Source organism: Butyrivibrio sp. VCB2001, assembly GCF_000423965.1.
Lineage (GTDB): Bacteria > Bacillota > Clostridia > Lachnospirales > Lachnospiraceae > Butyrivibrio.
Genome location: NZ_AUIZ01000004.1, coordinates 57,672 through 115,342, shown reverse-complemented (window position 1 = coordinate 115,342; position 57,671 = coordinate 57,672). Strand labels below are relative to the sequence as shown.

Here is a 57,671-nt window from a genome sequence, read left to right as displayed (position 1 = left end):
ACCGTTACAAGGATTCCATCGAGCAGATCCTCTCAGAGCCCTTTGATTTTAACAAGGTTAAGCCCTGCGTTGAGTCCAAGGTTTTCGGAATCGGCGTAGAGTCCTATACAGTAGGTAGCGCAGAGTTCACATTGTCTTTTGCAGCAACACATTCAGACAAGTGCATTCCTCTTATGGACAACGGCCACTACCACCCAACAGAGGTTGTAAGCGACAAGATTCCTGCACTCCTGTCATTCTATCCCAACATCGCACTTCACATCACAAGACCTGTGCGCTGGGATTCTGACCACGTTGTACTCTTTGATGATGAGACAAAAGAGATTGCCAAGGAAATCGTACGTTGTGGCGGCCTCGACGGAAGAGTATTCATGGCACTTGATTACTTCGATGCATCCATCAACAGAATCGGCGCTTGGGCAACAGGCTTCAGGAATACTCAGAAAGCTCTTTTAAATGCCCTGCTCACACCTAACGAGGAGCTGAAGAAGTTGCAGGATAATTCAGAATTCACCAAGCTTATGATCACACAGGAAGAGCTTAAGACCATGCCATTTGGCGATGTTTGGAACGAGTACTGCAAGAGATGTGGCGCTCCGGAAGATGGCAAGTGGTTTGAGGAAGTTGAAAGGTACGAAAAGGAAGTTCTCTCTAAGAGAGTTTGAACTTTGAATTTATAAATAATAGGAGATGACTGGTAATATGAGAGTTTTAGACGCAGAGTTTACACAAGGCTTTATCCGCATGGCAAACGACGGATGGGAGCAGGGATGGCACGAGAGAAACGGTGGCAACCTCTCCTACAGAATGAAGCCTGAAGAAGTTGATATGGTAAAAGAGGAGTTTTCTGCCGGTGAGTGGAAGGAAATCGGAACAACAGTCCCTGACCTTGCAGGTGAGTTCTTCATGGTGACAGGTTCCGGAAAGTTCTTCAGGAACGTTATCATCAAGCCCGCTGAGAGTTTCGGCATCATCGAGATCGATGACAAGGGCGAGAACTATCGCATCATGTGGGGCCTTGAAGGCGGGGCAAGACCTACCTCCGAGCTTCCTTCACACCTTATGAATCATGAGGTTAAAAAGCGTGTGACAGGCGGTAAGTACAGAGTTATCTATCACGCCCACACAACAAACACCATTGCACTTACCTTTGTGCTTCCTCTCACAGACGAGGCTTTCACAAGAGAACTCTGGGAGATGGCAACAGAGTGCCCTGTAGTATTCCCTGATGGAATCGGCGTTGTGCCCTGGATGGTTCCCGGCGGAAGAGAGATCGCAGTTGAGACCAGCAAGCTTATGGAGAAATATGACGTTGCAATCTGGGCTCATCACGGAATGTTCGCAGCAGGAGAAGACTTTGATCTTACCTTCGGCCTTATGCACACAGTTGAGAAGTCAGCAGAGATCCTGGTTAAGACTCTCTCCATGACAGGAGCAAAGAGACAGACCATCACACCTGATGATTTCAGACACCTTGCTAAGGACTTTAAGGTTACACTTCCGGAGAAGTTTCTTTTTGAGAAGTAAGTGAGTCGGTAGGGGAGTCAATGGGGACGGTTCTTTTTGACTCCTTTTGGGAAGTCTTTCCATAGAGGTTATTCATACCTAAAAGGAGTCAAAAAGAACCGTCCCCTCTGACTCCCCTTGCTCACTAAATAATATACTTATTCACAAGAAGGAGGGTTATAAAATGGCAGATCGTATCGTTTTAAACACCGTGTCTTACCACGGAGCGGGGGCAATCAAGGAGATAGTAGGAATTGCTCAGCAGAAAGGATTCAAGCATGTATTCGTTGCTTCAGATCCTGACCTTATCAAGTTTGGGGTAACAGCTAAGGTTACAGATCTTTTGGACGAGGCTAAGATTCCTTACACTGTTTACTCAAACATCAAGCCCAATCCCACAATTGAGAACGTTCAGAGTGGTGTTAAGGCATTCAAGGAGTGCGGTGCAGATTCAATCATCACCATCGGCGGCGGATCCTCAATGGATACAGCCAAGGCTATCGGCGTTATCATCACAAACCCTGAGTTTGAGGATGTAAGAAGTCTTGAGGGCGTTGCTCCTACCAAGAACCATGCAGTTCCTACAATTGCAGTTCCTACAACAGCCGGAACAGCAGCTGAGGTTACAATCAACTACGTTATCACAGACGTTGAGAAGAAGCGTAAATTCGTATGCGTTGACACCAACGATATTCCTGAAGTTGCCATCGTTGATCCTGATATGATGAGCTCAATGCCTAAGGGACTTACAGCTTCAACAGGTATGGATGCACTCACACACGCTATCGAGGGATATACAACAAGAGGTGCTTGGGAGCTTACAGATATGTTCCACTTAGAGGCAATCAAGCTTATCGGCGCTAATCTTCGTGATGCAGTTGAGAACAAGCCTGAGGGAAGAAAAGGAATGGCTATGGCTCAGTACATCGCAGGAATGGGCTTCTCAAACGTAGGTCTTGGAATCGACCACGCTATGGCACACACTCTTTCAGCATACTATGACACACCTCACGGTGTTGCATGTGCTATGTTCCTTCCAATCTCAATGGAATTCAACCGCGACTACACAGGCGAGAAGTACAGAGAGATTGCAAGAGTTCTCGGCGTTAAGGGCGTTGACGAGATGAGCCAGGAAGAGTACCGTGATGCAGCTATTAACGCTGTTAAGCAGCTCTCCAAGGATGTTGGAATCCCTGAGAAGAACGAAAAGATCAAAGAAGAAGATCTTGATCAGCTTGCAACAGATGCTCTTGCAGATGCATGCTATCCCGGAAATCCAAGAGAGGCTACAAAAGAGCAGGTTATCGAGATGTTCAGAATGCTTATGTAATTTTTGGGCTTATTGTGATTTTTGGCGCGCTCCGCTTATGGCGGGGCGCGTTTTTTTGTGCCCCTGATTTTGACCCCTGGGGACGGAGTCAGTGGCTCATTTTTTTGAGCCCCGGGGACGGAGTCAAGGGCTCATTTTTGGCCTCTGGGGACGGGGGGTAGGGACCATTTTGGGTAGATGCACGTCGGAATACATCACAAGAGTGGTTATATTGATCTGTTGGTTTGAATTGATTTTTGAAAAGCATCACAAAAGTTGCATTATGAAAAAATAGTTGGAAATTACAAACGCTATTCAAAGGCCGGGGTCAAGAAAACTTGATGTCTAGGGCGATTCCTACATCACAACTACCGGCCTACGGATATCATGTGATGCAGTTACTCATCGAGAATGAAAATCTCTTTTTGCAATTTCCAACTATTTTTTATATAGAGGAATATTGTGGGGTGGTCGAAATTACGTTTCCAACCAAGACCCTGTTCATTGGCCTGTTGTGATGCACTATCTGCCTGATATGAGTAATAGGCGGTAATGAAGTGTGATAGAATTAATTATGAGTCAAAGTGAAACGTCCCCGGTGACTCAAAATTAATCATGAGTCAAACTGAAACGTCCCTGGTGACTCAATAATGACTAAGAGGATATCTGGAGGGGAGCACATGAAGCTTAACCTGAAAAGTCTTATACCTATATACACTACAGTGCTTGCGCTGAGTGGAGCCATCATGATTGGCGGCTGTGGTGGAAGCAAAGCAACAGAGAATAGCAATGACGAAAATATAGATCAGCAAATTGTAAATGCTGCAAGCGATGCATCAAGCAAACCATCAGATGCGGCAGTAAGCGAAACAACAGATAATGCAGAAAACATGACAGCAAGTGAGGAATCAGATAATGTGTCAGCAAATCAAGCTGACGAGGAAATCGACCAAAACCTCGACGCAGTCATCTCCACCATGTCCATGGATGAAAAGATCTCTCAGCTGATAATCCCCGCGATCCGAACCTGGAATGATGCAGACGTCACTGACCTTAGCGCTGTACCGGAACTGGCCGGCGCCCTCAGAAACCACCAGTACGGTGGAATCATCCTTTTTGCCGGAAACATCACAGGAGCTGAGCAGGCTACAAGGCTTGTTTATGACCTTCAGAAAAATAACATGCAGATAGAAGGCACATCTGCCCACATTCCATACCTGATGCCCGTTGATGAAGAGGGTGGCAAGGTCATCCGCCTCAACACCGGAACCAGAATGACCGGCAACATGGCAATCGGAGCTACAGCAGATGCGACAGCGAACGCTGAGCTCACAGGCATGATCCTTGGTGAAGAACTGGCTGCAATTGGCTTTAACACTGACTTTGCACCGGTGATTGACGTGAATAATAATCCTGCGAACCCTGTTATAGGAACAAGGTCTTTTTCCGATGATCCCGAAATCGTGGCGAGCTTGGGGGCAGCATATTCGAAGGGACTATCCGGTAGCAATATAATCGCCACCTACAAGCATTTCCCCGGACACGGCGATACCGAAGTGGACAGCCACATAGGGACTCCGTCGGTGGAAAAGAGCTATGAAGAGCTTTTGGAAAAAGAGCTTGTACCCTTCAAAAAAGTCATAGAAGACGGCGCGGACATGATAATGACAGCCCACATAACCTATCCTCTCATCGATGAGGAGAAGACCTTTGGCGACGGGCAGACAAAGGGATTTTTCCCGGCTACCATGTCTAAGAAGATGATCACAGGCATTCTTCGCACGGACCTTGGCTATGACGGCGTGGTTGTGACGGATGCACTGGAGATGGGCGCAATATCTACAGCAGGACTTGTTCCGGGAAAAGAGAATTCGGCGGAATATGGAGTTGGAATCGCAGCGGAGGTTATAAATGCCGGAGTGGACATGCTTCTTTTGCCGCGTGATCTTACATCACCCACAGCAGCAAGCTACTACGATGAGTATATTTCAGGGATTGCTGCGAAGGTAGAATCCGGAGAAATCAGTGAAAAGAGAATTGATGAGAGCGTAAAGCGCATCTTAAAGCTCAAGGTTAAATACGAAATTTATAGCCCTGATGGAGCACAGCAAGAAGGTGTTTTAATTGATGAGAGAGTAGCAGAGTGCAAAGAGATAGTCGGCTCCAAAGAGCACCATGAAAAAGAGATGGAGCTTGCAAGGCAGGCTATTACTGTAGTTAAGAACGAGGATGGAACGCTTCCCATCAAAGACGACAGTAAGAAGACGGTCATTATCGGACTGCAACAGGGCGATGCTAAAGCGATAAACTTTGCGCTTGATGAGTTGTCGAAGAGTGCTGATATCAACTATTTCTACAGCACTTCAAAAGCAGATTATGTCATCGCATTTTCTTATGCTTCCGACAGCAGTGTTTTGGATAAGAACAATCCGCAATTTGTTGCACTGCATAAAGCTATAGCTGACACTCATAAAGCCGGCGGTAAGTTTATTCTGGTCAGTGAGAATCTGCCCTATGACGCAGCGGTTTATCAGGATGCGGATGCGATTGTTCTAGCTTATATGGGTGCCGGGCTCAATGTTGACCCGACAAGAGATAAGGAAAGCGAAAACGGGATGAGCGCTCGAAACGCCAACATAGTCGCTGCCATCGAAACAATCTTCGGGGCCAATACGCCAAAGGGCCACCTTCCTGTCAATGTTCCTGTTGTTGAGGAATCGGAAGATGGCACCCTTAAGTACGGCACAGAATATTTGTATGAAAGAGGCTTTGGTCTGACATATTGAATGGATTGGGGAGTCAGTGGGGACGGTTCTCTTTGACTCCCTTTTGCTTGGATATTTTATACCTCTTAATTATTCAAAAAGGGAGTCAAAGAGAACCGTCCCCACTGACTCCCCACTGACTCCCCTGACTTCTTTTATCTATACGTGTCGGCTGTGATGTTATCTAAGTCGGCGTCCTTAGTCTCTTTTACCTTAACAAGCAGAATGACAAGGCTAAGCACCATGAACGGCAGGCAGATTATCATGAAAAGAACATCCATAGGCAGGAAGTTCTGGCACACAATAAACAGTGCCTGGCCCAGGAACATTCCGGCTCCGATGAGAACTGATATGGTACCCATAACTGAGGAGCGCATGCCCGATGGAGTTGACTCTGCAGGCATTGTCAGTATAAGCGTGTCGGACATTGACCAGAGACCACCGATTGAGCAGCCGTAAGCAATTCCGGCAGCGATGGGACCAAAGCCGAGTCTGCAGGAGAGCACAAAGGCTAAGAGCCCGACAATGGTTAGTCCGCCGAGTATCAGACACACCTTTTTACGTCCGAGTTTGTCGGAAAAGAATCCGCTCAGGATCGTCACGAGTCCGTTAAAGAACGGATAGATCACCAGTGCAGTAGCCACCATATCTGTGGACATGGCGCCTTCCAAAACAGTTGCATAATATGAAGTATAGAAAGTGGTCGCAAAAAAGATAAAGCCTGCGATCAGGATCCACCTCAGCTGTCTGTTGGTAAAGATAAATCGGATGGCTTTGAAAACACCGCCTTCTTCCGATGTACCGTTTGCCTTGTCATCTTTTTTCTTTTGCTCACGCTCTTCATCAGTCAGTGAGAGATAACCGATCCGCTGTTCCACAAATACGGGAGTTTCGCGCATAAAGAAATATGAAAGGAAGCCAATAACCAGCGCGGATACCACCGGTATGAGATAGACCATGCGCCAGCTCGAAGGAACGGTTTCCTTAAGGAACATCCGCGAGAACACTCCGATCAGTGATACGCTCACAAGTGCAATTCCTTTTGCGATAAAGCTGTAGGTGGCACGCTTTTCTTTTGGCGCAGTCTCCATGATATAAAGCACCTGCATATCGTTTGGCGTAAAGAACATCATGAAGAGCATTCCAAGAATGTACCAGACCACGTTCTGTGCGGTCATGACGATACACATTCCAAGCCCCATGCCGATTGTGTTTAGCATGAGAAAGAGCTTTCGGCCGTACTTGTCAGACAGTGCCTTGTAGAACGGTGTGATGATCAGAAGCAGATTTGAAAAGACCTGAATAGGAGCCACAACGTTGAACGCACTTGTGTACTCCGGTGAATTGACGTTTCTTGAAGTGATGTTAAAAAGATCGAATAGCACATAGGGCTGCATTGCAGCATTCATATTGGAAGTGATCTCATCCACGATATAGATTATCGTGAGAACCACCATTGCAAATCCGATGTAGTGGAGTGGCTTTTTTCTTGCCGCCTCCGCCTGTAGCTTTGATAGTTGTCTTAGTTCTTTTTCCTTGTTTGCCATATGTTTCCCCTTCCCCCTTTTGGTGGTTTGCCACCAACTATAATTATAATTTTTTTTAAAAAAACAGGAACCGATATTATTATTTAAGTTTCTTTAAGGTTCGGGTGCCATAATCTCTTTTAGATTAAGAAATAACATGTTAATGACATGGATGAATAAACAAGGAGATTTCGACATGAAGAAAAGAGACATCAAAAGAATTTTATCAATAGGAATGGTTACTGTTATGTGTGCAGCAGTTACTGCTTGTGGCGAGGCAGGAGCGAGCACAGCCGGCACTACAACAACTGTTTCAAAAGACACAGCAGCTCCGACAGGAGAAGCGCCAGACGGCCAGGCTCCCGGCAACCCACCGGAAGGCGGAGCACCTGACGGCCAGGCACCGGGCAATCCTCCCGGAGGCGGATTTGGCGGCGGAAGCAGCAGTGCGGATATAGATTACACAGGAGCTGAGGAGATCACATCAACAGATACACAAAAAGATAAGACTTACGCCAGCACCACAGCAGATGAGAGCGCACTTCTCATCAGCACATCAGATGATGTGACAATCACCAATCCGACAGTCACCAAGACCGGAGACTCTGACGGCGGAGATAACTGCAACTTCTACGGACTCAATGCAGCAGTACTTGTAAAAGACGGATCCACAACAACCATCACAGGTGGAAGTGTGACATCAGATGCTGACGGCGCCAACGGTGTCTTTTCCTACGGCGGAAACGGCGGCCAGAACGGAGCTACAGGTGACGGAACAAAGGTCATTATCTCGGATACAAAGATCACAACAACAGGCGACGGATCAGGCGGTATCATGACAACCGGCGGCGGAATCACAGAAGCGTACAACCTTACCGTTGAGACCAGCGGAAGATCATCAGCTGCCATCAGAACCGACAGAGGTGGCGGAACAGTTACAGTTGATGTCGGATCTTATACAACTAACGGACTTGGATCACCTGCCATCTACTCAACTGCTGACATCACAGTTTCTAATGCGACACTTACGTCAAACCTTTCAGAAGGCGTATGCATTGAGGGCATCAACTCAATTACACTTAATGACTGCGACATGACTGCTAACAACACCGACACAAACGGTAATGCCACATTCTATGACACAATCATGATCTATCAGTCAATGTCAGGTGATGCCGACAGTGGAACTTCTACATTTACCATGAACGGTGGAAGTCTTACCAGCAAGAACGGCCATGTCTTCCACGTAACAAATACATCAGCAGTTATCAATTTAAGTGGTGTTAAGATTACAAATAAAGACGCAGATAACATCCTTCTGTCAGTTTGTGCAGACGGTTGGACAGGTGATACAAACAAGGCGACTCTCAACGCAGATGCTCAGGACCTCGAAGGCACAATCCTTGTAGGAAGTGATTCAGAGCTTACACTCAACCTCACTAATGGTTCAACCTTCACAGGCTCCATCGGTGGAAACATCACCAATGCTAAGGGCGACACTGTATCAACAGAGGTTGGAACAGTAGCTGTATCAATCGACAAGAACAGCACATGGACTCTTACAGCAGATACTTACATCACATCTTTTGATGGTGATATATCAAGCGTAAATACAAATGGATATACTCTTTACGTCAATGGTGTAGCAATGTAAAAAGACAAGCCGGTTCCATAATATGGGGCCGGCTGTTTTTATGATCCTCTGACTCCGTCCCCAGGGCTCAAAAAAATGATCCCTTGACTCCGTCCCCGGTGTCTCATTTTGAGTCAAACTGAAACGTCCCCGGTGACTCACACTACTCCGGCGAAATGGGCGTTGGCGCTTAAGGGGTGGTGTTCTTCGTTGAGCATACGGAACTGTGATGGCGGATAGCCGGTGCTTTTTTTGAAGGCCCTGGTAAATGCCGTACTGCTGGCAAAGCCCGCCTGATAGGAGATGTCGGTGATGGACAGCTCCGGATTAGATAAAAGCGTCTGGGCATAGTTTATGCGCATCTGCTGAAGGTACTGATAAAAGGTTGCTCCGGTATAGTCGCTGAATATCCTCTCGAAATGGTATTTGCTAAAGCCTGCGTATGCAGCGATGCTCTCAAGGGTGAGGTCTTCGGTGAAATGCTCCGAGATATAAGCGCATACGTTGCTAAGGGGAATACTGTTTTTAAAAGTGCCTGACTCCGCAGATAAAGTCGATCCCTGGAAAAGAGAAAGGTTCTTACCGCAGAAGGAAATAAACTGCATTAGTATAGAGTAGATCTCAATCTCGTCGTAGGGCTCAAGCCTGGTAAAAGCAATTGATGTGTCGTCATCATCGATCTGATCCAGCTGCTTTTGCAGAGCGGAACCGAAATACAACTTCATTATCTCGTCAATATATTTACAGAGCCTGTCATACACATCAGTAGGACAGGTCTTTTTCTTTATATGAAGAGCAGGAGACATAAGTCTGAATGCCTTCTCAATTTCTTTTAGCGTAATGATCCCTGAAAAGTCGGCCTGAATATAAACCCTTGCACCCGGAGTCGGGGAAAAGATCTCGTGGAGAACCGCAGGGCAGATCATAAGGATGTCATCTATCTCGACGTCATAGGTCTGATTTCCGCAGACAACCCTGTAGGGAGCTTCCTTGGGAATGATGATCTCGATGTCTGTGTGCCAGTGCGGAGGAAAGTCGGAATGAAGACGGTTTATGAACATACGAAGATTGGTGCCAACCTTATGATTGACCTTTTCTTTGGCACTGAAACTTAAGTCGAGCTGACTCTTCATACACATATCCTCCTATCGCGATTCTCATAGGCTAAAAATTGCCATAATTCTAAACAGAATATAAATAAAAAACGTAAATAGTTGTCTTTTTAATGGGTATTATAGCATACAAATTGCGAAATAAATCAAAAATTATGAGCATGTTGCACATTTCAGATAGCAATTTTTGCATGGTGCATAGCAATTATTTGTAAGCATTATTTCGTGAACTCCTTTAAAGTTAAGTCATCGGGGGCAGAAATTATCTGCTAAGTAAAAATAGGAGGGTATAGTATGAGAAATAAGATAATGGCAGTTTTATTTGCATCGGTATTGTCTGTAACAACACTGGCAGGCTGTGGAAGCCAGCCTACAGCTCCGGCAGCAGGATCTGACACAGGCGCAGCACAGAGCGCACAGACAGACACAGCAAAGGCAGATGCTACAACAGCAGACGCACCGGCAGCATCAGCAGGAAAACAGACGGATGGCAAGAACCTTCCGGAGCTTACAACAGAGCCTATGACAATCACTCTTTGGGACATCTCCACAGAAGATCCCAACAAGTCCATCTCAGAAGGCGCAGTTGCAAGATTCATGGCTGACTATCCTAACATCACTATCAATCAGGTTCATCAGCAGAACGATAACTACAAGCAGCAGCTGGTTGTAGCAATGAGTTCAGGACAGTGTCCTAACATCTATTGCCACTGGGGCGGCGGTCCTATGGCTGAGTACTACAAGTCAGGCTTTGCAAATGACATCACAGATATGTATGCAAAGTACGATCATCCTGAGTTCGTAGATGCTGCAGTTGCACAGTCAACTTACGATGGCAAGATGCTTGCTATTCCTTTCAGCGGACTTACAGGCTGTGATATCTTCTACAACAAGACAATATTTGCCCAGCTCGGTATCGAAGTTCCCACAACCATCGATGAGCTTGAGGCAGTTTGCGAAAAGCTTAAAGAAAACGGAATCATTCCTTTCTCACTTGCAAATGCATCCAAGTGGACAGGTTCTATGTACTACATGTACCTCGTAGCACGTCACTCAGGAAATGCTGAGTTCGATGCAGCCTACACACAGGAAAACGGCGGTTCATTCACAAGCCCTGCATTCATCTATGCCGGCACAAAGATCCAGGATTGGGTTAAGAAGGGATACTTCCCTGACGGCGTTAACTCCCTTTCAGCAGATGATAACCAGGACAGAGCACTCCTTTATGACGGATCTGCAGCAATGATGCTTCACGGCTCATGGCAGGTTGGCGGAATCAAAGCTGATAACGAAGAGTGGTACAACGAGAATATTGGCGTTTTCCGTTTCCCGGAAGATACAGAAGCTAAGGCAGCAGGCGTTCCTCAGAACGTAGAGATCGGAACAGCCATCGGTATGGGACTTACATTTAACTGCTTCAAAGAAGACGGATCAGTAGATCAGGATATGCTTGATGCCTGCTACGTACTTGCAACTCAGTACTTTAATGATGATACCTACAACGCAGCACAGGTAGCAGCAGGAACAGTTCCTTCAATCAAGGGCTTCAACGAGAACATCGAAGATCCTAACAACAAGTACATCATCGATGAGTTCTTCAAAGCATCAAACGTTCAGCTTTGGTATGACCAGTATCTTCCTGCATCTGTAACAGAAGTTCACAAGAACTGCATGACAGAGCTCTTTGGACTTGAGAAGACTCCTGAGGAGATCGGACAGGAACAGGATGCAGCAATGCAGAAAGCTTTGGCGGAATAACACACATCCTTAATATTTTAAACGCTGCCCACGGGGGAGATATTTCCTGTGGGCAGTTTCCCATGAAAAGATAATTTTGACATAAATCAGGAGGATATATATGGGGAAGGGGAGTAGTAATATAGGGCTCGCAAAGGCTAAAGCCAAGAGTACAGCCCAGGCAGCGACGGTATTTCTTTTACCTGCGCTGATACTTATAGCGGTTTTCATCGTATATCCCGTCATTGATACTTTCTTGATAAGCGGATTTAAGTGGAACGGTATTTCCGCGGACAGGATATATATTGGTCTTGATAACTGGAATTCTCTCATTCACGATGAGATGTTCTGGAAGTCTTTTACCCATAATCTCATCGTAATGGTTTTCTCAATCCTGTTGCAGATTCCCATTGGAATGCTTCTGGCTACATTTCTTGATGCCGGAGGCAAGAAATTCAATATCTTTAAGATCATTTGGTTTTTGCCATATCTTATGAGCTCGGTTGCCATCGCATTCCTCTTTGTATATGCGCTTGCGACCAACGGCGGACTTGTTTCCTCCCTCGCAACCATCATTCAGGGTAAAAGAACTACCGTCGACCTTCTCGGTACTGCACCAAATGCTCTTTACACCGTAATAGGGGTTATGGCGTGGCAGTTCACACCCTTTTATATGGTTTACTTTATTGCCGGCTACGGAAACATCGATACGACTATCTATGAGGCTGCGATCATCGACGGAGCAACAAGGGGACAGTACATCCGTCACATCGCGATTCCTCTTCTTGGCCCTATCTTCAAAACTGCCTGCACAATGTCACTTATCGGGTCACTTAAGTACTTTGATATGATCTGGAACATGACCCAGGGCGGACCGGCAGGCACTACAGAGCTTATGGCGACTTACATGTACAAGCTTTCCTTCCAGCAGTTCAATATGGGCTACGGCTCAACGGTTGCTGCAGGAATGTTCATACTGATCACTGCCATAGCACTTTTCTTTAATAGGGTATTCAAGGTTACGGAGGATTATTGATATGAGGGAAAAGACAATTCAGGATGATTATCGTGCATCCAAAATAAAATCAAGAATTGCATGGACCATAGCGATCATTTTTGCGGTTGTTTGGCTCGTCTTTACGCTTACGCCTTTCTTCTTCATGATAATGAACTCTTTCCGTAAGCAGTTTGACATGCTTCAGCAGGGCGTTTTCCATCTTCCGGACCCCTGGTATTTCGAGAACTATATTGAGGTTGTTACTCACGGGTTCTTTGGATATTTTCTGCGAAGCGTTATAGTGGTTGCGATTTCACTGGTGCTTATGCTTGTGATATCTGCGTTTGCAGCATATCCTCTTGCAAGAATGAAGTTTAAGCTAAATGTCTTTATATATGCAACAATTGTGGCCATGATGTCGGTGCCTATGCATGTGACTTTGATACCTATCTTCAAGCTCACAACAGCTGTAGGCCTCTATGACAAGCTCTGGTCACTGATCGGGCCTTACGTTGCATTTGCACTTCCGATGTCTGTCTTTATCCTGACAGCATTTATGAAAACAATCCCAAAGGAAATCGAGGAATCTGCGGAAATCGACGGTTGCAATCGCTTCCAGAATTTCTTTAAAATGATATTACCACTGTCCAAATCGGGATTATCAACACTGGCAATTTATAACGGCGTTTCAATGTGGAATGAGTTTGCATTTGCTAACACATTTCTCCTATCGCCGGAAAATAAGACTCTCCCTCTGGCACTTGGACAGTTCAAGGGTGAGCACTCACTTAATATACCTATCAACATGGCAGTTCTGACACTCTCAGTCCTTCCCATGATCATTTTGTTTATCGTATTCCAGGATAAGCTGGTCAAAGGAATGATGGCAGGAGCAGTTAAGGGCTGATCAAAAACTAATCGAGAAGAAAGAGGTCTTTTATGGTAATTTATGTTGATGCAAATGCAAAGCATGACGGCAACGGAAGCAAGAGTCTGCCTTTTAAGAGAATAAATGAGGCAGCAGCTGTTGCTAAGGCGGGCGATGAAGTCTTAGTTGCACCCGGAACTTACAGAGAATATGTAAATCCCGTAAATGCAGGAAGAGAAGATGCGCGCATCGTTTATAGGAGTCAGGAACCACTGGGCGCTGTTATCACAGGTGCAGAGAAGGTTACGGGCTGGACAAATTATAAGGGAGACGTGTGGACAGCAAGAGTTAAGAACGGTATCTTTGGCGGATACAATCCTTACACAACTCTTGTTTACGGCGACTGGTATTTTGCAACTCCCAACAAGCACACAGGCTGCGTGTGGATAAATGACCGCGCTCTCTACGAGGCGCTGAGCATTGAGGAGTGCGTGGCAGCAGAGGTCTATGACTGCTCTTGGGATCCGGAGAACTCCAAATGGAAATGGTATGCCGAGCAGGACAAGGATGCAGACGAAACCGTATTCTACGCAAACTTCAGTGGCGCAGATCCAAACAAGGAAAACGTTGAGATCACTGTAAGACGCGAGTGCTTTATGCCTGAAAAAGAGGGCGTTGGATATATTACAGTAACAGGCTTTAATATCAACAAGGCAGCAACTACCTGGGCTCCGCCTGCAGCTTATCAGGACGGAATGATCAGTCCTCACTGGAGCAAGGGCTGGATAATCGAGGACTGTGAGATCTGGGGGAGCAAGTGCGCAGGAATCTGTGTCGGACGCTACTACGATCCCGAGAACAGCAATTTTTATACTACCAAACACGTTAAGAGTCCTACTCAGATGGAGAGGGATTCGGTATGCCGCGGTCAGTACTATGGGTGGTTAAAAGAGAAGATTGGCGGACATATAATTCGCAGAAACAATATCCACCACTGTGAGCAGGGCGGAATCATCGGCCGTATGGGCGGTGTTTTCAGCATCATCGAGGACAACCATATCCATCACATCAACAACATGATGGAGCTGGGCGGCGCTGAGATCGCAGGTATCAAGATGCACGCAGCCATCGACGTTGTGATGAGACGAAACCACATCCACCACTGCACCATGGGAATCTGGTGCGACTGGGAAGCACAGGGAACAAGAATCACACAGAACCTTCTTCATGACAATGAGAGACCTTCATTTGCCAAGCAGCTCCAGGGCGGAATGACCTGCCAGGATATCTTCGTTGAGGTCAGCCACGGACCGACACTTATCGATAACAATATTCTTCTGTCCGATGTTTCACTCCGCATAGCAACTCAGGGCGTAGCTATGGTGCATAACCTCTGCGCAGGCGCATTTACCATGGTGGGAGAGGGAACAACCTGGAGATACACACCATATCATATGCCTCACAGAACAGAGGTTATGGGCTTTATGACAATACTTCACGGAGATGACCGTATCTACAACAATATCTTCATTCAAAAGTGGCCTTCTGAGGATCTTGTGCTTGAGAATGACTCTGACCCGAGCCAGAAGCAGATTGAGAACAGAAAGGTCGGAACCTACTGCTTTGATGAATATCCTACTTATGATGAGTGGATAGAGCAGTTTGATATGGATGAGGAGCATCCGAACATGATGAAGCACGCAGAGCCACATTTCGGACATCTCCCTGTATGGATTGACGGAAACGCATACTTCGAGGGTGCAAAAGCCTGGAAGAATGAGAAGAACTCTTTTGCTGATGAATCAGGAAAAGTATTTGTTGATGTTGTGGAAAAGGATGGAGGCTACTTCCTGGATACAAATATTTATGAGGTGCTGGGTAGCTTTACCGGCGACATGATCTCTACAGATGTGCTTGGTGAAGCATTTGAGCCTTCACAGAAGTTCGAGAACCCTGATGGATCGCCGATCACCTTTGATGTGGACTACCTTGGCGAGCACAGGGGAACAGAAGTAATTCCCGGACCGTTTGCAACAGCAGACGGAGCTTCAGAGAAGCTATACTAAATTGAACATGTTTATATGCGCGCCGCCCGGTCATTTCGACCGGGCGTTTTTGAGCCCTAGGGACGGAGTCAGTGGCTCATTTTTGATTCCTGGGGACGGGGTAAAGGCGCAGCATAAAGAAACTCCCCCAGTGACTCACACATGCTATAATAGTTCCCAGAGGAGAAAATTGTATTATGAAGATAAAATGTGATTACTGCGGAAATACCTACGAGGATACTCTGCATCAATGCCCGGACTGCGGAGCTCCCAATCCTTCCCACAAAAACGAGAAGGGTCCAAAGACCATTGAAGAACTGCAGCAGTGGTACAAGAACAGAAATCTCCCGGCCCCTGAAGTGACACGTTTTTTCATCGGCGTCGACTACAAGGAGCCAAGAGCTTTCGGTATTTATAAAGATGACAACGGAGATTTTATTGTCTACAAGAATAAGGGTGATGGCTCAAGAGCTGTCCGCTATCAGGGCAAGGATGAAGAATATGCTGTAAATGAGCTCTACCAGCGCCTTAAGGACGAGATTGTTCATCAGAAGGCGAACAATAAAGGCGGAGGCGTAACTCGCTCCGGTGGCGGAGGAGGCTTCGGATCAGGAGGGAGATCCGGTTCCGGCGGCGGTTTATTTAATGGTATAAGAAGTCTCTTTTACATAGTAGTCGTCATCATAATGATAAGTGTCTTTGTCAGCAGCCTTCGCGAAAACAGGCACAGAGGCTATTACAGATACGACAATGATATCTACTACTACATAAGTGATGACTGGTACGTCTATGATGATGGCTGGCGTGAAGTCAGCAGTACTGCTCCCGGCCCTGCAACAATATCGGAGAGCTATGATGAATACTATGTTTCAGATACATGGGATTCATCAATGGGAACAACTGACTGGGATGATTCGTCCTACTACGACAGATATCATTCATCCAGCGATGATAATGACTCAGACTACGACTGGGGCAGCGATGACAGCTGGGATTCCGGCGGAACAGACTGGGATTCTGACTGGTAATTCTTTTTTCACGGAGGGGACGACATGTCCGAGAAATACAGCCTTATCTTTCCTGACCAGAAACTTGAATATAAGAAACTGAGCGACCTCACTGTCCATGACATCGGCATGGACAGTGTTCTTGTAAAGCTCTCTAAGGAAAAGAATGAGCAGACCTATATCACAAATGTCATGAAGCTCGTGACTGCCGATGCCCACAACGCGCAGTACAGGAGCGATGTCTTTGATGACATTTACAGAAACAAGGCCATGCGGGAAGAACTCTTAGAGCTCTTGGACCGCGTCAATTTCCTGAAAGAGTACGGAAGCTACAAGCATGATGGTGACCACGAACCCGGAGTCTGGGATCTGGTCCACAGGCTTGAGGAAATCCGCGACTATATAGACAGCATCGAGGCGATCCAGAAGTGCCTTGATGGCGCTGACCTTCATTCTGAGGGACTTCTTGGGCTTAAGAAGTATGTAAATGACCTCTATGAGGACAACGGCTTCGAGGGCCTGAAAAAAGACATTGCAGAGCTCAAGGCAGATACCAACAATCTTAAGAGTGTAACAGTCGGCATCAACCTAAATGAGCGCTTTGAAGCCAGTGGAATAGGCCTTATTTCCGTCAACAGCAGGCCATTCTCCAAGTCCACCATGGTCAAGCACTTTGTAGACAAGGTTTCGGCAAAAGACAATGTTCAGGCCTCCACTGACTGGGACGATAATTACAAATTTGATGAGATTCAGGCAAAGGCTCCACTGGGCACAGGTGCAGACTTTATTCCTCCTGTATTCAGCCCGCTTGCCATGATGAGTATGATGAAGGTGTCGGAAGCTGATGATACGACAAAGTCCGTCACCAATTACATGGATAAGATAACAGACAGGATGCTGAGCCAGACGGTCAAGCACCTTAGAACTGTTCTCAATAATTACACTATGGTCACCGTGACCGATATAACCGACCTGATGCCGGAGTTTATCTATTACATCAGGTGGGCAGAATATGTTGAAAGCATGACCGGGAAGGGAGCTGTCTTTTGCAAACCTTGTGTCATTGAAGCAGGCAGCAGCGAAAAGTCAATGGATGCGCAGGGAATTTACAACATCAAACTCCTGACTGAGCATGCCGGCGAAACAGCTGCAGACATAGTTAAGAACAACCTTGATTTTACTGATGAGCACACGCTTTATATCCTGACTGGCGCCAACATGGGCGGTAAGACTACGATAACCCAGACCGTGGGACAGCTCTTTTTCATGGCACAGGGCGGAATCTATGTGCCCGGAACCAAATTTGAATATGTGCCTGTAGATGCCATTTACACGCACTTCCCGGCGGATGAGGACAAGACCATGGACCTGGGGCGCCTTGGCGAGGAGTGCAAGCGCTTTAAGGAGCTATACGAACCGGCTACGGGAAAGAGTCTTTTGCTGCTAAATGAAACCTTCTCAACCACTTCGTTTGAAGAGGGGTACTTCATTGCCAGGGACTGCTCCAAGGCAATCCTTAAAAAGGGCATCAGGACCATTTACAACACTCACATGCATAAGCTCGCCATCGAGATTGATGAGATCAATGACGACGCAGTTACTGCCAAGGCAGCATCCCTTGTGGTAAAGGCTGATGAGGGACGACGCCTTTATGAGGTAGAGGTCGGTCCGCCAAAGGGTCTTTCTTATGCAAAAGACATTGCGGAAAAATACGGAGTGACTTATGATATGTTATGTGAAAATTGAGAAAGAGAGGAAACTTTAATTGAAAACACTTGCAATAATTCTGTTTGTGGCAATGTATGTGGGGCTGATCTCATTCCCAAAAAGACGTGCGATCATAGCTCTTGCCGTTGCTGCAATATATATAATTACGGGGATACTTCCGTACAACACGGTATTTTCCGTTGTTGACTGGAACGTCCTACTGATGATTTTCGGTACTTTGCTACTTGTTGATTATTTCATCGATTCCAAGATGCCGAACCTGATCGCGGATCACCTATTGGATCTGGCACCCAACGTTATGTGGGTTACGATCTTCATGTCACTGTTCTCAGGTCTCATTTCAGCATTTATCGACAACGTGGCTACACTTCTAATGGTTGCGCCAGTTGGACTTGCAGTTTGCAAAAAGCTTAAGATCAATCCGGTTCCGATGATCATTTCAATCGCAGTTTCATCAAACCTTCAGGGAGCTGCAACACTGGTCGGTGATACTACATCAATCATGCTCGGCGCTTATGCCAAGATGGACTTCAACGATTTCTTCTGGATGAACGGAAGACCGGGTATCTTCTTTGCGGTTGAGCTTGGAGCTCTTTTAACCGTTCCGATCATGATGATCCTCTTTAGAAAAGACAAAGAGCCTGTATCCGCAGAAGAGAAGACAAAGGTTACAGATTATGTTCCTACAATCATGATGGTTGCGCACGTAGTTCTCCTCATGGCTGCATCATTTATTCCCGAGAAGCCTGAGATCACAAACGGTCTTATCTGTCTTGGATGTTCAATCGTAGGTATGGTTTGGGAGTACTTTAAGGATCACGATGCTGATCGAATTGTGAGAGTTGTCAAGAATCTTGATTATGACACTGTGCTTCTTCTTACAGGTCTTTTCATGGTAATCGGTGGAGTTACAAACGTCGGACTTGTTGATGATCTTGCAAACTTTATCGTTAAGGCAGGCGGAAACAATCTGTTCCTACTCTTCACAATAGTAGTATGGGGATCAGTTCTTGTCTCTGCATTTATTGATAACATTCCATACGTTGCTACAATGCTTCCTGTTCTTCAGGGAGTTACAGCATCCCTGGGAATTGCACCATATCTTCTGTACTTCGGACTGCTATGCGGAGCAACACTTGGCGGAAACATCACTCCTGTAGGCGCAAGCTGCAACATCGCAGGTGTGGGAATGCTAAGAAAAGAGGGACACGAGGTTTCCTTCTGGGATTTTGCAAGGATCGGAATTCCATTTACCCTGGCAGCAGTTATCGGAGCGTATGTTTTCCTTTGGGTTTTGTGGAGATAATGGTATAATCGATTTTAATATTTTGAATATAAAGAGGAGCTTTAGTTATGGCAGAAGTATATAACCATCACGCAATTGAAAAGAAGTGGCAGAAATACTGGGAGGAGAATCAGACCTTTAAGACGGATGTCTGGGATTTTTCAAAGCCCAAGTATTATGCACTTGATATGTTTCCATATCCTTCAGGAGTAGGTCTTCACGCAGGTCATCCGGAAGGATACACAGCTACAGATATCATGTCACGTATGAAGCGTATGCAGGGATATAACGTTCTTCATCCCATGGGATACGACTCCTTCGGACTTCCTGCTGAGCAGTATGCTGTAACAACAGGTAATCATCCTGCAGGATTTACAGAGAAGAATATTCAGACCTTCAGTAAGCAGCTCAAAGAGCTCGGCTTTGACTACGACTGGTCCAAGATGATCGCAACCAGTGATCCCAAGTTCTACAAGTGGACACAGTGGATCTTCAAAAAGCTCTACGAAGCAGGTTATGCTAAGCACATCGACATGCCTGTTAACTGGTGTGAGGAGCTTGGTACAGTTCTTTCAAATGATGAGGTTATTGACGGCAAGTCAGAGCGTGGCGGATACCCTGTTGTAAAGAAGATGATGAAGCAGTGGGTAATCGACCAGCAGGCATTTGCTGAGGAGCTCCTTGATGGCCTCAATGAGATCGACTGGCCTGAGTCAACCAAGGAAATCCAGAGAAACTGGATTGGCAAGTCAACCGGTGTAGAGGTTGATTTCAAGATTGTTGGCGGCGGAGAGTTCTCAATCTTCACCACATGTATCGAGACAATTTACGGTATCACATTTATGGTTCTTGCTCCCGACGGAGAGATCGTCAAGGGACTTATGGACCGCGTTGAAAATCCTGAAGAAGTTCAGGCATACATTGACGAGACACTCAAGAAGAACGACCTTGATCGTACAGATCTTAACAAGACCAAGTCAGGATGTCCTCTTAAGGGACTCTATGCTATCAACCCTGTAAACGGCAAGGAAGTTCCACTCTTTATCGGTGACTTCGTTCTTGCAAGCTACGGTACAGGTGCTGTTATGGCTGTACCTGCTCACGATCAGAGAGACTTTGAGTATGCAGAAGTTCATAAGCTTCCTCTTATCCAGGTAATCAACAATGCAGAGGGAACAGTTGATATCTCCGGACATGCATTTGAGAAACAGGATTATCTCGGCAAGGGATGCATCCTTATGAATTCTGAGGAGTTTGACGGCCTTACAGTAGAAGAGGCCAAGAAGGCTATTACCAAGAAGCTCGTAGATATGGGCGTTGCAAGAGAGAAGGTCAACTACCACTTCCGTGAGTGGATCTTCGCAAGACAGCGTTACTGGGGCGAGCCTGTTCCATGTGTATACAAAGAGGACGGAAGCATCGTATTCCTCGATGATTCAGAGCTTCCTGTTATCCTTCCCGAGCTTGAAGATTACAAGGGCAAGAACGGTAAGGCTCCTCTTGAGAATGCAACAGAGTGGAAGGCCTATGACAAGAACGGACTTAAGGGCACAAGAGAGACATCAACAATGCCCGGTAGTGCAGGTTCTTCATGGTACTTCTTAAGATATATCGATCCGGATAATGATAAAGAGTTTGCTAATCAGGAGCTCCTTAAGCACTGGATGCCTGTTGACCTTTACATCGGCGGACCTGAGCATGCTGTAGGACACCTTATGTACTCACGTATCTGGAACAGATTCCTTTATCATAAAGGTCTTTCTCCTGTAAAAGAGCCTTTCAAGAAGCTCGTACATCAGGGAATGATCCTTGGCGAAAACGGAATCAAGATGGGTAAGAGATTCCCTGAGTTCGTTGTTAATCCAAGTGATATTGTTGAAGAGTACGGCGCTGACACACTTCGTCTCTACGAGATGTTCATGGGACCTCTTGAGGTTTCAAAGCCCTGGAACTCAGCAGCAGTTACCGGTGCAAGAAAGTTCATAGGCCGTGTATATACATTCTTTACAGAGCCTTCTAATATTACTGAGCAGTCAGGCGGAAACCTCGAGAAGGTATATCACCAGACTGTTAAGAAGGTTTCAGGTGATTTTGAGGAACTTGGCTTCAACACAGCCATCGCCCAGATGATGATCTTCGTAAACGCAGTTTACAAGGAAGGCAAGTGCCCAAGAGAGTATGCTGAGAACTTCATCAAGATGTTCTCCTGCATCTGCCCTCACGTAGGTGAGGAAATCTGGCAGCTCCTTGGTCACGATAACACCATCGCATTTGAGCCATGGCCAACCTTCGATGAGTCCAAGTGCGTTGAGGATACTGTTGAGATCGCAGTTCAGATCAACGGTAAGGTTAAAGAGAAGCTCTCCATCGGCAAGGAAGATCCTAAGGACGAAGTTATCGCCAAGGGTAAAGAGCTCATTGCTGATAAGCTTGAGGGCAAGACTATTATAAAAGAGATTTATGTTCCCGGCAGGATTGTTAACATTGTTGTTAAATGAGCCATGCAGCGAAATAAAAAAGGCCTCCACTCGTGCTTGCACGATGTGGAGGATTTTTTTGTTTCGGTATACGGCGAATGCCGTCAAGCGACACTAGAAGTGCAGAAATCTGCGATTTCGTTGCACTTCTGCGCACAGAGTGGGAATCGCAGGGCGATTTCGAGCGGGAATGGCGGGGTAGAGGGAATTTATAAAAAAACACTTGCAAAACAGAATACAAATGATGCAATTAGATTGTGCAAAATATAAAACACAAATCTATATGGAGGCAAAGTATGAGCACATTAGTAACATTTTTCAGTGCTGAAGGCACAACAAAAGCAGTAGCAGAGGAATTTGCAAAGAAGATCGGAGCTGATTGTTTCGAGATCGTTCCGACAGAACTTTACACAAAGGCAGATATAAACTACCTCAATCCACTTTCAAGATGTAACAAGGAACAGGTTGGCAAAAAAGATGTTCCTGTTAAGGGAAAGGTTGAGGATTTTGATAAGTATGACGTTATCTACATTGGTTTCCCTATCTGGTATGCAGCAGCGCCAAGAGTAATTTACACATTCTGCAAGGATTATAACTGGGAAGGCAAGAAGGTTTACGCCTTCGCAACTTCCGGCGGAAGCGGAATCGGCAAGACAGCTGAGAAGCTCGGAGAGTATATCAAGGGCGCTGCGGTATTGGATGCCAAGCTTGTACATAACGCAGATGAAGTAGCAAATTGGTAAAAGAGATATTAATACAATAAACATTAAGGAGGAAAGATAATGAGCTTCCTCTTTACACATATCTTAAGTCACAGAAGGGCTTTGAGGGCTTCCAGGAGCATGAGTTCAAGGCACTTCTTGAAAAGATGTTTGCAGAGGCAGATCCTGAATGGGACAAGAAGCCTGACATTAAGTGGAACTTTACCAAGTTCATCATCGACCGCGAAGGAAACGTGGTTGCAAGATTTGAGCCAACAGCCGACGTAGCTGACGTTGAGGCTAGCATCAGCTCACTTCTTTAATATTTTAAATAATTATACAATTTCCTCCACAAGCATTCTTGACTAACACGCTTTAAAGCGTTACAGTATTAAATAGAATGTTTGTTGGAGGGAAAATCTTATGATTATCAAAGCACTGTTACTGGTGGTGTTCTTTGCAGTAATGATTACAATCGGCTTCATCTGCAGGAAGAATTCCACTGATGTCAATGGTTTCGTTTTGGGTGGAAGATCTGTTGGCCCCTGGGTTACAGCTTTTGCTTACGGAACATCTTATTTTTCGGCAGTTATTTTCGTTGGTTACGCCGGTCAGTTTGGCTGGAAATACGGAATAGCATCTACCTGGGTCGGAATCGGAAATGCCCTTATCGGATCACTCCTTGCATGGGTAATTCTTGGACGTAGAACCAGGATCATGACACAGCATCTTAATTCCGCAACAATGCCTCAGTTCTTTGCGGCAAGATTTGGCGGAAGATCTCTTAAGATTGCAGCTTCAATCATCACTTTCATATTCCTGATACCATACACAGCATCATTGTATAACGGTCTTTCAAGACTTTTTGGTATGGCATTTAATATCGATTATTCTATCTGCGTTATCGTTATGGCAGTGCTCACCGGTATTTATGTTATCGCCGGCGGATACATGGCTACAGCCATCAACGATTTCATTCAGGGTATCATTATGCTGATCGGTATCTGCGCAGTTATTTTATCAGTACTTAACAGCCAGGGCGGATTCCTTGCAGCTCTCGACGGCCTTGCAAGAATAAGCGATGAGAGTGTTTCAACAACACCCGGCATCTTCGCATCCTTCTTTGGACCTGATCCTCTTAACCTTGTAGGTGTAGTACTTCTTACATCCCTGGGTACATGGGGACTTCCTCAGATGGTTCAGAAGTTCTATGCGATAAAGAGTGAGAGAGCTATTTCCAAGGGAACAATCGTATCTACATTCTTTGCTTTTGTAGTTGCCGGCGGATGCTACTTCCTTGGCGGCTTTGGAAGGCTCTTTTCCGATAAGGTTGATATCGCTAATGGCGGATACGACTCAATCATTCCTACAATGCTCTCAGGCATGCCTGATATCCTCATAGCTGTTGTGGTTGTGCTGGTGCTTTCAGCTTCAATGTCCACACTTTCATCACTGGTGCTTACCAGCAGTTCAACTCTGACTCTGGACCTTTTGAAGGGCCATGTTTACAAGGAGATGGATGAAAAGAGACAGCTCCTTATCATGAGGGCTCTTATAGTTGTATTCGTTGCCATCTCTGTTGTGATCGCAATCATTCAGTACAAGCAGAACGTCACCTTCATCGCTCAGCTCATGGGTGTTTCATGGGGAGCTCTGGCAGGTGCATTCCTGGCTCCGTTCCTCTATGGACTGTACTGGAGGGGCACAACCAAGGTTGCTGTATGGGTTAACTTCGTATTCTCTACAGTTGTAATGCTTGCAAATATGGCAGTTAGAAGCAGCTTCCCTAAGCTTCTTCAGTCACCGATCAACGCCGGTGCATTCTGCATGCTGGCAGGACTCGTTATAGTTCCTGTGATATCTCTTTTCACAAAGAGACCGGATGCTGCACTTGTGGATGGTGCCTTCGCCTGCTACAACAAGGAGGTCATGGTTCACCAGAGCACATCACTTTCAGACGAAGAGGAGTAATTATAAAGACTATACGCGCGCCCCGGGGAGACCTGGGGCGATTTTAAATTAAGACATGATTGGAGCGATTAACCGATATGGTCATTGATATTCATACACATACATTTCCGGATAAGATTGCTGCCGGAGCAATAGACGCGCTGAGCAGGGAAGCACATATTAAGGCACATACGGATGGGACAGTTAGTGGGATTCTGGCCTCTATGGAGGAAGCTGACATAGATGTCTCAGTGGTTGTTCCTGTTGCGACAGCTCCGTCGCAAGTTGTGAAGGTCAACGATTCATCGCTGAGGAATAATGAAAAGTACTTTGATGAGAATAATGACAGTGATGTATCCGGAAGGAGAAGAGTTCTTTCCTTTGGCTGCATCCATCCTGAGTTTTCTGATTATCGGACGGAGCTAAGAAGAATAGCAGAACATGGGATTAAGGGAATCAAGCTCCATCCTGTCTATCAAAAATGTGACATAGATGACGTAAAGTTCCTTAGAATAATTGATTGCGCTGCAGAGAATGGACTTATTGTATTAACTCATGCAGGGATTGATATTGGATTTCCGGGAGTGGTTCACTGCTCGCCACAGATGTGCAGAAATGTTTGGAATGAGATCGAAGGTAATGGCCATAGTCTGATCCTGCCGGGAGCAGATTCGAAGGTGGAAAGCGGCTTTAAATTCATTCTTGCCCACATGGGTGGTTGGACGAACTGGGACGAGGTTCCGGAGCTTCTTGCTGATACAGGGGTGTACCTTGATACTTCGTTTTCATCTGATCACATTGAGCCTAATGGCGATGGCTACTGGGATGATAAGGACACCAGAATGCTAGATTCTAATGGTTACATGAAGATCATCCGCGCCTTTGGCCCGGAACGCATGCTCTTTGGCTCCGACAGTCCCTGGACTAACCAGAAAGAGAGCAGAGAGTTCATCGAGAAATTGCCATTATCCGAGGAAGAGCAAAAGCTCATCCTTGGAGAAAATGCAGCAAACCTTCTGAAAATATGAATTAAGGAGTCAATGGGGACGGTTCTCATTGACTCCTTTTTTGATGCCCAGTCTAAGCGGGCTGTAGATCGTTGAATGTTGATATATAATGTGGGAGGCCTTATATAGACTGTATACATGCAAAAATTATGTGTATACCGTAAACAGAAATCATTGCATCATGCAAAGCTACTGTATATGAACGAAAAGTTTGTATATACAGTCAGAGAGAGCACAAGATTCAGTGAGATGCTACTGTATGGAAATAGATTTGCAATAGATACCGTTGAAAAAGTTGCTAAAAAGCTCTTACATATGGATATGGTATGGTTTAACAAGGAAAATCTTACTGTATAGAAAGTAAAAACATGCATATACAGTAGGTACTTGCGTAGATAGTAAAAAACGCTACTGTGCCAGGATAAAAATAACTTCTATGCAGTAGATCAGACAAAAATTGTCCTATGACTCCGCCCAGGGACCCCAAAATGAGCCACTGACTCCGTCCCTGGGGCTCAAAAAATGAGCCACTGACTCCGTCCCCGGGGCTCAAAAAGTGGTATAATGGTGGCTGTAGTTTTTTAGAGGAGAGAAGTTATGAAAAGACGAATACTTACGATAATTACAGCCACTGCGCTGATCACAGCATCACTGTCAGCGTGCGGGAAGACTAATACAGGCACCGAAGGCAGCGAGGTTACAAGCGCCGATGCAGGCGCCGGAGATGCAGGCGCAGAAGGCGCCGAGGAAAATGCCGATGAGCAGCAGGCAGGAGCAGAAGGTAGCGAGGACGCAGAACAGGCAGACAAAGATGAGAAGCCCATCACCATCGTATCTCACCCGGTATCCTGTGAGGTTTCAGGGAAAGAAGTTTCAAACGGAAGCTACCCGGAGATTGCAATGACTCCTGAGTTTTCCGGCCAGTACTTAAACCTGTATTCTGAAATCTATAACCTTAACGCCTTTTGGAAAGACAGCGTTGAGTACAGCGTTAACGAGTACGCTTTCTATCAGATTGACAGCGAGACACCCATCGATTATCCTTACTCATCTGAGATATCTGCTGACGTAGTAAGGGCAGATGATGCTCTGTTCACTGTTCTTGTAAGCTACTACGACTACTCAGGCGGAGCACATCCAAGTCACAGCACCGAATCAGTCAATATTGATCCGGCAACAGGCAAAATCATGGAGTTCGCAGAGGTATTAAACGACACATCCAAAGCAGCCAAGGCAATCCATGATGAGCTCTACGCTTCATATCCTGAGCTCAAAGACGAGTTTGATTCCTTTACCTTCCTTGATGAGGGTCAGACAATTAACGATTATTACGAGGCCAAGATCAATAATAACCTCTACACCTGGAATATCACCACAGAAGGACTTCACATAGTATTCTCGCCCTACGAGATGGCTTCCTATGCTGCAGGATATCAGGAAATCCTTCTAACCTATGATAAGTATCCTGACCTGATCAAATCTGAGTACATCCCCACATCTGACCTGGATAAAGAGACCATGGTCGGAGCAAGAGAGATGGAAAAAGAGATGATACAGCCCTCAAGTCCCAACTATGTACAGGACGAAAACGGCGAGTTCCACCTGGTGAATGGCGATGGTATTAAGGTTGCAAACAAGAGCTGGAAAGCCTTCACAGAGGACGGAAGAGGCCCTGATGACGGAGAGCATATTACTCTGACTAAGACAAAGGAGGAAAAGACAGACTGGCTCGATACAGAGGTTTGGGCAGATCAGCACGGGTTCGAGGTTGCAAAGCTCCCTTATTCCGATGATGACTACACCTACGTTGGTGAAATGCCAATGGACTACGCTTACATGTACAACCGACTTGACATCTACGACCACTCAGGATCTACACTTCTCTACAGCCTTGATCTGTACGACCTCTGCAACGGACCTGATGAGGAGACAGGCACTTACTCAAGGACAACCCAGTACATCCGGTGGGCCAAGATCTACGACGGAACGCTTTATGTTTCAATTGGCCACAACGGCTATTCTTCCGAGGAGCCAAATAGCAGCTACATGGTAGCAATTGCTCCAGACACCGGATACGTACTTTGGAGGAGTGAACCACTTGTTGCCAACAGTAACAATTTCCTTTTGGTAAAAGACACTATCATCTGCGGATACGGATTCACAGCCGAGCCTGACTTCATCTATCTTCTTGACAGATTTACGGGTCAGATCATGGAAAAGATCCCTGTCAGGAGCGCAGCATACCAGTTTAATGCTGTAGGCGACACCCTTTACGTAGCGACCTATAACACGGCCTACGAATTTGAAATAACAACTAAATAACCATAAAAAAGTTATTGTTTTTTAATAAATTTATCCCGCTGAATATCGTACAATTTTATTGTGGAATATTGTGCAGAAATATGTCCTGTCAACGAATAACGGAGATGATAGCGTGGGATATTGGATAGCTGTAGTAGACGATGATGCATTGTTGCTTAGAAGCGCAAAAGACCTGCTTGAAGGGTATGCTATGCGCGTTAGCCCTTTGCGCTCAGGTGCTGCGCTTTTAAAATTCATGGAGACAAATACACCGGACCTGGTAGTCCTGGATATTCTCATGCCCGATATGGATGGATTTGAAACATTCCATGCCCTTAGGGCTCTTGAGGAGAAACTGGGAAGACATGCCACTCCGGTTATTTTTTTGTCCGGCGAAAACGATACGGCGGCAGAAAGAAGAGGCCTTAGAGACGGCGCTTCAGATTTTGTAAGAAAGCCGATTGACAAAGACATCTTTATCAGCCGTATTTTTAAAACCATTGAAAGCCATAAAACCATTGAGCTCCTGACTGAAAAGGCTACTCTCGATAAGCTTACCGGCTTTATGAATAAGGCCAGCGGAATTGAGAAAATAACAGAGATATGTCAGGATCACACCGGGGCAATGCTGCTCTTTGACCTGGATAATTTCAAGCTGGTCAATGATATCTACGGTCACGATATGGGAGATCAGGTGCTGATCGCCTTCTCTGAGATTGTGAAGCATAACACAAGAGAAGAGGATGTAATAAGCAGGATAGGCGGTGATGAGTTCCTTGGATTTTTCGGAAACATTACTTCTGAGAATGCAGTAAAAAGCCTGACTGACAGACTTAACGATCAGATCCTTAACAGGTGCGTAAAGCTGATGGGAGAAGAGTTTGATCTGCCTATAGGTATTTCAGTAGGCGCAGCTTTTGTTCCGAAGCATACAAGAGATTATGCCACTCTCTTTAAGTGCGCCGACTCCGCCATGTACAGAGCGAAGGAAAGTGGTAAGCACGGTGCGCAGATTTATGATGAGGAAATTTATGATAAGGCTTCAGAAGATGAGAGCGATCTAGAGGCTGATCTTTCAAGACTTAGCCGTATCATGGAGGAACGCGGCGAAGCCGACGGTGCAATGGTCATGGGAAAAGAGACTTTCTACCAGATCTACAGATTTTCAATCCGCTTCCTCTCCAGATATAAAAAAGGTGCCGAGAAGATACTCTTTAACCTGTCGGTTGATGAAGATGAGAACTTATCAGACTTTACAAAACAGTTCATTGAAATGCTTAAGAATAAACTCAGGAAAAGTGATGCCATAGTACAGATCAAGTCGGACCAGATTCTGGTATTCTTGCCCATTATCACCAAAGAAGAAGGCGATATGGTTGCAGGGCGCATAGAAAAAGCCTTTGCTGAGATGAATACCGGATCGGCCAAGATGGAATATATAGCTAAGCACGTTTCTTTTGAGAGTAATGAGGAATAATATGAACCGTAGTAATAACGAGAGACTTATCATTCTGCTTATATCCATTGCCTGTATCGGCCTTTCAATAGAAAGCCTTATGCTTGGATGGGAATTTTGGGTTCCGCCGCTGCTCATGGTGGGAGCGATTTCTTTGTGGGGTATGCACATCACAGGAAATCCTGAATACAAGATAAGGCAGGTATCATATCTGGTCTATGTTATGCTCATGGTTTTCTATCATGGCGTTCATGGAACTTCTTATTACGATGTGGCAATTGTCATAGTTCTTGTTATGATTGCCCTTTCCCTCCTTGATCATATTTATACCCTAAATCTCCTCTTTGCTGAATATTGGATTGTCCTTGCAATCCAGCTTTATCTTGCGGGAAAAGAGAAGAGCGTTCCCTTTGACACAGTAAATACCTCAAGACTGCTGCTTCATATAGTCATAGTTACTATGGTTTATTTCATCTGCATAAGAGTTGTAAGAGACAGGATCGAAATGATAAATGAAGGAGAAGAAAAAGAATCCCGCATAAATGCAGTAGATGCAGATATGGAGGACTTTCTTTCGAATATCTCTCATGAACTCAGAACCCCTGTAAACGTTGTGCTTGGCATGAGTGAGATGCAGATCAAAAAGGATCTCGGCAAAGAGGCGTACTCCATCAAACAGGCCGGAAACAGGCTTGCCTACCAGATTGAAGATATTCAGGATTACACAGAGTGTAAGCGTGAAAATATGATTCTCGAAGAGGATGTATACACCTGTACATCGCTTATAAATGATGTAGTCGTAGAATACAGAATGCTGGAAAGCGACAAAAATCTGGATCTGATAGTTGACCTTGATCCAAGAGTACCTTTAAAGATGCAGGGAGATTCCAAAAAGCTTCATAAGATATTCAGGCACCTTTTGGAGAATGCAGTCAAGTTCACCAGAAGGGGTGGCATCTATGTAAGAGTATATGCAGAGGAAACTGACTATGGCGTTAATCTTTGCATAGAAGTGACTGATACCGGTATAGGTATTGATCGCAAATCCATTGCAATGGTGTCCGAGAGCATGTATCAGGTTAATAAAAAGAGAAATCGTAACACCGGAGGAATAGGGCTCGGGCTGTACATTGTTTATGGTTTTGCTCACAGCATGGGTGGTTTTGTTAAGATTGAGAGTACTCCAAAAAGCGGAACCACAGTCAGAGTAACAATCCCTCAGAAGGTAATAGATAATACTCCAAGCTTCTCTATTTCAGAAAATTTCGCGGGGGATATTATTTTCCATTCTCGCTCGGATAAGTTTAAGGTGCCTAAGGTGCGCGATTTCATTAAGGCCATGGCTACCAATCTCGCAACCGGATTGAAGGTATCTCTTTATTCTGCTGAAACAGTAAAAGAAATTGAACACATTAGAGAGAAGAACGAAATATCAGTCATCTTTATGGGTGAGCAGGAGTATCAGGATAATACCGGATACTTTGAAGAGCTGAGTAAAAACGGTGTTGTTATAGCTGTATCATCCAATCCGGGATTTAAGCCGATTCCCGGAAGTCGTGTTATCGTTCTGCCCAAGCCTCTGTATGGTTATCCCGTTACCAGAGTTATAAATGAAGGCTACGAGGCAACCGGCCTTGACAGCATTGATCAGATCACACACCCTAACCTTAGAGGTATAAGAGCTTTGATAGTAGATGATGAGCCGATGAATCTGATCGTTGCGGAAGGAATCTTTAAAGATTTCGAGATGCACACGGATGTTGCGGGAAGCGGAAAAGAGGCTATCGAAAAATATCGTAAGCATGATTACGATGTTATCTTTATGGATCATATGATGCCTGAAATGGATGGCGTGGAAGCAATGAAACTCATCAAGGCGGCGGCCAAAGAAAGGGATAAGAAAGCAATTGTAATTGCTCTTACAGCCAATGCAGTTTCAGGAGCCAGAGAGATGTTCATGAGGGAAGGGTTTGACGGATTTATCGCAAAACCCATGAGTATCCCGGAGTTTGAGCATGTTATGCTCAAGGTACTTGCCCAAAACGGCACAGATAGAGGAGGGCAGGCATCATGAAGAAAGACAGGTTTATTTTCAGAGTAATAAAGGCAATACAGGATCCTGAGAGAGAACTAAGGGAGAGAGTATATCTGGCATTGACCCTTGTTTGCGAGGTTACGATATTTATCGCTCTTATAGGAGATATCATTACAAAAGAGAATCCGCTGGAGATCTGGTTTATTGTAGCAACACTTATCTTTACTCTGGCAATTATGGTCATATGTTTCCGCAGAAAAAAGCTTGGACTTGCAATAAAGCTTACCATTGCAGGCATGGTGTTTTTTATTCTTCCTGCAATCTATTTCTTTGGCGGAGGCATAAGGGGCGGTGGATTTTTATGGATCATCTTTACTTATACGTATGCCGGTCTTGTGCTTACAGGGGCATTGCGAATAGCAATGTTCGTCGGTATCACACTGATGGCCTCTGCATTTTTTATAATTGAGTATTTTTATCCCCAGCTTGTTTATCAGCATTCCAAAGAAATGTTCTTTGTTGACTCATTTATATCTCTCATTTTGGTCGGTGTTGTATGCTTTTCCATGACATGGATCCAGAACAGCCTGTATATCGGCGAGAATAAAAGAGCTAAAGATGCAGCTAAAAAAGCTGAGGACCTTTCTCGTGCTCAGAACAGATTCTTCTCCAGCATGAGCCATGAGATCCGCACGCCTATAAATGCCATTCTTGGACTTAATGAGCTCATCCTGCGTGACAAGAGCGCTTCGGATGAGGTTATAAGAGAAGCATCGGGAATCCAGGGCTCCGGTAAGATGCTCCTTACTCTTATTGATGATATTCTGGACTTTTCGAAGGTAGAAGCGGGAAGCATGGAGCTTGTTCCGGTCAACTATGATGTTGGCGAGATGTTTTCTGAAATTGTAAACATGTTCTGGGGACGAGCCAATGACAAGGGGCTTAAGTTCAACGTTATCATTGATCCTAAGCTTCCGAGCGCCCTTTATGGCGATGAAGTTCGTATCAAGCAGATTCTGGTAAATCTGATCAATAATGCCATAAAATACACATCCGAAGGTTCTGTGGATCTTAGAGTTGAGAGCGAGATCAGAGGCGGAGATATGGTAGATATTACCATGTCTGTTTCTGATACCGGAATGGGCATCAAGAAGGAAGCCCTGCCCTTTATTTTTGATGTGTTTAAGAGAGTTGATGAAAGTAAGAACAGGCACATTGAAGGAACGGGCCTGGGGCTTTCAATTGTAAAGAACCTGACAGAACTCATGGGCGGAACAGTGTCTGTAAACAGCATTTACGGAGAAGGCTCTACATTTACTGTTTCGTTTTCTCAGGAGATTGCGGATTCTACAGCAATCGGAGACCTTAATATCCACAATGAGAGTGCGTCAAAGAGAAAGAACTATGAGAATCTTTTCCATGCACCTGAGGCAAAGGTTCTTATTGTTGATGATAATGAGATAAATCTTGAGGTTGAGTGTAAGCTTCTTGAAGGAACTCAGATGGTGATCCACGGAGCAATGAGCGGAAAAGAAGCATTAGAGATGTGCCTTAAGGAAAAATACGATGCCATCCTTATGGACCATATAATGCCTGAGATGGATGGAATAGAATGTCTTTCAAACATCCGAAATCAGGACGGCGGACTTAACAGATCAACACCTATAGTGGTACTCACGGCCAATGCCGGCTCCGTTGACAGAGAGACCTATTACAGAGCGGGATTTGACGGATATCTGGTAAAGCCTGTCTCCAGTGAATCTCTTGAGAGTACTCTTATGAGATATATAGTTCCTGATAAGCTTATAGTCAGGAAAAACAATATGGTTGTGGATAAAGCGGACATCAACGCTTCTGCCGGATATTCGGGTAAAATGCCGCTGCTTATAACATCAACCAGTATGTGTGATCTGCCGGAGGTCCTTACCAGCAGGTTTATTCCTGTTTTGCCTTTCCTTATCAAGACAGAGGAGGGCGTATTTAAAGACGGTGTACAGATGAGTGCGGATGAACTTGTGCGTTACATGAGTACAGGAAAACAGGCCGAATCTTCGCCGCCGGATGAAGCTGCTTACAGAGATTTCTTTGCAATGAATCTCAAACAGGCTCACCATATCATCCATATAGCTATATCGACGGGTATGAGTGTGGACTACAAACTTGCATGTGAAGCAGCAAGGTCTTTTGACAATGTTACCGTAGTAAATTCTGAGTCTGTATCCTCGGCTACCGGAATTTTAATTCTTATCGCCATCAAGCTTGCACAGATGAATGCATCCGTAGAGGAAATTGTATCAGAGCTGGAGGACGTAAAGAAGAGATTAAGGTGCAGCTTTATTATAGGTGATACAGAATCCATGGCTAAGAGGGGATTTATCAGACCTGAACTTGATCAGCTTGCAAGGAGTCTTTCCCTTCATCCATGCCTTAGCTTAAGAGATGATGCCTTAAAGATTGGAGGCATCTGGCTTGGCAGTACTCAGCGAGCATATAGAAAATACATAAATAAGGCATTTCCTGTAGATGTGATCCCGGATCCGGAAGTTGTATTTGTAACTTATGTCAATGTTCCGATAGAGACCCTCAGGTGGATCAAAGAGGAGATCAGTAAGAAAGCATATTTCGAGAACGTTGTGTTCAAGCAGGCTTCAGCTGCCATTTCTTCAAACTGTGGTCCCGGAAGCTTTGGTATCCTTTACTTTGTTAAGTCCAACAAATCATATAACTTAAATTCTTACTTCAATGAGAGCATGCGCCTTTTCAGAGATGAGCAGGAGGATTACGATGCCGATGATGAAGAGGAGGTAAAAGAGCCTTTGAAATGGTATGAGGCCATTGAAGGAATCGACGGTAAATTAGCAATCAAGAACAATGGATCAGAGGAAGGCTTCAGGAAAATTCTCAAGTTCTTCTATGATTCCATAGACAGTAAGGCAGAAGAGCTGGACAGATATTTTTATGAAGGTGACTATAGCAACTACGTTATCAAGATGCATGCGCTAAAGAGCTCATGCCGGCTCATAGGTGCTATGGGAACATCCGAAAAAGCACAGCTTCTTGAAAGCGCGGGAAAAGAAGAAAGATACGATTATATCAAGCAGAACCATTCGGTGTTTATTCGTGAGTATCGCAGCTACAAAGATGCACTCAGCGAATTATTCGAAGAGGATACACCTGCGGATGCAGATAAAGAGCCAAAGCCTCTTGCGGATGAGTTTCTTATGGAAAGCGTCTATGAAGGACTTAGGGATGGCGCTGATGCCATGGACTGTGATGCTATTGATGCTGCCTTTAAGGAAGTAGAAGGTTATGCAATACCGGAAAATGAGGCTGAAAAGTTTAGTGCTCTTCGCATGATGGCAGATCAGTTTGACTATGAGGGAATGTTGGAGATACTAAATGGAAACGGTAATTCAGGTAAATAATGAGATAAATAGCTTTGTATGGGATATTTCAGACACTTTCAACGGCCTTATGATCATACCGAATCTCATAGGTGTGCTGTCGCAGCTTCCGCTTATTATTAAGCTTACCAGGAATTATACTGACAGGAAGATAATAGGAAAAGACATAGAACCCATGCTTTCCTACGATCATGATATTCAGGAGGAGGCACTAAGGGCTGTTCAAAAGGGAGCAGACTAAAACAAAAAATGAAAAAGGGCTCCGTCATAAAGACGGGGCCCTTTGGTATTACTGTAGTGTCAGATGTTGGAAATCTCTTCCTGGGTAAGAACCTTGACACCTGCGCCTGTAAGGCGTGCTTCTGCTGCCTTGGTGTCTGCAACACGGAAGATCATGCAGGCTCTGTCTGTATTTTTGCCGCCCGGGAAAGCATACATATACTCAATATTTACGGACTCATCCGTAAACTTATCAAGGAGCTTATCAAGTCCGCCGGCTTCATCGGGAATCTCGATGGCAAGTACCGGTGTAAGGCTTGCTACGAAGTCGTGCTCCTTAAGAGTGCTGACCGCTGAAATAGCATCATCCACAATAAGTCTTGCAATTCCAAAGTCCTTGGTCTCTGCCAGGGAAGTCGCTCTGAGGTCGATGCCGTGGGAAGCAAGAACGCCTGTCATTTTCTTCAGGGTTCCGGGTTTATTCTCAAGAAAAACGGAAATCTGCTGTACGCTCATTCTCTTATCCTCCTGAATTAATTATATCATCAGATCTTTCTCTTATCTATAACTCTGACAGCCTTGCCCTCTGATCTTGCGATGGACTTAGGAGCAAGAAGTGAAACCTTAGCCTTGATGCCGAGCATTGACTTAAGGTCAGCCATGAGTTTCTTCTGTCTCTCTTCAACTTCACCGACATTATCATTGAACATCTCAGGTGTCATCTCAACCTGAACATCAAGAGTATCAGTGTTGTTTACACGGTCAACAACAATCTGGTAGTTAGCTGCATAACCGTTGTTGAGAAGAACAGTCTCGATCTCGCTCGGGAATACGTTGACACCTCTGATGATGAGCATGTCGTCTGATCTTCCCATAGGCTTAGCCATTCTGACATGGGTTCTTCCGCAGGAGCATTTCTCTCTTGAAAGTCTGCAGATATCCTTGGTGCGATAACGGATCATGGGGAAAGCTTCCTTGTCGATAGCTGTAAATACAAGTTCACCCTGCTCGCCTTCAGGAAGCACCTCGCCGGTATCGGGATCGATTATCTCAGCAATAAAGTGATCTTCATTGATGTGCATACCGTGCTGAGCTGAACATTCAAAGGCAACTCCGGGACCGGAGAGCTCTGTAAGGCCGTAGATATCAAAAGCTTTTATGCCCATGGTCTTCTGGATGCTCTGTCTCATTTCTTCGCTCCAGGCCTCAGCACCAAAGATGCCTGCCTTAAGAGGAATATCATCGGGGCCGTATCCCATCTCCTGCATACGCTCGCCAAGATATGCAGCATAGCTTGGTGTACAGCACAGGATTGTAGCGTTAAGGTCTTTTATAAACATGATCTGTCTGTCGGTATTACCTGAACTCATGGGGATTGTAAGGCTTCCAACCTTGTGTGAACCACCGTGAAGTCCGGCACCACCTGTGAACAGACCATAGCCGTAGGAAACCTGAACAACATCCTCATTGGTTCCGCCTGCAGCCATGATAGCTCTTGCGCAGCAATCCTCCCAGAGGTCTATATCATTCTGTGTATAATAGGCAACAACTCTTTTACCGGTTGTGCCTGATGTTGAGTGAATCCTGACAACGTCGTCCTTTGGAACTGCAAGAAGTCCGTCGGGATAGGTCTCACGCAGATCTGCTTTGGAGAGGAAAGGAAGCTTATGAAGATCATCAACAGATTTGATGTCGTCAGGTGTAACTCCTTTTTCTTCCATCTTTTTGCGGTAGTAAGGGACATTGTCCCATACGTGCTTTACCTGTTTTATAAGCTTTTCTGATTGAATCTTCCTTATTTCCTCATAAGGGGCACATTCAATCTCGGGTTGATAATAATGCTCCATAAGATACTCCTCCCAATTAAAAGAATTACTGATTTTTGCCAAGCTGGAATGCTTTCTTGTTCATTTCCAGGAATTTCTCGGGTACATTTGCTTCAAGAGACTTCATCCATGCTTCTTCAGGAAGATCGAAGTAGTGGGAGAGTCTTCCGAGAAGAACGATGTTTACTGCCTTTGCTGAGCCGGCCTCTTCTGCGAGAGAGAGGCAGTCGAGGGCATCAACTTTGGCACCGGACTCCTTAAGCTTTTTTACCAGGTCAGACGGATACTCTGCTGCTCCTGTGATGACAGGCATAGGATCTATCTGCTGGGTGTTGGTCACGATCTGACCGTCCTTCTTAAGGAAGGGAAGCCATCTTGCAGCCTCCAGAATCTCAAATGATACGATGTAGTCTGCCTCGCCCTTGTCGATTACAGGGGAAAAGACCTTGTCGCCGTATCTTACATATGTGACAACGGATCCGCCTCTCTGGCTCATTCCGTGTACTTCTGAAACCTTTACGTCATAGCCCTGGCTCATTAAGAGATGTCCAAGGAGTTTACTTGCAAGAAGTGAGCCCTGTCCGCCAACGCCCACAATCATTATATTCTTTGTTTCCATTTTATTTGTCCTCCTTAATTCCTTCAAAAGCCCCAACAGGACAAAGCTGACTGCATACATTACATCCTACGCAGAGAGTATTGTCGATGGTTGCCTTGCCATCCTTCATGGAGATGGCGGGACATCCGATCTTCATGCAGCTCTTACAGCCAACGCACTTATCTCTGTTGATGCTAAGAGGTGGATTGTGCTTAACGTACTTAAGAAGAGCGCAGGGACGTCTTGAAATGATAACTGAAGGAGCAGCTGCTGCAAGTTCCTCTTTAAGGACCTTGTCACACTGATCAAGGTTATAAGGGTCAACAACTCTGACTCTCTCAAAGCCCATAGCTCTGCAAAGGGCCTCAAGATCGATCTTGCCGGCAGGATCGCCCTTAATGTTGTAGCCTGTTGTAGGGTTCTGCTGATGTCCTGTCATACCTGTGATTGAGTTATCTACGATGACGATTGTTGAATTGGACTGGTTGTAAGCTACATTTGCAAGTCCTGTCATACCTGAGTGCATGAAGGTTGAGTCACCGATAACAGCGACGGTCTTGTTCTCGCTCTCAGCGCCTCTTACCTTGTTAAAGCCGTGAACAGCACCGATTGAAGCACCCATGCAAAGTGTCATCTCGATGGCGCCAAGCGGAGGAACTGCTCCAAGTGTGTAGCATCCGATATCACCAAGTACAGTGCAGTTATTCTTTTTAAGAGTGTAGAAAAGACCTCTGTGAGGACATCCTGCGCACATAACAGGAGGTCTGTTTGGAATTGCATCCTCAAGTGCAAAGGAGTCATTTGTGTCTTTTCCGAAGGCCTTTGCAATGAGGTTCTGGGAGAACTCATCGCATACAGGAAGAAGGTCTTTTCCTGTAACCGAAAGACCAAGGGCCTTGACGTGATTCTCGATGATCGGATCAAGCTCCTCAACAACAAAGAGCTTGTCAACCTTGGCTGCAAAGTCCTTGATGAGCTGATTGGGAAGAGGATTGGTCATACCAAGTTTAAGAACTGATACGCTGTCACCAAATACCTCTTTTACATACTGATAAGAGGTTGAGCCGGTGATGATACCGATCTCGGTGCCGCCCATCTCAACGCGGTTAAGTGGGCAGTTCTCAGCGTACTCGATAAGCTTCTGGGTGCGCTCCTCAACGATTGGATGGCGCTTCTTGGCATTACCGGGCATCATAACGTATTTGCCGATATTCTTTTCATATGGGAAATCCGGAACATTTCTGTCACCTGTCTCTACAAGGGACTGGGAGTGTGCAACTCTTGTACACATCTTAAGAAGTACCGGAGTATCGAATTTCTCTGAAATTTCGTAGGCGAGCTTTGTAAACTCAAGAGCCTCAGCTGAATCTGAAGGCTCGATCATGGGAACCTTGGCAGCGATGGCATGATGTCTTGAATCCTGCTCGTTCTGTGATGAGTGCATTCCTGCATCATCTGCAACAACGATGACCATTCCGGCATTTACACCGGTGTAGGACATTGTATAAAGAGGATCTGCTGCAACGTTGAGACCAACGTGCTTCTGTGCGCAGAAGCTTCTGCGGCCTGCAAGGGATGCGCCGAATGCTGACTCCATGGCAACCTTCTCATTGGGAGCCCACTCACAGTAGATTTCGTCATATTTAGCAGCTTCCTCAGTAACCTCTGTACTGGGAGTTCCGGGATAGCTGGAAATAAAGCAGACTCCGGCCTCGTAAAGACCCCGGGCAACAGCCTTATTGCCCAGCATGAGCTGCTTGTTCTCATTATTGTTCATTACATAAACCTCCTACCTTCATATCCGTGCTTTAAAGCACTAAAGTAAAGTATACATAATTAATGAAAAAAGGTCAAACCGGAAATGAGTAACTATTTGATTTTTTTCCAAAAAAAATGTATACTCAACTTTAGTGCTTTAAAGCACATTAGTGTACGAGCTATTTTTTAGGGGGTTTTACAAAATGCCAATCACAGATTTACTTGAACGAAACAGTAAGCTCTATGGGGAAGAGGTTGCTCTTGTTGAGATCAATCCTGAGATCAAGGAAGAGCAGAGGGTTACCTGGAGAGAGTATGAACTCATTCAGCCCACTTCCACAGCTTACTATAGAAGACAGATCACCTGGTCAGTTTTTGACGAGAAGGCAAACAGAGTTGCCAACATGCTTATCGAGAGAGGTATCAAGAAGGGCCAGAAGTGCGCGATCCTTCTTATGAACTGTCTTGAGTGGCTGCCTATTTACTTCGGTGTGCTAAAGGCCGGAGCAGTGGCTGTTCCTCTCAATTTCCGTTTTGATTCGGAAGAGATTGATTACTGTCTCAAGGCTTCGGACTCGGATGTTTTATTCTACGGACCTGAGTTTATCGGCCGTATCGAGGATATTGCCCAGAAGCTTAAAAAAGAGATGCTTCTTCTTTTCGTGGGAGATCAGTGTCCTTCATATGCAGATGACTATTACAGATATGCATCTAACGCTTCATCACAGGCTCCCAAGATCCTGGTTGAGGACAAAGATGATGCAGCTATCTATTTCTCATCGGGAACAACAGGTTTCCCTAAGGCTATCCTTCACATCCACACTGCTCTTATGCAGTCAGCCAAGATGGAAGCCATGCACCATGAGACTACTCATGCAGATAATTTCCTTTGCATCCCTCCTCTGTATCACACAGGTGCCAAGATGCACTGGTTTGGTTCATTATACACAGGCTCAAGAGCAGTCCTTTTGAAGGGTAATTCACCTGAGGCTATTTTCAGAGCTGTATCTGAGGAGAGATGTACCATCGTTTGGCTCCTCGTTCCGTGGGCGCAGGATATCCTGGCAGCTCTGGATTCAGGTAAGCTCAAGATGGAAGATTACAGGCTCAAACAGTGGAGACTGATGCACATCGGAGCTCAGCCGATTCCGCCATCACTGGTTCGCCACTGGCTTGAGTACTTCCCTGATCACAAGTACGATACAAACTACGGACTTTCAGAGTCCACAGGTCCCGGCTGCGTACACCTTGGTATGGAGAACGTCCACAAGGTAGGCGCCATCGGTATTCCCGGATATGGCTGGAAGACCAAGATCGTCGACGAGGACGGAAATATCGTTGAGAAAGGCGAGATCGGTGAGCTCTGCGTTAAGGGCCCCGGAGTCATGGTTGAGTATTACAAGAACCCTGAGGCTACAGCTGAGATACTTAAGGACGGCTGGCTCTTTACCGGTGATATGGCCCGTCAGGATGAGGACGGCTTCATCTTCCTTGTTGACCGTAAGAAAGACGTTATCATCTCCGGAGGTGAGAACCTGTATCCTGTACAGATCGAGAGCTTCCTGATGAAGAATAACAAGATCCACGATGCAGCAGTTATCGGCCTTCGCGACCAGCGTCTTGGTGAGATAGCAGCAGCTATTATTCAGGTAAAAGAGGGTATGACCTTAACCGAGGATGAGGTCGAGGAGTTCTGCCTCGATCTTCCAAGGTACAAGAGACCTCGTAAGATTATTTTTGCAAATGTTATAAGAAATGCTACCGGAAAGATAGACAAACCTAAGCTCCGTGAGATATACTGTGGATTGCATATTGTAGAAGAGCAAAATCAGTCATGATATTATTGAGCTGATTTGAAATGATTGGAGCTGTATAAATGGGTAGTTTTGAACCGGTATCACTACTTAAGTGTGAGACATATGAATACAGTGAAGTTAGAAAGGCTCTTGAAAAGAGCCTTTCTTTTATTCATGGGCTTGATTTTGTCAGGGAAGGCATGAAGGTTGGCATCAAGGCCAATCTTGTCACCGGAATGGCACCTGAAAAGGCTGTTACAACACACCCGATATTGATCAAAGTAGTGTGTGATATGTTAACAGAAAAAGGAGCATCGGTTGTTATTGGTGACAGCCCCGGAGGCCTGTATACATCAGCGTTTTTGAAAGGCGTTTATAAGAACTGCGGACTTCTTGAGCTGGAGAGTGACAAGGTTAAACTCAACGATGACTTTACTGTTAAGGATGCGGAGTTTCCAGATGCTGTTTCCATCAAGAACTTCATCTATACCGGCTGGCTTGATGAGTGCGATGCGATAATCAATATCTCCAAACTCAAGACCCATGCAATGATGGGCATGAGCTGCGCCGTCAAGAACATGTTCGGTACGATACCCGGAACCACCAAGCCTGAGTACCACATGAGATTTCCTGTGGAGAAGGCCTTTGCCAATGTAATGGTGGACCTCAACGAGTTCTTTAAACCTGCGCTCTATATTGTTGACGGAATCGACGGTATGGAGGGCAACGGCCCTACAGCCGGGGAAAAGAGACATGTAGGAGTTCTGCTCTCGTCTAAGAGGCCTTATGCTCTTGATATGGTCTGCGCCGACATCATCGGAATGACTATGAATGATGTGGCAACCATAGGAGCTGCCTATGAGAGAGGCCTTGGGCCCAAGGATATAAACGAGGTGGAAGTGCTTGGCGATATAAAGCTGCCTGATGTGAGGGTTGCTGATTTTAAAAGAGCTACCGAGCACCAGAGCATTACCTTTGAGGGAAACGGGGCATTTAATGCTGTTAAGGCATTTGCCGTTAAGATTGCGTTCAGTTCCAAGCCTCAGGTTAAAAAGAATGAGTGCATAGGTTGCAAGAAGTGCTTTGAGACCTGCCCTGCTTCTGCAATAACTATGGTTAATGCAGAGAATAAAAACGGCAAGAACGGCAAGGTTCCGCAGATAGACAGAAGTAAGTGCATCAAGTGCTTCTGCTGTCAGGAGTTCTGCCCGGTAGGTGCTATGAAGGTCAAGAATAACGCCCTTGGCAGACTTGTTAAGAAGATAGGTTAAATCTGTATGTTCACGTATGAGATTAAGTCTGATAAAAAAGATGAACATAAGTATATAGAGATTACGGGCTACGAGGGAAGCGTAGCCCATCTTAATGTTCCCAAGGAAATTGACGGGATCAGTGTTGAGGCTATCGGCAATCACTCTTTTTCCGGAAGAAGTGACCTTGTCAGTGTTTTACTACCCGAGAGCATAAGGACTCTTTACGGATTTGCGTTTCATAACTGCAGAAATTTAAAAAAGATTTCTCTGTATGACAGCATCGATGATTACTACGACGGAGTCTGCAGGCAGTGCGACAGCTTAAAAGACATTGAGATCGTTTTAAACCGTGGGTGGTTCGAGGTTGTCAGAAACTTCCTTGCGGATTATGATGGTAATCTACGCTTTATGCTGACTCTCCCTGATGGAGAAAAAGCGCTTCTTACGTTCCCTGGGTATGTCTACGACTTTAACGAGAATACAATGGCCAGGACCATTCAGTTCTCGATAGCAGGTTCGGGGATGTTTTACAGGGAGTGCGTAGACAGACGCTCTATGGATTACCGCGGCTATGACAGGCTCTTTGAGAAGGCGCTTATTGATGGTAACGCGGTTTCCGAGGATATTGCCATCGGAAGACTGTTGTACCCGGTAGAGCTTTCTGAGAACTTCAGGGACATGTACGAGAGTTATATCAGTAAGAACTCTAAGTCTATATTGCTACGGCTTGTGGAGATGGCTGAGAGCGAGCCGGAGACTGTAGAGGTGATAAAAGCTCTTTTGACCTATAAAAAGAATTCTCCGGGCAGCAGTTCATTGCTCGATGGGGATAGCGTTGATAAGGCGATCAAAGTGACTGCTGATAAGAAGATGGCTCTTTTGTCAGCGGTTCTTATGGAGTCAGCAAAAGATAAAGCCGGTGCAGCGCCGGACGTATTTGAGTTTTAAATTTTACATTAGAAAGATTGGATTTTTTTATGGAAAATAAACAGCGTGAGGGCTTCGGCTCAAGACTTGGATTTTTGCTTGTTAGTGCAGGCTGTGCGATAGGAATCGGAAATGTCTGGAAGTTTCCGTATGTTGCGGGAGAAAACGGCGGAGGAGTGTTTGTAATGTTCTACCTCCTGTTCCTTCTCATCATGGGAATTCCCGTTATGTCAATGGAGCTCGCCATAGGAAGAGCCAGTGGAAGGACACTTGTAGGCGCGTACAAAAAGCTTGAAAGAAAGGGCAGTAAATGGCACATCCACGGATGGACATCAATGATTGGATGTTATCTTCTGATGATGTACTACACCACAGTTTCCGGCTGGATGATGAATTACTGCTACAAGTTCATGATAGGGGATTTCAGGGATCTTGGTGAGGGAGAGGTTTCACAGGTATTTGATAACCTGCTTAATAGCCCTATTGAGATGGGAATCTTTACAATGATAACCATTATTCTGGGATTTCTTGTATTGTCATTCGGTGTTCAGGGCGGTCTTGAGAAGGTAAACAAGGTCATGATGTTAGGACTCCTTGTACTGATTTTCGTTCTTGCGGGAAACAGCCTTACCCTCAGCGGAGCAGCACAGGGAATGAAGTTCTTCCTTCTTCCTGATTTTGAACAGGCAAGGCAGGTTGGAATTAAGAACGTGATAACAGCAGCTATGAATCAGGCGTTCTTCACCTTGAGCGTTGGTATGGGCTCAATAGAAATCTTCGGAAGTTATATGTCCAAGGAAAAGACACTTCTGGGAGAGGCAGGAAGGATCGCTATCCTTGACACCTTGGTTGCCATAGTGTCAGGTATCATCATTTTCCCTGCATGCTTTAGCTTTGGAGTTGCACCTGAGCAGGGACCGTCACTTATATTTGTGACTCTGCCAAACATTTTCATCGGAATGCCACTTGGTATGGTCTGGGGAACACTGTTCTTTGTGTTTATGTCTTTTGCAAGCTTCTCAACCGTAACGGCTGTTTTCGAAAACCTGGTTGCATGCATTACCGATAACTTTGGAATTGACAGATGGAAAGCAATTGTTTTCAATTGCATCTTCATGATATTTGCCAGCCTTCCATGCGTCCTTGGATTCAACAAATGGAGCGGCATAAATTTCTTTGGCAAAGGAAATGTTCTTGATTTTGAGGACTTTATCGTAAGTAATCTGATGCTCCCTATCGGATCACTTATCTTTGTAATATTCTGCGTATTCAGCTTTGGTTGGGGATTTGATAATTTCCGTCAGGAAGTCAACGACGGAGAGGGCTTAAGAATGCCAAGGGCACTTAGACCTTATCTTAGATTTGTATTGCCGATAATGATACTTGTGATCATTGTCAGAGGATTGATGTAAGAAAAGTGAGTCAGTGGGGACGGTTCTCTTGGGGAGTCAGTGGGGACGGTTCTCTTTGACTCATTTTGCTTTGCAAAACGAGTCAAAGAGAACCGTCCCCACTGACTCCCCAAGAGAACCGTCCCCACTGACTCACTTTTTTATCTTTCTTTACCGTAGAAGAACAGTCCGAGCATTCCGGGACCAACGTGTGAGCCGGAGAAGGGCTCGTGCATAGCGATAGTGATTGGAACATTCGGAACAATCTCTTTTACCATCTTCTCAAGTGTCCTGGCATCCTCAAGGCAGTCGCCGTGGGAGATGCAGATATGCTGATCCGGAGTATCCATTACCTTTTCTTTGAATTTCTTGACCAGAGCACTGATTGCCTGGCTTCTTCCTCTTACTTTACCGCAGGTTACGATGTGACCTGTGCTGTCTCCGTAGAGAATAGGCTTGATGTTGAGAACAGTACCGATACTTGCTGCAACACCGCTTACACGGCCGGTTCTCTTAAGGAAGTTAAGATCATCGACAGTGAAGTACTGACAGGTGTGAGGTACAGCATCATCCACAATTGCTGCAGCCTCTTTTACATCGACACCGTCTTTGGCAAGTGCAGCTGCCTTAACAGCGAGCAGACCGTTTCCAAAACCACAGCCGTGTGAATCAACGATATGGATAAAACGTCCCGGGAACTCCTCCATAAGTTCATCTGCTGCAATCTTGGCAGCGTTGTAGGTTCCGCTGATGCCTGAGCTCATGGAAACATAAATGATATCGTTTCCCTGCTCGAGCTCGGGACGAAAATGTGTCTCAAAGAGGTGAGTGTTTAAAAGAGATGTTTTTGCAACCTTGCCGGAGCGAAGCTGATCATAAAACGACTTGCCATCAAAATGATCTACATCTCCAAGATAAACCTGTGGTACATCCTCCATTAAGTATTCATCAGGAATCAGTTTGATCCCCTCAAGCATTTCCTGCGGAAGATTTGCACAGCCATCTGCAAATACAACAAAACTATAGCCCATAATAATCCCCATTTCTTTTGATTAATTCTCATCGAATATATAGTATTATAATGCATAGGAGCTTATTATAACACCAAAAAGTCTTAAAAACGGTATAAAAATGGCAGATAGAGATGTAAGTCTTCGGGAAAACCTTGAACAGACAGGGAAAAGCGTCCTCGGAGCCTCAAGAACAGAACTTTATATAGATATGCGATTCATGGCATCAAGCCTATCAAGCCTTGGCTATGAGATGGATCTTTCCACCACAAGTATTGGCACGGATGCAGTAAACATCAGGTTTAATCCGACTTACGTGCTAAGGCTCTTTGTGGAGGAGCCGGGCAAGCTCAACAGGACCTATGTCCACATGCTGCTTCACTGCATATTTAAGCATATGTATTACTCAAAAACTTATGAGGATGTGCGGCTCTATGATCTCTGCGCCGACATCGTGGTGGAGTCGATCCTGGATAGCCTTGATTATCAGTGCATTTATCGGGTGACATCAGACTATCGCGACAGGTGGTATGCTCTTTTGGAAAAAGAGCTAAAGGTCCTCACTGTACAAAAACTCTACCGGTACTTCTCTGATCCTGCGCACGAACTTGAAGAGAGGGAATATGAGAAATTAGAGAGGGAGTTTAAGCTTGACGACCATAGCTTCTGGCTGCGCCTTTCGGAAGATGAGCCTGATCAGGAAAAAGATAAACCGCCTTTGGATGACGATATGGACTCGCCTGAGGGTAAGCCTGATGATACTCAGGATAATACACCTAAAAAAGAAAAGTACATTAACCCCAGACGTCTTAAGCAGATAGAGAGAAAAGAAAAGGACTGGGATAAGGAAGCAAAGCGCCTTCAGACTGAGATAGAGACCATAGGGAAAAATGCAAGCGACAGGCTTGGAAAGCTGGACTGGGTACTTAAGTTTGAAAATACCTCCCGCACGGATTACAGAGAGTTTTTGCGGCGCTTTAAGGTGCTGAGGGAAGAAGGCGGAATCGACATGGACAGCTTCGATTACGGAATGTACTCTTTTGGCCTTGACCACTATGGCAATATGCCTCTTATCGAGGAGAATGAGTTCAGGGAGGTCAAGAAGATACAGGAGCTGGTCATTGCCATAGACACCTCCGCTTCCTGCAAGGAGACAACAGTCCAGCAGTTTTTGAATGAGACAGCAGCTCTTTTGCTGACAGGAGACAGCTTTTTTCAGAGGATAAAAATAGTTATCATAGAATGTGACGATCAGGTGCAGAGAATCGAGAATATAACTTCTGTCGATGATATGAAGAAATATTCCGAAGGCATACATGTTGAAGGCGGCTATGGAACGGATTTCAGGCCTGTGTTCGAGAAGGTTGAAGAGCTTAGGAAAAACGGGGACTTTGAAAATCTGAAGGGCCTCATCTATTTTACCGATGGCTACGGAACATTTCCGGAGACACCGACCGGGTACGATACAGCTTTCGTGTTTGTGGAAGATTCGGATTATGATGATGAAAACGTTCCGGACTGGGCGTATAAACTGTACGTATGAAAAGATCTTTTGACATAAAAGACAGATAGAAGAAGGGAAAGACATGAATATAAATCAGGCAAAAGAAGAAGTTAAGAACGCAGTCAGGGTCTATCTTCAAAAGGACGAAGCCGGGCAGTACGAGATACCGGTTGAGAGGCAAAGGCCCATCCTTTTGATGGGGCCTCCCGGAATCGGTAAGACTGCCATCATGGAGCAGATCGCTCACGAGCTTTCGGTGAATCTTGTGGCGTATACCATAACTCATCACACCAGGCAGAGTGCCATCGGACTTCCCATGATCTCTGAGAAGGAGTTTGGAGGAAAGATGTATTCCGTTACCGAGTACACCATGAGTGAGATAATAGGCGCTGTGTATGAGCAGATTGAAAAGAGTGGAGTGCAGGAGGGAATTCTTTTCCTGGATGAGATAAACTGCGTATCCGAGACACTTGCGCCCACCATGCTCCAGTTCCTGCAGTATAAGACCTTTGGAAGTCACAGGCTTCCTGACGGCTTTGTTATCGTGACCGCCGGAAATCCGCCTCAGTACAACAAGTCCGTAAGGGACTTCGATATAGTTACGTTGGACCGTGTAAGGCAGATCAATATCGAAGAGGATTTCGATGCCTGGAAGGACTATGCTTACAAGGCTTCGGTCCACGGAGCCATCATGGCTTATCTCGAGATCAAGAAGGACAATTTCTACAGCATAAAGACGGATCTTGAGGGAAGGAGCTTTGTTACCGCCCGTGGCTGGGAAGACCTTTCGAGGACCATGAAGGTCAGCGAAAAACTTGGAATCCCGATTGATGAGAACCTTACAGCCCAGTATCTTCAGAACAAAGAGATCGCAAGGGATTTTGCAACTTACTATGAGCTGTACCAGCGCTACAATGAGCTCTACAAGATTCCGGAGATTCTGGAAGGAAGATTTCCTGAGGATAAAGAGAGCATCAGGAAAGGCTCTTTTGACGAAAAACTCAGTATCATAGGCCTTCTTACAGACAGACTCATGGAGGAATTCAGGAGCTATGGCAAGGAGCAGGCAGTTCAGAAGATTTTGTTTGATACTATCAAAGAGTTTGGTGCTTTCTCAGAGGATGAGGAGTCCAAAAAGGCAAACGCAAACAGATGGTATAAGGACCGCATCGGAGTCATGGAGCTTAAGCTTGATAATGACAGAGAAGCCGGAATGGTCAGCCACGAGGATGAGCGCATAAGGGCACTGGCCATAAGCGCCCTGGAAGACCTTGTATCATACCTGACCTCCAACATGGGACCTACCCCTGAGGTTACAAGCGCCTTTGTGCTTTCGAAGAACTGGTTTACCAAGAGAGAAAATGTCCGCCAGGAGAACATCAGAGTGACAGGAGAGCACCTCACTAACAGCTTCAGGTTCCTGGAGGAGACTTTCGGAGATAAGGAGTCCCTGACCGGCAGCCAGGAGATGGTCATCTTTCTCACAGAGCTCTCAAGCGCTTATCACAGCCTCAAGTTCGTCAGGGAAACCGGAAACGATGCGTACTACGAATACAATAAACTTTTGCTCCTCTCAGACCGGAAATCCGAACTGAAGGAGATCGCAGAAAGCCTCATCTTTTGAGGCTTTCTTTTTTTGAGCCCTAGGGACGGAGTCAAGGGCTCATTTTTGATCCCCGGGGACGGAGTCAAGGGCTCATTTTTACGTCACAAGTAGCTGATTCTTTAAACGATGGTTGGAAACGTAATTCCGACCGCCCCACAACTTACTTCTATATGAAAAATAGTTGGAAATTCCAAAATGCTTCCATCGGTCAGAAGATTATATTTGCCCAGAACTACATCACACGACACCAACAGGCCGGGCAATGGTATGTAGGAAAAGAGTTAGGCATCAAATTTTTAATGCCATGGCTTTCAAAAGAGTTTGTAATTTCCAACTAATTTTTCATAGGACAATTTCTGTGATGCAATAAAAAAATCGATTCATACCAACACAGCAATATATTATGTCATGTGATGCTATGTGATGTGACGCATGTAATCCATGCTATTTGGCCCTCCAAAATGAGCCCTGGGGACGGAGTCAGTGGTTCATTTTTGGCCCCTGGGGACGGGGCAAGGAACCATTTTTTCGCATAATATATAAAAATTAACGATAAACATTAAAAAATAATTGACAAAGGATAAAATGGATTGTAATATGTATTTAACGATAAACATTAAAAATTAAATGTTTTCGTTAACCCCGGGACAGAGATATAAAACAGCAAAATAACAAAACAGCAAATCACAGTATATAACACAACATCAGGAGGAAATGAAATGAACAAGGAAAATGCAATCAGCAAGATAAACAGCATCGGTAAGGCAGGAAGGATCCTCAGCAAGATAGCAATGATCGCTCTTGAGATCGGATGCGTAGCAATGATAGTGAGCGGAATAATGTTCCTTACAATTCCCAAGGAAGATTTCGTATTTAAGATGAATGATGAAGCAACACTCACCGTTAACCTGGATTCCAAGATGATCGGCTCACTTACATCAGCAAGTAAAGACGCTGAATCCGGTAACCTTCCACAGGGTTCTACATCAATCAACGGAATCAACTATTCTTTCGAAGATGTGACCTTTGACCAGAATGGCAAGATAGCTACTTTTGAGCTTCAGGGTGACGGAGCAACCATTACAAGTGGCAGAATAGCAGCAATATGCTTCGTGGCAGCAGTATTTATGGCAATCAACGCACTTCTTTTCTGCTACGTAGGCAGGCTCTGCAAGTCACTGGAAACCTGCAATTCACCTTTTGAGGAAGGCATCATAAAGGGCATGAAGAACTGTGCATGGGTACTGATTCCCTGGTGCGTTTTAGGCGGCGCATTTGAGAGCTTTATGGCTACAGCATTTACAAGCAACATCAGAACAGGCTTTAACATCGATATCCCAACTGTTATCGTGATCCTGCTCCTCTTCGGACTTGCATATGTATTTAAGTATGGTGCAGTTCTTCAGACAGAGTCTGACGAGACACTTTAAGGAGGCGCTTATGGGTAAAATAGTACTTAGACTGGATCGTGTGATGGCAGATCGCAAGATGAGCCTTAACGAGCTCTCTGAAAAGGTCGGTGTCAGCAACGTTAATCTCTCCAAGATAAAGACCGGAAAGATAAGCGCCGTGCGCTTTTCAACCCTGGAGGCCATCTGTGAAGTCCTTGACTGTCAGCCGGGAGATATCCTGGAATATGACAAAAACCTTGAATAAAAATAAAACAGAGACAGTAGGGAATAATAAAATCCCCGCTGTCTCTGCTCATTTATTCCTTTAATTTTATCTACTGCTACTTCTGTACTGTACAGGAGTCATTCCGTATTTTTTCTTAAAGAGCCTGTTGAAGTGCTCAACGTTCTGATAGCCTGCTGCCTCAGCAACCTTCTCAACCTTCATGTTTCCGTTCCTAAGGAGTGTGCTGGCCTTGTTGAGTCTTATTCTCTTTACGTTCTCTCCAAAGGTCATGCCTGACTTCTCCTTGATGTACTTGGAGAGGTATGGCTTTGAAAGATAGAACTGGCTTGAGAGATCATCCAGAGTTACTGTCAGGTAGTTCTCCTGAATGTAGTTGATGATGGAGTTGATCCTCTCGTCCTTGCTGTTCTTGATGCTTCTTACTGCATCAATCTGGTTTACTGCAATTACCAAAGCTCCGATTGATGACTTGATGATATCCTCGTCAATTCCTACGCCCCAGTACTTCTGGCCGTTGTAGGTAATTCCAACGTAGGAGCAGGCCTTTGAGGATGAACCTCTTGAAAGAGCGTGCTCTTCGTAGGTTGAGAGCTCGTAGCTGATGTTGAAGTACTGCTTGATGGCATTACTTACAGCATCGAGACGTCCGTTTCCGTTAGCCTCTACGATGTGATCCTTGTCTGCGTGAGAGATTGTAACCTCAGCAAGAATACCGTCTATCTGCTTAAAGTGTACTTCAGGAATCCTGAATACATTGTCGTTGTGTACGTATTTATCCTCAAATATCTGATAGATTCTTGCAGGTGAAAGCTCAGCATGCTCTCTGTCTGAGATATCCTTGATGGTGTAGCTGATGTCTGCCTGCATTTCCTTTGGAACCATCATGCCGTAGTTGGTCTTGAGGATGTAGCTTACGCCGCCCTTTCCGGACTGGCTGTTGATCCTGATAACGTCTCCGTCGTACTCTCTTCCAAGGTCCTTGGGGTCAACGGGAAGATAAGGTACTGACCAGATTCCCTTGTCCTTCTTCTGATCATGCCAGGAGAAGCCCTTTGAAATAGCATCCTGGTGTGAGCCTGAGAAAGCTGTAAATACCAGCTGTCCTGCATAGGGCTGTCTCTCGTAGATGCGCATTCTTGTAAGTCTCTCGTAGGTCTCGCCCACTTCCATGATATGTGAGAAATCAAGTCCCGGATCTACGCCGTGTGAGTACATGTTGATGGCAAGTGTAACGATATCAACATTTCCGGTTCTCTCGCCGTTTCCAAAGAGTGTACCCTCGATTCTGTCAGCTCCTGCAAGGCATCCAAGCTCTGCATCGCTCACGCCCGATCCTCTGTCATTGTGAGGGTGAAGTGAGAGTGTTACTGCCTCGCGGTGCTTTAAGTTCTTGCTTATGTATTCAACCTGAGTTGCAAATACGTGAGGCATTGCGATCTCAACGGTTGTAGGGATGTTGATGATGACTTTGTTCTTCTTGGTTGGCTTCCAAACATCAAGGACAGCGTTGCAGACTTCAACCGCATAGTCTACTTCTGTGCCCGGGAAGCTCTCTGGTGAGTATTCAAAAGAGAAATTGCCGTTGGTTTCCTTTGCCAGCTTATCAAGGAGTTTAGCTCCCTCTACCGCGATCTTCTTAACTTCTTCCTTACTCTTTTTGAACACCTGCTCACGCTGAGCTACGGATGTTGAATTGTAAAGATGGATGATGGCTTTTGGAGCACCCTTAACGGCTTCAAAAGTTCTTTTGATAATGTGCTCTCTTGCCTGGGTGAGAACCTGAACCGTAACATCGTCAGGGATCATGTTCTTCTCTATAAGAGTTCTTGCAAATTCAAACTCAGTCTCTGAAGCTGCCGGGAAGCCGATCTCGATCTCTTTAAAACCAAGGTTAACCAGCATGGTAAAGAACTCAAGCTTCTCATCAAGGCTCATGGGCTCTATAAGGGCCTGGTTACCATCACGAAGATCTACGCTGCACCAAATGGGTGGGTGATCCAGATAGTCCTTCTTAACCCAGTCAAAAGTAGGCTTGGGTGGCATAAAATACTGACGCTGGTACTTCTCAACATTCTTCATAACTGTGCTCCTCTTTCTGTCATTCATTTGCTAAATCTTGATTTATTTTCACCTGCAGCATTAAATATATCGGGTTAAATTTGATATATATTATGTTAAAAGTGTAAATTTTAATCAATTTAGCTGATGGATATTATCATAGCACAATTATGTACAATTACATCATGGTGAAATTAATCACTTTTCTTGATATATTTTAATAAAATGAGTCAAACTGAAACGTCCCCAGTGTCTCATTATGAGACAACGGGGACGTTTCACTTCGACTCATTCATCTTTATGAACTATTACGACAGTTCCGACGGTGACCATATTAAAGAGCTCCTCTGCCTTGTCGTGTGGCAGATTTACGCATCCGTGTGAGCCGTTGGTCTTATAGATGTTTCCTCCGAACTTGCGCCTCCAGGTGGCGTCATGCAGTCCGCAGCCGCCTCTTGAAAAGGGCATCCAGTAGTCAACCCAGTTGTGCCAGGTAGGACCGGTCAGATAGGTTCCGGCGACGTGGCCATATACTGCGAAAACTCCGGTGGGAGTGCTCCTTTGTTTACTGACATCTCCGGATACACAGTCGCTTTCCCAGACGGGTGTGCCGTCCAGAATATAGGTTACATGCTGGGTTGTGAGGTTGACGTCAATATAGGTATTAAGCGGGGTTCCGGCTGCTTCCTCCGCAGCGTTCTGAAATCTTCCCTCACCGATCCCGAAGGTCAGATAATGATTTATCAGAGCCGACTGGCTTGTTCCTACAGCTGCTGCCACATCCGGGTATCTCTCGGCGTAGTAGACGGGATCAAACCCACTGGCCATAGCCTGCATAGGGAAAAGAATGATCGCAATCGCTGCCATTATACAGCTAAGTGCCAGGCAAAAGAATCTTTTCTTCATTGTTCATGCTCCTGTTGAATATATAAAATTAAGCAAGTCAATTATTCATCAAAAAGTAATCGATGTGCCGTACTAAAATTATATCGCATATAATATAAAAAATGTATAAATATTGGCTGTTTGAGGGACATCTGATCTGCCCTTGTACCATAGTAAAAAAGCGCTAAATTTGGTATAATTAAAGGCGACCGGTTTTGCGCGACAGGTCAGGGGAGGAACACTTTGGATATAATCAGAAAACAGGAAACAAGGTCAGGGTTTGAAAAGTTTATTACCATGCTTGCCCTGATCATAGTGTGTATTCTTATAAACAGCGGCGGAGCACTTATATGTAACAGCTTAGGGCTTCCCTTGTACCTTGATCTTATCGGTACAATGATAGCTGCGATGCTTGGCGGATATATACCGGGCATAATCGTGGGCCTTATGGGACCGGTTCTGACAACCCTAACATCAGACCCCATGGCCATTTCTTATGGAGCTTTAAATGTTTCTGTGGCAATTGTCACTGCGTTTTTCTACGATCGCGACTGGACCAAAAAGATACAGGGCATAATTTCCATGATCGTCATTGATGCGATCATCGGTGGCGTGTTAGGCGCGCTTATCACCTGGTATCTCTACGGCTTTGGAGCGGAGGATACTTCCTCAGGCCTGGTTGCATCCATCCATAATCTTGGGATATTTTCAGCCTTTACATCAGAGCTTATAGCAGACTTTCTTATTGACCTCGTTGATAAGGTTATCAGTGTGTCTTTTGCCCTTATAATAGTGCAGATCCTGCCTGCCAAATTCAAGAGCCGCTTTCATATCCACGCCTGGAAGCAGGCACCTCTTACTTCTGAAATTGTAAAAGAGTTCCACAAAAAGAAGAGCAGACAGATGTCCTTAAGGCTAAAGCTTGTATCCCTGATCACCGTGGCATCGTTCCTTATCGGCGCATCAGCCATGGCCATCAGCTACTACATCTACTACAACAGTCTTGTGGACAGAGAGACAGAGCTTGCAGAGGTCATTGCCAAAAGAGCTGCCTCCTTCGTCGACGGAGATCGTATAGATGAGTTCATTGAAAAGGGCGAGTCAGCAGAAGGCTACAACGAGATATATAAAGAGCTTGAGGAGATACTTACAACTTCCGATGACATAGTTCAGTATGTCTATGTCTACAAGATAATGGAAGATGGCTGTCATGTTGTGTTCGACATTGATACAGAAGATGTACCCGGAGGAGAACCCGGAGACGTAGTGGGATTTAAAGAGACAATCGGAGAGTACAGGACAGGTCTTTCTGAGGCAGAAGAGGTTGAGCCTATAGTTGTCAATGACAAGTTTGGCTGGGTCCTTACAGTGTTTGAGCCCGTAATGGATTCTGCCGGGAAAGTCGCTGCCCATGCAGGTGTCGACATTTCCATGCACCAGATCATGATGCAGGCAAGGAGTTTCAGAGTCAGGATAATCTCTCTTTTCTTCGGCGTCTTTGCTCTTATCCTTGCTGTGAGTCTGTACTTTGTTGAGTACCAGATGATCCTTCCGCTGAACACCATGGCATATACGGCTTCGATCTTTACGCAGGACAGGGATGAGTCTCTTCGTGACACGGTTGAGCTCTTTAACAAGATCGACATCGAAACCGGTGATGAAACAGAGAACCTCTATCTGGCGTTCTCTGAGATGACAGAAGACAACCTGAACTATCTGGAAGACATAAAGCACAAAAACGAGACCATCAGTATCATGCAAAATGCGCTGATCATGGTTCTTGCCGACATGGTTGAGAGTAGAGACCAGAACACCGGCGAGCATGTTAAAAAGACTGCCCGTTACACCGGTATCATTATGGACGAGCTCAAGAAGGAAGGCATATATTGTGACAAACTGACGGATAAATTTGTGTCAGATGTCATAAAATCCGCACCTCTTCATGATATCGGCAAGATCAAGGTCTCCGACAGGATCCTCAATAAGCCTTCAAGGCTCGATGATGAAGAGTACAAGAAGATGAAGGATCACACTCTTGCAGGAGCTGATATAATAGATCAGGTTATTGAAAAGGTTCCTGAATCCGACTACCTCAAGGAAGCAAGGAATCTGGCGCTGTACCATCACGAGAGATGGGACGGCAAAGGCTATCCGATGGGACTTTCCGGAGAGGATATTCCTCTCTCTGCAAGGATAATGGCGGTTGCGGATGTCTTTGACGCACTGGCTTCAGACAGGTGTTACAAAAAGGCATTTTCAATTGATGAGTCCATGGATATAATATTGGAGGGCTCCGGAACACACTTTGACCCCAACATCGCCCTGGCTTTTTCAAATGCCAGAGATGAGGTAAGAAAAGTGATAGAGAGCACCAGGAATCAAAAAAGGAGTATTTATGACTAAGAATTATGATGTAGTAATTATCGGCGCAGGCCCCGGCGGAATCTTCTGTGCCTACGAACTTATGGAGAAAAGGCCTGACCTTAAGGTTCTCATAGTTGAGAAGGGCCGTTCGATAGAGAAAAGAAATTGTCCCAAGCGTGTGACAAAGACCTGTGCAGGCTGTAAGCCCTGCTCCATCACAACAGGTTTTGCTGGAGCCGGAGCATTTTCAGACGGCAAGCTCTCTCTTTCACCCGATGTAGGAGGAAATCTTCCCGAGATCCTCGGTTATGACAAGGCCACAGAGCTCATCCACGAGTCGGATGAGATCTATCTTAAGTTTGGCGCAGACAAGAATGTCTACGGTATCGACAAGGAAGCAGAGCTTCGCGAGATCAGAAGAAAAGCTATCGGAGCGAACCTTAAGCTTGTTGAGTGCCCTATCAGACACCTCGGAACAGAGGAGGGCTACAAGATCTACTCAAGACTTCAGGAGCATATCCTGAAGCAGGGCGTAGATATCGAGTTTAACACTATGGTGACAGACATCGTTGTCGAGGATGGAAGAGCCACAGCTATTATCACCGACAAGGGCGATACATTTGCTGCAAAAGAGATTGTCAGCGCCGTTGGACGTGAAGGAGCCGACTGGTTTAAGGACAAGTGCGAGGAGATCGGCATTGAGACAAGTCCCGGAACTGTTGATGTGGGTGTAAGAGTAGAAGTCAGGGATGAGGTAATGCAGTTCCTTAACGAAAACCTCTACGAGGCTAAGCTCATCTACCACACACCTACCTTTGACGACAAGGTAAGAACCTTCTGCACAAATCCTTCTGGCGAAGTTGCAACTGAATATTACGAGGGCGGACTTGCTGTTGTAAACGGCCACGCATATAAGGGAAAAGAGTTTAAGACAAACAATACAAACTTTGCACTCCTGGTGTCCAAGAACTTTACCAAGCCTTTCAAGACACCTATTGAGTACGGCAAGAAGATAGCAGAGCTCTCAAACATGCTATGCGGAGGCAAAATCCTGGTTCAGACCTACGGCGATTTCAAGCGCGGCAGAAGAACCACTGAGGAGAGGCTTTGCAGAAACAATCTTATACCTACACTTAAGGATGCTGTTCCCGGCGATCTTTCGCTGGTATTCCCTCACAGGATCATGGTTGACCTCGATGAGATGATACAGGCGCTCGATAAGGTAACTCCGGGTATTGCTTCTGATGAGACACTGCTCTACGGCGTAGAGGTTAAGTTCTACTCCAACAAGGTTATCGTAAACAAGGACTTTGAGACCAGCATTAAGGGGCTCAGGGCTATCGGAGACGGTGCAGGCGTTACAAGAGGACTTCAGCAGGCCAGCGCCAACGGACTCTCTGTTGCCCGCAGCATAATAAAGGCACTTGAATCATGAAAAAAAGACTAACGGCAGCAGCTCTTTTGCTAATGCTAATACTTTCAGGATGCTCGGCTTCCCTCCCCTATAACAAGGTGGTATTTACCACCGGCTTTGAGAAGGACGAAGTCTTTAGGATCGAGGATTCAACCTGCTCTTTGGCTGAGGCGTATGTCTACCTTGTAGGAACTCAGTCGGGTTATGAGAATACCTTCGGAAAAGACATCTGGATGGCCCAGACAGATTCAGGCACAGTAGAGGAGAGGTTAAAAGAGTCTGTCCTTGCCAAGATTGCCCAGATAAAGGTGATGAATCTTCTGGCAAGGGAGAATGAGATCACACTTGATGAGTCCGAAGAACAGCTCGTTTCGGCAGCAGCACAGGAGTACTTTGACCAGCTCTCCGATGCTAATAAAGAGGCTATGAACGGCGTTACCTATGAAGATATTGAGGGCATTATAAGAGAGCAGGCAATAGCAGATAAACTCTATGATTACATCATAAGAGACATCAATCCCGAAATCTCGGATGATGAGGCCAGAACCATAACCGTTGAGCAGATCCTGATAAAG

The 57,671-nt window shown here is 45.4% G+C and carries 43 protein-coding genes (2 of these 43 cut by a window edge); 34 read left to right on the top strand and 9 right to left on the bottom strand.

The window, feature by feature from the left end; translation table 11 throughout:
- The 4 genes from G589_RS0106625 to G589_RS19130 form a co-directional block, all read left to right on the top strand.
- Nucleotides 1–665 carry the 3' portion of an L-rhamnose isomerase gene (locus G589_RS0106625; RefSeq protein ID WP_026521536.1) on the top strand. It extends 598 nt beyond the left edge of the window, so only the last 665 of its 1,263 coding nucleotides appear in the window; its start codon lies off the left edge, out of view; it ends in the stop codon at nucleotides 663–665.
- Between the two features lie 37 nt (nucleotides 666–702).
- Entirely contained in the window at nucleotides 703–1,527 is an 825-nt protein-coding gene (rhaD, locus tag G589_RS0106620; protein WP_026521535.1) for a rhamnulose-1-phosphate aldolase, read from the top strand.
- 163 nt (nucleotides 1,528–1,690) lie between these two features.
- Nucleotides 1,691–2,836, top strand: a complete 1,146-nt coding sequence (gene fucO, locus G589_RS0106615) for a lactaldehyde reductase (protein ID WP_022768620.1) — start codon at nucleotides 1,691–1,693, stop codon at nucleotides 2,834–2,836.
- A 659-nt stretch (nucleotides 2,837–3,495) separates the two neighbouring features.
- A complete protein-coding gene (locus G589_RS19130; RefSeq protein WP_051192223.1) occupies nucleotides 3,496–5,601 on the top strand; it encodes a glycoside hydrolase family 3 protein in 2,106 nt (701 codons plus the stop codon).
- 134 nt (nucleotides 5,602–5,735) lie between these two features.
- On the opposite strand, the gene G589_RS0106605 is transcribed toward G589_RS19130, so the two are convergent.
- Nucleotides 5,736–7,127: an MFS transporter gene (locus tag G589_RS0106605; RefSeq protein WP_026521534.1), complete on the bottom strand. Its 1,392-nt coding sequence runs from the start codon at nucleotides 7,125–7,127 to the stop codon at nucleotides 5,736–5,738.
- Between the two features lie 175 nt (nucleotides 7,128–7,302).
- Here G589_RS0106605 and G589_RS0106600 point away from each other — a divergent pair, with 175 nt between their 5' ends.
- Nucleotides 7,303–8,760 carry a hypothetical protein gene (locus tag G589_RS0106600; protein ID WP_026521533.1) on the top strand — a complete coding sequence of 486 codons (1,458 nt, stop codon included), beginning with the start codon at nucleotides 7,303–7,305 and terminating at the stop codon, nucleotides 8,758–8,760.
- A 137-nt stretch (nucleotides 8,761–8,897) separates the two neighbouring features.
- Here the strand turns inward: G589_RS0106600 and G589_RS21010 are convergent, their stop codons facing one another.
- A complete protein-coding gene (locus tag G589_RS21010) occupies nucleotides 8,898–9,872 on the bottom strand; it encodes an AraC family transcriptional regulator (protein WP_026521532.1) in 975 nt (324 codons plus the stop codon).
- A 273-nt stretch (nucleotides 9,873–10,145) separates the two neighbouring features.
- Between G589_RS21010 and G589_RS0106590 the strand changes: the two genes are divergently transcribed.
- From G589_RS0106590 to G589_RS0106505, 18 genes are all read left to right on the top strand, one after another.
- The gene (locus G589_RS0106590) at nucleotides 10,146–11,609 is read left to right on the top strand and encodes an extracellular solute-binding protein (RefSeq protein ID WP_026521531.1); all 1,464 of its coding nucleotides are present in this window, start codon (nucleotides 10,146–10,148) and stop codon (nucleotides 11,607–11,609) included.
- Between the two features lie 100 nt (nucleotides 11,610–11,709).
- Nucleotides 11,710–12,624 (top strand): carbohydrate ABC transporter permease, encoded by a 915-nt coding sequence (locus tag G589_RS0106585; RefSeq protein ID WP_026521530.1) that lies wholly within the window; start codon nucleotides 11,710–11,712, stop codon nucleotides 12,622–12,624.
- Between the two features lies 1 nt (nucleotide 12,625).
- The gene (locus G589_RS0106580) at nucleotides 12,626–13,492 is read left to right on the top strand and encodes a carbohydrate ABC transporter permease (RefSeq protein WP_081668955.1); all 867 of its coding nucleotides are present in this window, start codon (nucleotides 12,626–12,628) and stop codon (nucleotides 13,490–13,492) included.
- Between the two features lie 32 nt (nucleotides 13,493–13,524).
- Nucleotides 13,525–15,519 (top strand): right-handed parallel beta-helix repeat-containing protein, encoded by a 1,995-nt coding sequence (locus G589_RS0106575; protein ID WP_026521528.1) that lies wholly within the window; start codon nucleotides 13,525–13,527, stop codon nucleotides 15,517–15,519.
- A 176-nt stretch (nucleotides 15,520–15,695) separates the two neighbouring features.
- Nucleotides 15,696–16,526, top strand: coding sequence for a hypothetical protein (locus G589_RS0106570; protein WP_026521527.1), 831 nt, complete (start codon nucleotides 15,696–15,698; stop codon nucleotides 16,524–16,526).
- Between the two features lie 24 nt (nucleotides 16,527–16,550).
- Complete coding sequence (locus G589_RS0106565) at nucleotides 16,551–18,251, top strand: MutS-related protein (protein ID WP_026521526.1); 1,701 nt, start codon at nucleotides 16,551–16,553, stop codon at nucleotides 18,249–18,251.
- 19 nt (nucleotides 18,252–18,270) lie between these two features.
- Nucleotides 18,271–19,539, top strand: a complete 1,269-nt coding sequence (locus G589_RS0106560) for an SLC13 family permease (protein ID WP_026521525.1) — start codon at nucleotides 18,271–18,273, stop codon at nucleotides 19,537–19,539.
- A gap of 47 nt (nucleotides 19,540–19,586) precedes the next feature.
- Nucleotides 19,587–22,016, top strand: coding sequence for a leucine--tRNA ligase (gene leuS / locus G589_RS0106555; protein WP_026521524.1), 2,430 nt, complete (start codon nucleotides 19,587–19,589; stop codon nucleotides 22,014–22,016).
- A 275-nt stretch (nucleotides 22,017–22,291) separates the two neighbouring features.
- On the top strand, nucleotides 22,292–22,738 hold the full coding sequence (locus G589_RS0106550; protein WP_026521523.1) for a flavodoxin: 447 nt from the start codon (nucleotides 22,292–22,294) through the stop codon (nucleotides 22,736–22,738).
- Between the two features lie 125 nt (nucleotides 22,739–22,863).
- Nucleotides 22,864–23,019 (top strand): hypothetical protein, encoded by a 156-nt coding sequence (locus tag G589_RS22080; protein ID WP_196811852.1) that lies wholly within the window; start codon nucleotides 22,864–22,866, stop codon nucleotides 23,017–23,019.
- 100 nt (nucleotides 23,020–23,119) lie between these two features.
- Nucleotides 23,120–24,667 carry a sodium:solute symporter family protein gene (locus G589_RS19115; protein ID WP_035775541.1) on the top strand — a complete coding sequence of 516 codons (1,548 nt, stop codon included), beginning with the start codon at nucleotides 23,120–23,122 and terminating at the stop codon, nucleotides 24,665–24,667.
- A gap of 77 nt (nucleotides 24,668–24,744) precedes the next feature.
- Entirely contained in the window at nucleotides 24,745–25,674 is a 930-nt protein-coding gene (locus tag G589_RS0106535) for an amidohydrolase family protein (RefSeq protein ID WP_026521522.1), read from the top strand.
- A 177-nt stretch (nucleotides 25,675–25,851) separates the two neighbouring features.
- Nucleotides 25,852–26,010 (top strand): hypothetical protein, encoded by a 159-nt coding sequence (locus G589_RS0106530; protein WP_155832507.1) that lies wholly within the window; start codon nucleotides 25,852–25,854, stop codon nucleotides 26,008–26,010.
- A gap of 240 nt (nucleotides 26,011–26,250) precedes the next feature.
- Nucleotides 26,251–27,975, top strand: coding sequence for a DUF3298 and DUF4163 domain-containing protein (locus G589_RS0106525; protein WP_026521520.1), 1,725 nt, complete (start codon nucleotides 26,251–26,253; stop codon nucleotides 27,973–27,975).
- A gap of 112 nt (nucleotides 27,976–28,087) precedes the next feature.
- Nucleotides 28,088–29,431 carry a diguanylate cyclase gene (locus tag G589_RS0106520; RefSeq protein WP_026521519.1) on the top strand — a complete coding sequence of 448 codons (1,344 nt, stop codon included), beginning with the start codon at nucleotides 28,088–28,090 and terminating at the stop codon, nucleotides 29,429–29,431.
- 1 nt (nucleotide 29,432) lies between these two features.
- Complete coding sequence (locus G589_RS0106515; RefSeq protein WP_026521518.1) at nucleotides 29,433–31,484, top strand: hybrid sensor histidine kinase/response regulator; 2,052 nt, start codon at nucleotides 29,433–29,435, stop codon at nucleotides 31,482–31,484.
- Entirely contained in the window at nucleotides 31,481–34,870 is a 3,390-nt protein-coding gene (locus G589_RS19110; protein WP_051192222.1) for a DegV family protein, read from the top strand. Before G589_RS0106515 ends, G589_RS19110 begins: the two co-directional genes overlap by 4 nt.
- Nucleotides 34,845–35,090: an alanine:cation symporter family protein gene (locus G589_RS0106505; RefSeq protein ID WP_026521517.1), complete on the top strand. Its 246-nt coding sequence runs from the start codon at nucleotides 34,845–34,847 to the stop codon at nucleotides 35,088–35,090. Before G589_RS19110 ends, G589_RS0106505 begins: the two co-directional genes overlap by 26 nt.
- 59 nt (nucleotides 35,091–35,149) lie before the next feature.
- On the opposite strand, the gene G589_RS0106500 is transcribed toward G589_RS0106505, so the two are convergent.
- The 4 genes from G589_RS0106500 to iorA are packed head-to-tail and all read right to left on the bottom strand — an operon-like array spanning nucleotide 35,150 to nucleotide 39,269.
- Nucleotides 35,150–35,584, bottom strand: coding sequence for an ACT domain-containing protein (locus G589_RS0106500; RefSeq protein ID WP_026521516.1), 435 nt, complete (start codon nucleotides 35,582–35,584; stop codon nucleotides 35,150–35,152).
- A 29-nt stretch (nucleotides 35,585–35,613) separates the two neighbouring features.
- Complete coding sequence (locus G589_RS0106495; protein ID WP_026521515.1) at nucleotides 35,614–36,915, bottom strand: phenylacetate--CoA ligase family protein; 1,302 nt, start codon at nucleotides 36,913–36,915, stop codon at nucleotides 35,614–35,616.
- Nucleotides 36,916–36,940: 25 nt separating this feature from the next.
- Complete coding sequence (locus G589_RS0106490; RefSeq protein WP_022768594.1) at nucleotides 36,941–37,513, bottom strand: indolepyruvate oxidoreductase subunit beta; 573 nt, start codon at nucleotides 37,511–37,513, stop codon at nucleotides 36,941–36,943.
- 1 nt (nucleotide 37,514) lies between these two features.
- A complete protein-coding gene (gene iorA, locus G589_RS0106485; protein WP_026521514.1) occupies nucleotides 37,515–39,269 on the bottom strand; it encodes an indolepyruvate ferredoxin oxidoreductase subunit alpha in 1,755 nt (584 codons plus the stop codon).
- Nucleotides 39,270–39,453: 184 nt separating this feature from the next.
- On the opposite strand from iorA, the gene G589_RS0106480 reads away from it, so the two are divergent.
- From G589_RS0106480 to G589_RS0106465, 4 genes are read left to right on the top strand one after another with little or no spacing between them, the layout of a single operon-like run.
- A complete protein-coding gene (locus G589_RS0106480; RefSeq protein WP_022768592.1) occupies nucleotides 39,454–41,088 on the top strand; it encodes a class I adenylate-forming enzyme family protein in 1,635 nt (544 codons plus the stop codon).
- 38 nt (nucleotides 41,089–41,126) lie between these two features.
- Nucleotides 41,127–42,317, top strand: coding sequence for a DUF362 domain-containing protein (locus G589_RS0106475; protein ID WP_026521513.1), 1,191 nt, complete (start codon nucleotides 41,127–41,129; stop codon nucleotides 42,315–42,317).
- Between the two features lie 6 nt (nucleotides 42,318–42,323).
- Nucleotides 42,324–43,247, top strand: a complete 924-nt coding sequence (locus G589_RS19105) for a leucine-rich repeat protein (RefSeq protein ID WP_051192221.1) — start codon at nucleotides 42,324–42,326, stop codon at nucleotides 43,245–43,247.
- Nucleotides 43,248–43,276: 29 nt separating this feature from the next.
- Nucleotides 43,277–44,638, top strand: coding sequence for a sodium-dependent transporter (locus G589_RS0106465; RefSeq protein ID WP_026521512.1), 1,362 nt, complete (start codon nucleotides 43,277–43,279; stop codon nucleotides 44,636–44,638).
- A 140-nt stretch (nucleotides 44,639–44,778) separates the two neighbouring features.
- On the opposite strand, the gene G589_RS0106460 is transcribed toward G589_RS0106465, so the two are convergent.
- Nucleotides 44,779–45,648, bottom strand: coding sequence for a DegV family protein (locus tag G589_RS0106460; RefSeq protein ID WP_035775540.1), 870 nt, complete (start codon nucleotides 45,646–45,648; stop codon nucleotides 44,779–44,781).
- A gap of 100 nt (nucleotides 45,649–45,748) precedes the next feature.
- On the opposite strand from G589_RS0106460, the gene G589_RS0106455 reads away from it, so the two are divergent.
- The 4 genes from G589_RS0106455 to G589_RS0106435 all read left to right on the top strand — a co-directional run bounded on the left by G589_RS0106455 (nucleotide 45,749) and on the right by G589_RS0106435 (nucleotide 50,393).
- Complete coding sequence (locus G589_RS0106455) at nucleotides 45,749–47,170, top strand: vWA domain-containing protein (RefSeq protein ID WP_035775538.1); 1,422 nt, start codon at nucleotides 45,749–45,751, stop codon at nucleotides 47,168–47,170.
- Nucleotides 47,171–47,213: 43 nt separating this feature from the next.
- Entirely contained in the window at nucleotides 47,214–48,755 is a 1,542-nt protein-coding gene (locus G589_RS0106450; RefSeq protein ID WP_026521509.1) for an ATP-binding protein, read from the top strand.
- A 701-nt stretch (nucleotides 48,756–49,456) separates the two neighbouring features.
- A complete protein-coding gene (locus G589_RS0106440; protein ID WP_026521508.1) occupies nucleotides 49,457–50,167 on the top strand; it encodes a hypothetical protein in 711 nt (236 codons plus the stop codon).
- Between the two features lie 10 nt (nucleotides 50,168–50,177).
- Nucleotides 50,178–50,393: a helix-turn-helix domain-containing protein gene (locus tag G589_RS0106435; protein ID WP_026521507.1), complete on the top strand. Its 216-nt coding sequence runs from the start codon at nucleotides 50,178–50,180 to the stop codon at nucleotides 50,391–50,393.
- A gap of 66 nt (nucleotides 50,394–50,459) precedes the next feature.
- On the opposite strand, the gene G589_RS0106430 is transcribed toward G589_RS0106435, so the two are convergent.
- Nucleotides 50,460–52,454, bottom strand: a complete 1,995-nt coding sequence (locus G589_RS0106430; protein ID WP_022768584.1) for a 2-isopropylmalate synthase — start codon at nucleotides 52,452–52,454, stop codon at nucleotides 50,460–50,462.
- A gap of 267 nt (nucleotides 52,455–52,721) precedes the next feature.
- A complete protein-coding gene (locus G589_RS0106425; RefSeq protein WP_026521506.1) occupies nucleotides 52,722–53,339 on the bottom strand; it encodes a L,D-transpeptidase in 618 nt (205 codons plus the stop codon).
- 222 nt (nucleotides 53,340–53,561) lie between these two features.
- Here G589_RS0106425 and G589_RS21005 point away from each other — a divergent pair, with 222 nt between their 5' ends.
- The 3 genes in view from G589_RS21005 to G589_RS19095 are tightly spaced (each overlapping or abutting the next) and all read left to right on the top strand, a layout consistent with a single transcriptional unit that may run on beyond the window.
- Nucleotides 53,562–55,721 (top strand): HD domain-containing phosphohydrolase, encoded by a 2,160-nt coding sequence (locus tag G589_RS21005; RefSeq protein ID WP_051192220.1) that lies wholly within the window; start codon nucleotides 53,562–53,564, stop codon nucleotides 55,719–55,721.
- Nucleotides 55,714–57,117 carry an NAD(P)/FAD-dependent oxidoreductase gene (locus tag G589_RS0106415; protein WP_026521505.1) on the top strand — a complete coding sequence of 468 codons (1,404 nt, stop codon included), beginning with the start codon at nucleotides 55,714–55,716 and terminating at the stop codon, nucleotides 57,115–57,117. The genes G589_RS21005 and G589_RS0106415 overlap by 8 nt, the downstream gene beginning before the upstream one ends.
- On the top strand, nucleotides 57,114–57,671 hold the 5' portion of the coding sequence (locus tag G589_RS19095) for a peptidylprolyl isomerase (RefSeq protein ID WP_242826426.1). Its footprint extends 357 nt past the window's final position; the window shows 558 of its 915 coding nt (coding positions 1–558); the start codon lies at nucleotides 57,114–57,116; its stop codon lies beyond the right edge, outside the window. Before G589_RS0106415 ends, G589_RS19095 begins: the two co-directional genes overlap by 4 nt.

Coding starts and splice junctions, on each gene's coding strand:
- rhaD (WP_026521535.1), top strand. CDS start 703: ATGAGAGTTTTAGACGCAGAGTTTACACAAGGCTTTATCCGCATGGCA.
- fucO (WP_022768620.1), top strand. CDS start 1,691: ATGGCAGATCGTATCGTTTTAAACACCGTGTCTTACCACGGAGCGGGG.
- G589_RS19130 (WP_051192223.1), top strand. CDS start 3,496: ATGAAGCTTAACCTGAAAAGTCTTATACCTATATACACTACAGTGCTT.
- G589_RS0106605 (WP_026521534.1), bottom strand. CDS start 7,127: ATGGCAAACAAGGAAAAAGAACTAAGACAACTATCAAAGCTACAGGCG.
- G589_RS0106600 (WP_026521533.1), top strand. CDS start 7,303: ATGAAGAAAAGAGACATCAAAAGAATTTTATCAATAGGAATGGTTACT.
- G589_RS21010 (WP_026521532.1), bottom strand. CDS start 9,872: ATGAAGAGTCAGCTCGACTTAAGTTTCAGTGCCAAAGAAAAGGTCAAT.
- G589_RS0106590 (WP_026521531.1), top strand. CDS start 10,146: ATGAGAAATAAGATAATGGCAGTTTTATTTGCATCGGTATTGTCTGTA.
- G589_RS0106585 (WP_026521530.1), top strand. CDS start 11,710: ATGGGGAAGGGGAGTAGTAATATAGGGCTCGCAAAGGCTAAAGCCAAG.
- G589_RS0106580 (WP_081668955.1), top strand. CDS start 12,626: ATGAGGGAAAAGACAATTCAGGATGATTATCGTGCATCCAAAATAAAA.
- G589_RS0106575 (WP_026521528.1), top strand. CDS start 13,525: ATGGTAATTTATGTTGATGCAAATGCAAAGCATGACGGCAACGGAAGC.
- G589_RS0106570 (WP_026521527.1), top strand. CDS start 15,696: ATGAAGATAAAATGTGATTACTGCGGAAATACCTACGAGGATACTCTG.
- G589_RS0106565 (WP_026521526.1), top strand. CDS start 16,551: ATGTCCGAGAAATACAGCCTTATCTTTCCTGACCAGAAACTTGAATAT.
- leuS (WP_026521524.1), top strand. CDS start 19,587: ATGGCAGAAGTATATAACCATCACGCAATTGAAAAGAAGTGGCAGAAA.
- G589_RS0106550 (WP_026521523.1), top strand. CDS start 22,292: ATGAGCACATTAGTAACATTTTTCAGTGCTGAAGGCACAACAAAAGCA.
- G589_RS22080 (WP_196811852.1), top strand. CDS start 22,864: ATGTTTGCAGAGGCAGATCCTGAATGGGACAAGAAGCCTGACATTAAG.
- G589_RS19115 (WP_035775541.1), top strand. CDS start 23,120: ATGATTATCAAAGCACTGTTACTGGTGGTGTTCTTTGCAGTAATGATT.
- G589_RS0106535 (WP_026521522.1), top strand. CDS start 24,745: ATGGTCATTGATATTCATACACATACATTTCCGGATAAGATTGCTGCC.
- G589_RS0106530 (WP_155832507.1), top strand. CDS start 25,852: ATGAACGAAAAGTTTGTATATACAGTCAGAGAGAGCACAAGATTCAGT.
- G589_RS0106525 (WP_026521520.1), top strand. CDS start 26,251: ATGAAAAGACGAATACTTACGATAATTACAGCCACTGCGCTGATCACA.
- G589_RS0106515 (WP_026521518.1), top strand. CDS start 29,433: ATGAACCGTAGTAATAACGAGAGACTTATCATTCTGCTTATATCCATT.
- G589_RS19110 (WP_051192222.1), top strand. CDS start 31,481: ATGAAGAAAGACAGGTTTATTTTCAGAGTAATAAAGGCAATACAGGAT.
- G589_RS0106505 (WP_026521517.1), top strand. CDS start 34,845: ATGGAAACGGTAATTCAGGTAAATAATGAGATAAATAGCTTTGTATGG.
- G589_RS0106500 (WP_026521516.1), bottom strand. CDS start 35,584: ATGAGCGTACAGCAGATTTCCGTTTTTCTTGAGAATAAACCCGGAACC.
- G589_RS0106495 (WP_026521515.1), bottom strand. CDS start 36,915: ATGGAGCATTATTATCAACCCGAGATTGAATGTGCCCCTTATGAGGAA.
- G589_RS0106490 (WP_022768594.1), bottom strand. CDS start 37,513: ATGGAAACAAAGAATATAATGATTGTGGGCGTTGGCGGACAGGGCTCA.
- iorA (WP_026521514.1), bottom strand. CDS start 39,269: ATGAACAATAATGAGAACAAGCAGCTCATGCTGGGCAATAAGGCTGTT.
- G589_RS0106480 (WP_022768592.1), top strand. CDS start 39,454: ATGCCAATCACAGATTTACTTGAACGAAACAGTAAGCTCTATGGGGAA.
- G589_RS0106475 (WP_026521513.1), top strand. CDS start 41,127: ATGGGTAGTTTTGAACCGGTATCACTACTTAAGTGTGAGACATATGAA.
- G589_RS19105 (WP_051192221.1), top strand. CDS start 42,324: ATGTTCACGTATGAGATTAAGTCTGATAAAAAAGATGAACATAAGTAT.
- G589_RS0106465 (WP_026521512.1), top strand. CDS start 43,277: ATGGAAAATAAACAGCGTGAGGGCTTCGGCTCAAGACTTGGATTTTTG.
- G589_RS0106460 (WP_035775540.1), bottom strand. CDS start 45,648: ATGGGCTATAGTTTTGTTGTATTTGCAGATGGCTGTGCAAATCTTCCG.
- G589_RS0106455 (WP_035775538.1), top strand. CDS start 45,749: ATGGCAGATAGAGATGTAAGTCTTCGGGAAAACCTTGAACAGACAGGG.
- G589_RS0106450 (WP_026521509.1), top strand. CDS start 47,214: ATGAATATAAATCAGGCAAAAGAAGAAGTTAAGAACGCAGTCAGGGTC.
- G589_RS0106440 (WP_026521508.1), top strand. CDS start 49,457: ATGAACAAGGAAAATGCAATCAGCAAGATAAACAGCATCGGTAAGGCA.
- G589_RS0106435 (WP_026521507.1), top strand. CDS start 50,178: ATGGGTAAAATAGTACTTAGACTGGATCGTGTGATGGCAGATCGCAAG.
- G589_RS0106430 (WP_022768584.1), bottom strand. CDS start 52,454: ATGAAGAATGTTGAGAAGTACCAGCGTCAGTATTTTATGCCACCCAAG.
- G589_RS0106425 (WP_026521506.1), bottom strand. CDS start 53,339: ATGAAGAAAAGATTCTTTTGCCTGGCACTTAGCTGTATAATGGCAGCG.
- G589_RS0106415 (WP_026521505.1), top strand. CDS start 55,714: ATGACTAAGAATTATGATGTAGTAATTATCGGCGCAGGCCCCGGCGGA.